A 57,671-nucleotide genomic window follows, 5' to 3' on the forward strand; every position below is an offset into this window, starting at 1 on the left:
TGAGGTCCAGTGGCACCAGTAGCGCCTGTGTTACCTTGAGCGCCTTGAGGTCCAGTAGCACCCGTGTTACCTTGAATGCCTTGAGGTCCAGTGGCACCAGTAGCGCCTGTGTTACCTTGAGCGCCTTGAGGTCCAGTGGCACCAGTAGCACCAGTAGCACCCGTGTTACCTTGAACGCCTTGAGGTCCAGTGGCACCAGTAGCGCCTGTGTTACCTTGAGCGCCTTGAGGTCCAGTAGCACCCGTGTTACCTTGAATGCCTTGAGGTCCAGTGGCACCAGTAGCGCCTGTGTTACCTTGAACACCTTGAGGTCCAGTGGCACCAGTAGCGCCTGTGTTACCTTGAACACCTTGAGGTCCGGTAGCACCCGTGTTACCTTGAGCGCCTTGAGGTCCAGTGGCACCAGTAGCGCCTGTGTTACCTTGAACACCTTGAGGACCAGTAGCACCCGTGTTACCTTGAACGCCCTGAGCTCCAGTAGCACCAGTAGCGCCCGTGTTACCTTGAATACCTTGAGGCCCAGTAGCACCTGTGTTACCTTGAATACCTTGAGGCCCAGTAGCACCTGTGTTACCTTGAACACCTTGAGGTCCGGTAGCACCCGTGTTACCTTGAGCGCCTTGAGGACCAGTAGGTCCAGGAGGCCCACCAGAAGGTCCGGTAGGTCCAGTAACTCCTATACCAGTGGCACCGGTAGCACCCGTGTTACCTTGAGGCCCAGTAGCACCCGTGTTACCTTGAATACCTTGAGGTCCAGTGGCACCAGTAGCGCCCGTGTTACCTTGAACGCCTTGAGGTCCAGTGGCACCGGTAGCGCCTGTGTTACCTCGAGGCCCAGTGGCACCCGTGGCACCCGTGTTACCTTGAGCACCTTGAGGTCCAGTGGCACCCGTGTTACCTTGAATACCTTGAGGTCCAGTGGCACCGGTAGCACCCGTGTTACCTTGAGGCCCAGTAGCACCCGTGTTACCTTGAATACCTTGAGGTCCAGTGGCACCAGTAGCACCCGTGTTACCTCGAGGCCCGGTGGCACCAGTCGCGCCCGTGTTACCTTGAGGTCCGGTAGCACCAGTAGCGCCAGTAGCACCCGTGTTACCTCGAGGTCCGGTAGCGCCAGTAGCGCCTGCTGGCCCAGTAGGCCCGGTAGGTCCTTTAATGAATGAAGCAGAATTAACTAGAGCGGTTTGTAATGCTGCTATTAATTTAAGAAGCTCTTGAAGTGTGCAAGGGTCGATTCGGAATAGTTTTGTAATGTAAAGTAAATAATTAATTAGATTTTGAAGCTCGATAAATACAGCGCTTGCTACGAAGGTTGGATTTTTTAATATAGTTATTAAGTTTTTAATAATAGCTAACCCTTGTGCTTTCAGGGAGGAAGTAGCGTCTAGTGAACAAATAAATTTACTTAGTAGGTTCAATGTATCGATTAGATCTTCAATGTTTTGAGGAGATGGATTTGCGAAAAGTTTTGGGATTATTTTTGTTAAATCAATAATGATTGCACGGAATGTTCTAAGTTGTACCTTAGTAACTGGGATTGATGGGGTATTTGGGATTCGTCCGGCGCTACTTGGAAAGCATGGTTTGGAGAATTTGTTCTGACTGTCGTTAAAATGAGACATTAAATCTCTCCTTTCTCATGAGGATATGAACGAAACTCATCATAGTAGATGCAAAAATTAGTTAAATGGTCATAGTAAAATCGTTTGTTTAAAGAAAAAATAGAAAAAACGCCTTATGATAAGGCGTTTTTTCTATTTTCTGCGTATTGATAATATCGTTTTAGTGAAACTTTTGATTTGAATCCAGCTAGTTTTATAATTTCTGACTCCGGAGTTTCTTTTTTTATTAAGTTTAAAATATAGGTGTTACGAAAGTGTTGTCCTGAGATTCCTTTGCGTAAATTAGCTCTAGATACTTCAAGGCGAATCATTTTTTGGATAGCGATTTCTGTTAATCCCTTCGGTGCATCATTTTCGTATACCCATCTGTATGTTCCACGATTAAAATCAAATGCGATAAATAATGGGTCGTGGCTATGATATTTTGGACGAACGGGTTCAGGGATGCTTTTGTAATAAGCATATAGTTGTTTTTTGTCTTCGTTAGTTAATGTAATTGTTCTTTCTACCCCTGCGGTTGCTGGGATAGATAATGTGTTAGTTTCAAAGTGGACGTGATGCAGAGTTAATGCTGTAAGTTCCTGTAAGGATAATCCATAGTCGATTAATAAGTTTAAAATAACGATATTACGATCTATCAATAAAGGGCGCACAGGACGTTGTTTTTCTGAAAGTCCTTCCAATGAAGAGACTATATGTTTTAATCTTTTTTCCTCATCAGATGAAATGAAATCTTCATCGCGAAGCCTGCGGTCTGGTTGGATAGAAATTTCCATATTCTTTAATGGATTAGGTATGTTTAGAAAGTGATGCATTCTATTTAATACAATAAATACACGGTGCATCGTTTTCTCTGAGTAATGTCGATTCTTTTTTAAGTCGAAAAAATAATCTTCATAGTCTTTTGTACAAAGTGTAGCCCATATATTACTGGAAGGGAGCTTTTGGTTTTTTTTTAACCAATGTCCGAAATCTTCAATGTCATAAACATAACGTTTAATGGTTGAAGGTTTTCGGCCTTTATTCAATAAAAAAATAGAAAAGGCTTGTATTGTATCATGGAATTCCGTTGTCTCCATAGTCCCACCACCTTCATTATTTCTTATATTATAGCAAACTTTTCTGAAAATAGTCATTTGCAAGGGAGACAGGAATAATAATATTTGGTGAGTGGATAAAGCGAAACTTTAATCAGTGGGATTTTGTTAATCCATCGCTGATCATTAGCCTGTACCAATCGGGCATTTACGGGCAATTATCTGCAGCCTAACTTCCTAATATTTGCTGAATTTTGAGGTGGGAGTCTTACTGCTCGCAAATAGCGGGATAAAATGAGGTGATTGTATGGAACAATCGATGCGAAAGAAAAATAATAATCAAATTAATATTGTGTTAAATCATCGAAAGAAAATTTCTTTACCAGCCGCAGAAAATAAAACAGTAATTTCAAATGAAACTACTACGAAACATGAGATGCTGCAAAGAATTGAAGAAGAAATGGGAAAGCTTATTGGCATGGATGATATAAAAAAGATAATAAAAGAAATATATGCTTGGATTTATGTAAATAAAAAAAGACAAGAAATAGGGTTAAAGTCTGAGAAGCAAGTACTCCATATGTTGTTTAAAGGGAATCCAGGTACAGGGAAGACAACTGTTGCTAGAATGATAGGGAAATTGTTGTTTGAGATGAATATTCTATCAAAAGGGCACTTAGTTGAAGCTGAACGTGCGGATCTTGTAGGAGAGTACATCGGTCATACAGCTCAAAAAACAAGAGATTTAATAAAAAAAGCAATGGGAGGTATTTTGTTTATTGATGAGGCGTATTCATTAGCCCGAGGGGGAGAAAAAGATTTTGGGAAAGAAGCAATTGATACACTCGTAAAGCATATGGAAGATAAACAACACGGTTTTGTATTGATATTAGCCGGATATTCAAGAGAAATGAATCACTTTCTTTCATTAAATCCAGGTCTGCAATCACGTTTTCCGTTTATAATTGAATTTGCGGATTACTCAGTAAATCAGCTGTTAGAAATAGGAAAGAGGATGTATGAAGAACGTGAATACCAGTTATCGAAAGAGGCTGAATGGAAATTTAGAGATCATTTACATGCTGTAAAGTACTCATCGCAAATTACATCGTTTAGTAATGGAAGATATGTACGGAATATTGTTGAAAAATCGATTCGTACACAGGCTATGCGGTTGTTGCAAGAGGATACGTATGATAAATATGATTTAATTGGGATATCAAGTTGTGATTTGATGCTTGAAGAGGAGACGCACAGTACGTAAACTGTGCGTCTGTTTTTTTGTATAAGTGCTTTTACTCTTTTTTTGCTTTTTCTTGATAAGATTTATGGAAGTGTTCCATTTTAGCGCTTTTTTCGTGTGCAGAATTAGGATCGTGTCCAATTTGACCTACTGAGCTTTTTTGAGCGCCTTTATTAACATGGTTTGTCATTTGTATTCACCTCGCTTTGAGGATTAGTATAAACATTATGTAAAGAAAAACTCATTAGAAAAGAAAAACCTCTTTACGATATGTAAAGAGGTTAGATTGCTATTTATGCATTGAACGTTCTTTTGTATCGATACGTCTATGCGGTAAATGCCATTTGTAATGAATAGAAACCATGCGGAAGCAAACAATTAAAATGAATAAGGTATATAGAGCCCAATCGCTAACAATAATTTGAGCGCCGATTAAGAAACCTGCTAGAATCGTCCAAAAGGCATATACTTCAGCTCGAAGGACGAGAGGTTTTCTGCGGGCTAAAAGATCGCGGATGATACCACCGCCAATACCAGTTAAAACAGCTGCTACGATTGTAGCGCTAATTGGTAAATTTAATTTTTGAGCATATAATGCTCCTTGTACGGCGAATGCTGATAAGCCGATAGCATCAGTGATATTTTCCCACTTTTTCCAATGTCTAATTAATTTATTAGGAAAAAGAAAAATAATCGTCATTGATAGTAGTGCGATTTGGAATAACATGTCTTGTTGCCAAAACGCGACAATCGGATAACCGATTAATAAATTACGAAGGGCACCTCCCCCAAATGCGGTTGCCATTCCTAAAATATACACCCCGAAAATATCATAATCCTCTTCCATTGCAACAATGGCTCCGCTTAGTGCGAAAGCGATTGTGCCTATGATGCTAAAAATCTCCCATGCCATGAATTTTCTCCCCCGCTAACTAGATGAAATGTGCTTCCTCTGCTATTATATTAGAAGGTTTAAATTTCGAAAAGGATGAGTGAACATATTTGATGGAAGAAAAAGAAAAAGTCATATTAGTAGGCTGTCAATTGCCACAAGATGATGATGAAAAGTTTATGCATTCCATGAAAGAGCTTGCATCGCTAGCGAAGACTGCACGAGCAGAATTGTTAGTGTCTACAACGCAAAAACGACCGAAGTTTCATCCGGCGACTTATATAGGTAAAGGTAAATTAGAAGAGCTTACAATGTTAACGGAAGAATTAGAACCGGATGTTATCGTATTTAATAACGAATTAACGCCGAGTCAAATTCGGAATTTATCCTCAGTATTAGATGCGAGGGTAATTGATCGAACGCAACTAATATTAGATATTTTTGCGCAACGTGCGAAGTCGAGGGAAGGTAAGCTTCAAGTAGAATTAGCTCAGTTGCAATATACAATGCCACGTCTTATGGGGCAAGGATTGTCTTTATCACGTCTTGGTGGTGGTATTGGAACGAGAGGGCCGGGTGAGACGAAACTGGAGACGGATCGTCGTCATATTCGATCACGCGTTGATGAAATAAAGAAACAACTTGCAGTTGTTGTGGAGCATCGAAAAAGATATCGTGAGAGAAGAAAAGATAATAAAGTATTTCAAGTTTCATTAATAGGGTATACGAATGCGGGAAAATCTACACTGTTTAATAGATTGACGGAAGCAGATACGTTTGAAGAAAACTTGTTGTTTGCAACGCTAGACCCGACGACAAGGAAGATGCAGTTACCTTCAGGTTATACAGTATTACTAACTGATACGGTGGGCTTTATACAAGATTTACCTACGTCATTAATTGCTGCTTTTCGTTCGACACTAGAAGAAGCTGGTGAAGCGGATGTTATTTTACATGTAGTTGATTCAGCGGATCCTAATTATGTAGGGCATGAGAAAACAGTAAAACAATTATTGTCAGAACTTGAAATTAATCATATTCCTATTATTACGTTATATAATAAAAAAGATGAATTACATCAAAACTTTATTCCGTTTCCGAAAAGTGACTTCTTAATGACTAGTGCCTTTGAACAAAGTGATTTATTGCATATAAAAGAAGCGATAGAAACGAAAATGAAGGAAGAAATGAATCGTTATCAAGTGGAAATTCCACCGAGTGAAGGTAAGTTGTTAACGCTATTAAAGACGGAGACGCTATTAACAAAGATGGAGTTTCTGGAAGATAAATTTGTATATAATTGCGTGGGGTATATTTTTGCTCATTCATCGCTTAATGTGCAATTAAAGAGATTTTTAGTGGAAGAAGGAGAAAATAAAAATGTTTGATCGTTTGAAAAATGGAGAAAAAATTGCTCCAATCGTAAAAGAAGTAGAGAGCCAGATTACAGAAGTACATAAACGCGCGGATGAAGTAATTGAAAGTAATCAGTTTCGAGTGTTAGAAAGTTTCCGTAAACATAAAATTAGTGACTCGCATTTTATTCCGACGACAGGTTACGGTTATGATGATATTGGCCGTGATACGTTAGAAAAAGTGTATGCGGATGTATTTGGAGCGGAAGCTGGTCTTGTTCGTCCGCAAATTATTTCAGGTACTCATGCTATTTCTACAGCGTTATTCGGTGTTTTACGTCCGGGAGATGAGTTATTGTACATCACTGGCAAACCGTATGATACATTAGAAGAAATCGTTGGTGTACGCGGAAAAGGTGTAGGTTCATTTAAAGAATATAATATTGGTTATAATGCAGTTCCGCTTACTGAAGAGGGGCTTGTTGATTTTGGAGCTGTTGCGACTGCAATTCATAGTAATACGAAGATGATTGGGATTCAGCGCTCAAAAGGTTATGCTACTCGTCCATCGTTTACTATTTCTCAAATTAAAGAGATGATAGCATTCGTTAAAGAAATTAAACCTGATGTTGTTGTGTTTGTAGATAACTGTTATGGTGAGTTTATTGAAGAGCAAGAGCCATGTCATGTAGGTGCAGATTTAATGGCAGGTTCGCTTATTAAAAACCCTGGTGGTGGAATTGTTAAAACTGGTGGTTACATTGTTGGTAAAGAACAGTATGTTGAAGCGTGTGCATATCGTTTAACATCTCCGGGAATCGGTGCGGAAGCAGGGGCATCTTTATACAGTCTGCAAGAAATGTATCAAGGTTTCTTCTTGGCGCCGCATGTAGCGGGACAAGCGCTAAAAGGTGCGATTTTTACAGCTGCATTTTTAGAGAAGTTAGGAATGAATACATCACCAGCATGGAATGCACCAAGAACAGATTTAATTCAGTCTGTTCAATTTGATGATAAAGATCGTATGATTGCATTCTGCCAAGCGATTCAATATGCATCTCCAATTAATTCTCACTTCACTCCATATGCCAACTATATGCCGGGTTATGAAGATGATGTAATTATGGCTGCGGGAACGTTTATTCAAGGTGCAAGTATTGAATTGTCAGCTGATGGTCCAATTCGTCCGCCTTATGTTGCTTACGTGCAAGGTGGGTTAACTTATTCACATGTGAAGATTGCAATTTGTTCTGCAATTGATGCGTTAATTGAAAAAGAATTATTAACAATTTCTTAAGGGGAAGCTGTCGATTTCGACAGCTTTTTTCGTGTGAAAGTAATGATTAATCTCATTAGAAAAAAGAATGAAAAAATTTATAAAAAAAATCATGTAAGAAAAGCTAACATCTATTGACACTAAACATAACATGGTATAAAATGAGAAACAGTTAAGGCGAAGGAGGAACTGAAACAATGAAAGAAGATAGACGTTCTGCCCCGCTGTTTCCTATTGGTATTGTTATGGATTTAACACAATTATCTGCACGTCAAATTCGCTACTATGAAGAGCATAATCTTGTTTCTCCAACCCGTACAAAGGGGAATCGTAGATTATTTTCATTTAACGATGTAGATAAGTTGTTAGAGATTAAAGATTTATTAGATCAAGGCTTGAATATGGCTGGTATTAAACAAGTGTTACTAATGAAAGTAAATCAAACAGAAACAGTGAAAGTAAAAGAAGAAACGAAAGAAATTTCAAAAACTGAGCTTCGCAAAATACTTCGAGATGAACTACAACATACAGGTAGATTTAATCGAACTTCATTGCGACAAGGTGACATTTCAAGGTTTTTTCACTAAAGATAACTGATTCTGAAGGTGTTTAGAGGGACTAAGGAGGAATTTATAATGGCTAGGTACACAAGAGAAGATATTTTCCGTTTGGCGAAAGAAGAGAATGTAAAGTATATCCGCTTACAATTTACGGACCTTTTAGGAGTAATTAAAAACGTAGAAATTCCAGTGAGCCAATTAACAAAAGCTCTTGATAACAAAATGATGTTTGATGGATCTTCTATTGAAGGTTTCGTACGTATTGAAGAATCTGATATGTACTTATATCCAGATTTAGATACTTGGGTAATTTTCCCTTGGACAGCTGAAAAAGGAAAAGTAGCTCGATTAATCTGTGATATTTACAATGCAGATGGCACTCCATTTGATGGTGATCCACGTAACAACTTAAAGCGTGTATTAAAAGAAATGGAAGCATTGGGATTCTCAGATTTCAATCTTGGACCAGAGCCAGAATTCTTCCTATTTAAAGTAGATGAAAAAGGAAATCCAACATTAGAATTAAACGATAACGGTGGATACTTCGACCTTGCGCCGATGGATCTAGGGGAAAACTGTCGTCGTGATATCGTTCTTGAACTTGAAGAAATGGGCTTTGAAATTGAAGCGTCTCACCATGAGGTTGCTCCAGGGCAACACGAAATTGACTTTAAATATGCAAATGCAATTCGCTCATGTGATGACATTCAAACATTCAAACTTGTTGTAAAAACAATTGCTCGTAAACACGGTTTACACGCAACATTTATGCCAAAACCATTATATGGTGTGAACGGTTCAGGTATGCACTGTAACTTATCACTATTCAAAAATGGTGAGAACGTATTCTTCGATCAAAACGGTGACTTACAATTAAGTGATGATGCTCGTCACTTCATCGCAGGTATTTTAAAACACGCACCAGCATTTACAGCGGTAGCAAATCCAACTGTAAACTCTTACAAGCGTTTAGTACCTGGATACGAAGCTCCTTGTTACGTAGCATGGTCTGCACAAAACCGTAGCCCATTAGTACGTATTCCTGCATCTCGTGGTATTAGTACACGCGTAGAAGTACGTAGTGTTGACCCAGCTGCAAACCCATATTTAGTAATGGCTACATTATTAGCAGCAGGTCTTGATGGAATTAAAAACAAATTAACTCCACCAGCTGCAGTAGACCGTAACATCTATGTAATGACAAAAGAAGAGCGCGAAGAAGCAGGTATCGTTGACTTACCAGCAACATTAGCGCAAGCATTAGTTACATTACAATCTAATGAAGTAGTATGCGGTGCACTAGGAGAACATTTACTTGAGCACTTCATTGAAGCAAAAGAGATTGAGTGGGATATCTTCCGCACACAAGTTCACCAATGGGAACGCGATCAATATATGTCTCTATACTAAGAGGCTCAAACCCTTGACACATAACGTGTTGAGGGTTTTTTTATTTATCGGGCATTTTTATAGGAGGAATATAAAGGAGCAAATAAATTCAAAAATGTACTTGCTAATACTTATACGAAATGAATATCATTTGAAAAAGTGAGTTATTTAATATATATGGCCTATTTAAATGGGTTAAAAAGCCTAGCTCAATTACGTTTCAATACAAAGAAAAACCCCTTGATACTGCAGTGATAGGGGATTTTCGTCATTTATCTACAGTGAATTATGAAGAATATTGTCGTAATTTTTGAGCTGGAATTAAGAAGTGATTAAACAAAAATAAATTATATTGACTCGTTCTATATAAAGAACTAAAATGACAGTAATTAGGAAGTTTTGTATATTCGAAAAATAAAAATAATAATCTTGTTTTTGTTTTTTTATGGAATGCTCAACTGAAATCTCATTGGTATTAAATGAGGGGGAGAAGTAATGAATAAGGAAATAAATTTGAAAAATCTATTCACTTTAATGCGGAAAAGGGTGTGGATACTACTATTGTTTACGACGCTCACAACGGTAGGAGGAGTCCTGTATAGTATGTATATGAAAACGCCTTTGTATGCTTCTTCGGCAAGGGTAATTGTTCAAGCTAATGCCGAAACGATGAATACATTGAAAGCAATGGTAAATGAGCCTGTAATATTAGAAAAAGTAGCTGCTGAATTGAATATAAACAGATCAGCAGGTGCATTAAGTGGACAAATAAGTACAGAAAGTGTACAAGGCTCTCAAATTATGAGGATAAATGTAGTGGATATGGATCCTGTGCTTGCACATAAAATTGCAAATACTACAGCGGCTGTTTATAAGCAAGAAGTAGCAAATATACTGAATTTTAATAATGTAAGTATATTACCAGAGGATCCAGTTCAAAAAAATTCTATGCCTATAAATATAAATCACTTTAAGACGATACTAATCGCATTCACGTTAGGTATGGTGCTCAGTATCGGTTTTATTTTTTTATTGGATTCATTGGATGAGAGAATCCAATCAGAACGACGAATTGAACAATTGTTAGATATCCCTGTTTTGGGTGGAATTTCTAAAATGAATAAGAAGAATATGAAAGATAAATTTAGTGGGAAAAATACAGTGTTATTGGGGGAGGGAACGGAGTGGCATACAAAAATAGACGGAAAACAAATAAAGTTAAAGGAGAAAGTATAGTTGCGTATACCGCCCCAAGATCGAAAATCTCGGAGCAGTATCGTTCGCTTCGAACAAACATTCAATTATCTTCGTCTATGCATAAAATCAGGACGATAGTGATTACTTCTCCGAGGTACGGTGAAGGGAAATCAACGATTACAGTAAATTTAGCAGTCTCAATAGCACAAAAAGGTGAAAAAGTATTGGTAATAGATGCGAATTTACGAACACCAACGATTCATGAAATGTTAGAAGTAGAAAATACAATTGGATTAACTGACATATTGAACGGAAAAACAAATTTGGTAGGTGCTGTAAAAAAAACAAGGATGGAGAGTCTGGATGTATTAACTAGCGGTCCAGTACCATTCAATCCGTCAGAAGTACTTAGTTCAGAGGAAATGGATATGTTGATTCAAAAGGCGATGGAACGGTATGACATCATATTATTTGACTCTTCCCCTGTATTAGAAGTAACAGATACGAGCGTATTAGCTGATAAGTGTGAAGGAGTACTTTTGGTGATCCGATATAATCGCACTGTGAACGAAGACGCACTTGAAACGAAAAGGGCACTAAGTTTTACGAAAAGTAGAATGTTGGGTGCGATTTTGAATGGGAAAGTATAAAGGCTATTTTTAAATTAAACTTTCACAAGTGGAATTGTTCGTTATAAAGAAGAAAATAAAATCGTGATGTGGTGATGTCTCCTGACCGCTATCAATGGAGGCACTCGATTATGCTGTGGGTTGTGAAAACAACCTTAGATGCCAGTCGTCAAAAGTGTAATGTGAGGGAGGGTTAGATGCCCATGTTTTATTAAAGTTTCTAACTATGTGTTTTTAATAAAGAGAATATAGTTAGAAACTTTAAGTTTGAAAGAGTTAAGTAAGGAATTGATTAAAGGAGGAAGTTATATGACGTATCGCCGGAGGATATCGTTATTGCTTTTAATGGATTCACTGATAGTATTAACTGCTATTTTTTTTAGTTATTTTTTTGTAAATGCTAGCTTCAGTGTTATCACTTTATCATCAGTTATTAGCTCTATCACTTTATTAGTTAGTCATCATTTGTTTGCTTTTATTTATAAGTTGTATAAAAAGGCATTGGAATATGCAAGTATAGGAGAATTGCTAATTATATGCAAGGTTGTTACATTTTCTATACTTACTACAGCGGTTGTACAGCAACTAGTCATGGGGAAAATGTATTTTCGATTGTTAGTTGTTACTTGGATGATTCATATTTTATTAATAGGTGGTTCTCGCTTTATTTGGAGAATGTACAGAGATATTTATTATGTAAAAAAAGGAAATAAGAAAAGAACGTTAATTGTTGGTGCGGGATCCGCTGGGACAATGGTTGCAAGACAGTTGTTGAAGAATAGTGCTACGGAATTAATGCCAGTCGCGTTTATTGATGATAATGTCAAAAAACATAATCTTGATATTTGGGGGATTCCGGTAATTGGTGGTACGAACCAAATTGATTACGTTATCAAAAAACTGAATATTGAAATGATAATTTTAGCAATTCCTTCGCTAAACAAGAAAGATAGAAATAATATTTTAAAAGATTGTTTAAAAACAAATGTAAAAACGCAAATTCTTCCAATGTTAGAAGACTTAGTAACAGGTAAAGTTTCAGTGAATGAATTCAGAGATGTTCAAGTAGAAGATTTATTAGGGCGTGATCCTGTAGAGTTAGATGTGGATATCATTTCAGATTATATAACGGATAAAGTCATTTTAGTTACTGGTGCAGGTGGATCAATAGGTTCAGAAATTTGTAGACAAGTTGCGAAATTTAAGCCGAAAAAATTGATTTTATTAGGGCACGGAGAAAACAGTATATATTCAATAGAAGTGGAATTAAATGAAAAACATAATGATAAAAAAGGCGTGTTTATTCCAGAAATCGCAGATATTCAAGATGAAAAGAAGATGCATTTAATCATGAATAAACATCTTCCTCATGTTGTATATCATGCTGCTGCACATAAACATGTACCATTGATGGAAAACAATCCTGAAGAGGCAGTTAAAAATAATTTGATTGGGACTATGAATATAGCAGAGGCGGCAAAAATACATGGAGTAGGAACGTTTGTTATGATTTCGTCGGATAAAGCAGTGAACCCAACGAGTGTTATGGGGGCGACAAAGAAATTAGCTGAGATGGTAATACAACATAAAGATAAAATAAGTCATACAAAGTTTGTTACGGTACGATTTGGAAATGTCTTAGGAAGTAGAGGGAGTGTTATCCCGTTATTTAAGAAGCAGATTCAAAAAGGGGGGCCAGTTACAGTTACTCACCCAGATATGGTTCGTTATTTTATGACTATTCCGGAGGCATCTAGACTGGTAGTACAAGCTGGTGCGTTAGCAAAAGGTGGAGAAATTTTTGTACTGGATATGGGAGAACCAGTAAAAATAGTGGATCTTGCTAAAAACCTCATTCGATTATCAGGAAACTCTGTGGATGAAATAGGAATAGAATTTACGGGTATACGCCCTGGAGAGAAATTGTTTGAAGAATTACTAAAAGAAGATGAAATGAATGAAAAGCAAGTCCACCCGAGAATTTATGTAGGGCAAGAAATGAATGTTCGTATAGATGAGATAGAAAAATTTATTTCTGAATATTCAGTGTTAAATGAATTAGAATTAAGAAAGCGATTGTTAAATTTAGTGAATCAGCGTAAAACTTTAAAGCTATTAATACCAGTATCAGGTTAAAGGCAAAAATTTATAATAAGACGGGTGCGTGGGATGGTGTCTAAAAAAGTTCTGTTTTGTGCAACTGTGGATTATCATTTTAAAGCATTTCATTTACCGTATTTGAAATGGTTTGCAGACCAAGGTTGGGAAGTACATGTTGCAGCGAATGGGAATATGCACCTTCCGTACGTAACTCAAAAATATAATATTCCTATTCAAAGATCACCTCTTAGCATACAAAACCTTCATGCATATAAAAAACTAAAATCAATTATTCACCAAAATAAATATAAAATCATTCATTGTCATACGCCTATGGGAGGTGTAATTGCTCGAATAGCTGCCCGGAAAGCACGGCGGGAAGGGACAAAGGTCATATATACGGCGCATGGATTTCACTTTTGTAAAGGATCGCCGTTTATAAATTGGCTTTTATACTATCCAATCGAAAGAAGTTTAGCTACTACTACAGATTGTCTCATAACAATTAATCAAGAAGATTACAATTTAGCGGTTAAACATCGTTTTCAAGCTAAAGATATTAAACTCGTTCATGGTGTAGGGATAGATATAGAACGATATGTTCCTGTTACTGAAAGTGAAAAGGAGAAAATAAGACATAAAAATGGTTATAAGTCTAAAGATTTTTTAATGTTTTATGCTGCTGAATTTAATAAGAATAAAAATCAAAGCTTTTTAATCCATGTATTAGCACAATTGAAAAATGAAATGCCACATGTAAAGCTTTTGCTTGCTGGAGAAGGTCCGTTAATGGAAGAGTGCAAAAAAATAGCGACGCAACTAGGTGTGAGTAGTATGGTGCACTTTCTTGGTTATAGAAATGATATAGCCCATTTGCTACTGATGTGTGATCTAGCTGTTGCATCCAGTTACAGGGAAGGTTTGCCAGTTAATATTATGGAAGCCATGGCTTGTGGACTTCCGGTTGTAGCTACAAGTAACCGAGGGCACAGGGAGTTAATTATTAATAATAAAAATGGTTGGACTATAGAACGCGATGACATACAGACGATGGCTGAAAGAATCAATACTATTTCTAAAAATACTAAATTACAAGCGCAGTTTGGACAGTATGGACGTACTATTATTGCGAATGAATATTCAGTTAATGAAGTATTGAAAGAGAAAAAGGAAATTTATACAAGTTATATGGATGAAATGGAGGATTTAAATTGGGCACTCCATTAAGAGTATTACATGTAGTCGTAAATATGAATAGAGGCGGAGCCGAAACTTTAATTATGAATTTGTATCGTAATATAGACCGCTCAAAAGTACAATTTGATTTTTTAACTTGTAAAGAGGGAGTATTTGATGAAGAGATAGTAAAGTTGGGCGGGGAAGTTCATAGAATTCCATACGTTACAGATGTTGGTCATAGAGGTTATATAAAGGCTCTCAATACCTTCTTTAACTCTCATCCACAATATAAAATCATTCATTCACATATGGATAAAATGAGCGGATTTGTCCTTCGTTCAGCAAAAAAAGCAAGGGTGCCAGTTAGGATTGCGCATAGTCATAGTACAAGCAGTGAGGGTGGGGCTATAGCAAAAATATATAAATGGTATGCAGGAGCATTTATTACGTCGTGTGCTACACATTTTTTAGCGTGTTCAGTAGCTGCAGCGCAATGGTTGTTTGCTAATAGAGAAAGTGCAACAAAAATATTAAAAAATGGAATTGAATGTGATGAATTTACATTTAATCCAGACATTAGAGCGCAGGTAAGAAAAGAACTCAACCTTCATGGGGATGTTTTTGTGATTGGACACGTGGGAAGATTTGCACATCCAAAAAATCATACTTTTTTAATTGATATTTTTGCTCAATTAATAGAATACAGGCCGAACTCTATTCTTCTATTAGTTGGAGATGGGTCGCTTCGATTAGAAATGAAGAAAAAAGTAGAGAAACTGAATCTAACAGATAAAGTTAAATTTTTAGGAATACGTAGTGATATTAATCGTTTATTACAAGCATTTGATACATTTATATTTCCATCTATTTATGAAGGTTTACCAGTTACTCTTATTGAAGCACAAGGGGCGGGTTTGCCATGTATTATATCGGACACTATTACACAAGATGTGGATTTGGGGTTGAATTTAGTTGAACAGTGTTCATTGTTAGAAATAAGAAATTGGGTAGGTCCATTACAAAATATAGCGAACAAGCAGGTATCGCGAAGTGTGGAACAAAATGTATTAGCTGAAAAAGGATATGATATAAAAAATATTACAGGGTTTATCCAAAAGTTTTATGTTGAAGTATCGAGGTGAGCATATTGAAAAAGCTAACGATTTTTACCCCTACATATAATCGAGCATATTGTCTTCACGGGTGTTATGAAAGTTTGAAGCAGCAAACGTGTAAAGATTTTATATGGTTAATTATAGATGATGGGTCTGATGATTATACAAAGGAGTTAGTGCATTCTTGGATTTCTGAAGGTTGTATAAGTATAAGATATTATTGGCAAGTAAATCAAGGGATGCATGGTGCTCATAATAAAGCTTACGAGATGATTGATACTGAACTTAATGTGTGCATTGATTCAGATGACTCAATGCCTAGTGATGCCGTAGAGAAGATCATTTCGTTTTGGGATGAAAATGGAAGTGACCAAGTAAGTGGAATCATTGCTCTTGATTTATATAAAGATGGGACAGTAATTGGTTCAAAGCTACCATTAAATCTTAACCGCTCTACACTGTTTAATCTTTACAATAAACATGGTGTAACTGGAGATAAGAAATTGGTATATCGTACAGAACTAACTAGGGAGTATCCTTATCCGATTTTTAAAAATGAAAAGTATGTAGGTTTGGCATATAAATACTATATGTTGGATCAGAAATATGAGATGTTACTCATGAACGAAGCACTTTGTTATGTTGAATATATGCCTGATGGTTCTTCGATGAACATGTTAAGTCAGTATCGTAAAAATCCAAAAGGTTTTGCTTTTTATCGTAAGGAACTGATGAAGCTACCATTTGCAAATAGGTTATTTAAATATAGACAAGCTGTACATTATGTCTCAAGTAGCTTTATAGCGAAAAATAAAAAATTTATAAAAGAGTCACCATGTAAAGTGCTTACCCTTTGCGCAGTGCCATTTGGGGTTATTCTATATAGTTACATTACATTGAAAACAAGAATAAAAGTAAATATATAGGGATTTACTTAGGATTGATAAGAGGGAAGAATAATGACTATACTTTGGATGAATTTTTTTATAGTGTTCATACTAGCGTTTTTCGCACGGTATTTTGCTATGCCAGTAACTTCAGAAATGGTGATGTTAAAACCGAATCGACTATTGATTTTAATGGCGACGACATCTCTTGTACTAGTATCTGGTTTTAGAAATAATATTGGTGATACGTATTTTTATATGCATGCTTTTACAGTTACTGATTTTAATTGGGATTATATTCAAAGTAGTAAGGATGTTGGATTTAGTATTTTGCAAATGATTTTAAAGGCATATACGAATGATCCGCAAGTTTTGATTTTGATAACAGCCCTAATAACAAATATATTAATAGTAGCAGTTCTATATAAATATTCAAGAATGATTGAATTAAGTTTATATGTGTATATCGCATCCGGCATGTATTTAGTGTCAATGAATGGAGTAAGACAGTATTTAACTGCAGCGATTATTTTTACTGCTACAAAATATATTTTAGATGGGAATTGGAAGAGATATTTTTTGATCGTACTATTTGCTTCTACTTTTCATCAAAGCGCCCTTGTATTAATTCCTATTTATTTTGTAGTCCGAAGAAAAGCATGGTCGACAATAACATTTATATTACTCTTTATTGCGGTACTTATAGTAATAGGGTTTAATCAGTTTGCAGAAATTTTCTTTGCAACGATAGGGGATACACAATATGGTCACTATAAGGATTTTCAAGAAGGAGGAGCTAATATTCTTCGGGTTGCTGTGGATGCAATACCGCTCATTCTCGCTTATGTTGGAAGACATAAATTAAGAGAGATTTTTCCGGAAAGTGATTATATCGTAAATATGGCATTGTTAGGTCTAGTATTTATGATTATTTCAACTCAAAATTGGATTTTTGCAAGATTCTCCATATATTTTGGGTTATACCATTTGATATTGATATCGTGGGTTATAAAGTTATTTATAGAAAAGGATCAAAAGTTAATTTATTATGCAGTAATATTATGTTATTTTGTTTACTTTGTATATGAACATATTATTACTTTAGGAATAGTTTATAAGAGTAGTTTTTGGGGATAAAATATATATTTGAAAATCGTTCTTAGATGGGAGTAATTTTCAATGTTTAAACAAGAACGACCAAAAAGAGTGTTACATATCGTTAGTGCGATGGACCGAGGTGGCGCTGAGGCATTATTAATGAATGTATATAGGAATATAGATAGAAAAATGGTGCAATTTGATTTTGTTTCCCATAAAAGTGAAGAAAGTGATTATGATAAGGAAATCATTGCGTTAGGTGGGAAAATACACCGAATATCAAGCTTAGGACAGCTAGGCCCTCTTTCATACATTAAAGAGCTTGTTAAGGTAATGTCTAATAATCAATATGTGGCGGCCCATGCACATACTGATTATCAGGGGGGGATTGTGGCTATTGCTGCTAGAATAGCTGGCATAAAAATAAGGATTTGTCATTCACATAGTAATAATTGGCCGATGGGATCGGGGATAAAAGGGAAAGTTTTATTGAGTTTTTTACGAACAGTTATTACTTATGCGGGAACAAATTATTGTGCGTGCAGTATAGAATCTGCACGTTTTTTATTTCAAAAAAACATTGATAATTCAAAGGTAAAGATAATGAAAAACGCAATAGATATTAATCAATTTGTTAATGCAAATATACAGGATGATAATGCAGTAAGGAATGAATTCAATATACCAGTTGAACAGAAAGTTATTGGTCATATTGGGCGTTTTTCTGAATCTAAAAATCATATATTTATATTAAAAGTTTTCAATGAAGTATTAAAATATGATCCTAATTTTATGCTTGTTTTAGTAGGGGATGGACCGTTAAAGAACTCTATTGAGCTAGAATCCAAAAGACTAGGTATCTATGAAAAAGTTAGATTTTTAGGAGTAAGAAAAGACATTCCAAGAATTATAAGGATGTTTGATGTTTTTCTTTTTCCGTCACTTTTTGAGGGATTTGGAATTGTTGCATTAGAAGCACAGTGTGCAGGTGTTCCGTGTGTAGTGGCAAATACAATAACTAAAAATGTTGATATGGGATTAGGGATAATATCATTTGTTAGCTTAGATGAAAATTTTAAAATATGGTCTGCAGAAATTCAAAAGATTTTGGAAAAAGAAAAATTAAATACAGAAATAATAGCTGATACGATCTCGAAGCGCGGTTTTGATATAAAGAGTAATATTCCAGAGTGGTTATTATTATATGGATTAGAGTATAGGGAATCATAGTTAAATGTACTTACTTTCATAAGAATAAAACTAGTAAAATAAATCGGATGAGGGAGTAAGAAATGAAAAAGAAAAAAATTCTCATTACATCATTTGATATGGCAATTGGAGGAGTAGAAAGAAGTTTAATTGGTTTATTGAATACAATCGACTATAGCAAATATGATGTAGATTTAATGTTATTTAAACATGAGGGAGAGTTTCTTTTTTTATTACCTAAACTGCCTAATTTGTTAAAGGAAGTAAAACAATATACTACTTTTAGAAAATCAATTAAACAAATATTGCAAGAAGGGCAAATTACAATTGGAATGGCAAGGACTTTAGGGAAAATTTTTGGGAATGTGCATGGGAGATATGTGAAAAGTGCAGAGGTGGGATATTTCGTTATTCAGTATGGATGGAGAATAACTTTACCATTTATACCGAAACTGGAAGAGGAGTATGATGTAGCAATTAGTTTTTTATGGCCCCATTATTTTGTTGGAGATAAAGTTCGAGCGAAACGAAAGATTGGTTGGATTCATACAGATTATTCAAATATAAATCTTAATGCAAACATGGAGTATAAAATGTGGAGCAAAATGGATAATATCGTAGCAGTTTCAGAAGGATGTCGAGATTCATTTCTTAGTATTTTACCCAATGTAAATAAGGATGTTGAAATTATAGAAAATATATTATCTCCGGAGTTCGTACGTGAGCAAGCATACAGGGAAGATGTTATGAAAGAACTACAGATGAAACCTGGAAAAATAAAGCTTGTTACTGTAGGGCGGTTATCATATGCAAAAGGAATAGACGTTGCTATGCATGCCTTAAGAAAGTTATTAGATGAGGGATATGATATGGAATGGTATGTAGTTGGGTATGGAGCACTAGAAGCTGAACTTAGAAAGTTATTAGCTGAACTTAAACTGGAAAAACATTTTTTTTTATTGGGTAAAAAGACAAATCCCTATCCATATATAAAAGCATGTGATATATATGTGCAGCCATCGAGGTATGAGGGGAAAGCTGTAACAGTTCGTGAAGCACAAATCATCGGAAAGCCAGTACTTATTACTAATTTTTCAACTGCCAAAAGTCAGGTACAGGATGGAATTGATGGATTAATAACTGAGATGGGAATAAACGGGATAGTTAATGGAATAAAGAGACTTATTGAAGATAAAGAATTAAGGGAAGCACTGGTAGACAATACTCTGAAAGGTGAATATGGAAATCGTAATGAAATCAATAAATTATATGCATTATTTTCGTAAAGGGAGAATAAGTAAATGGTTTTTAATATTTTGAGTGCAATAAAAACACTTTAGGGTAGTGATAGTTATGAAGAAAAAAATTTTATTCGTTATAGATTCGCTACAAAGTGGAGGAGCTGAAAAAAGTTTAGTTTCTTTACTTTCTTCATTTGATTATACGAAATATGAAGTTGATTTGTTAATGTTCTCTGCTAGTGGATTGTATTTACCATTACTTCCAAAACAGGTAAACGTTTTAGAAGTACCGACAATTATTAAAAGACAGGCTGAGAAATTTAATTATTTAATCAAACATAAATACTTTAAAGAGTTATTTCTTAGAGTTGGGGCTTCTATATCTCTTAGAAATCCATACATAAATAAAAAATTACATGCAGCTCAAGTAGTTTGGAGATGGGTGTCTAAAGGGATGGATAGTTTAAAGGAGACATATGATGTTGCCATAGCTTATAGTCAAGGAATGCCAACATATTTTGTGGCAAATAAGGTTTACGCGTGCAAAAAAATCGCTTGGGTGAATACGGATTATAGGTTAGCTGCATTTAATAAAGATTTTGACTTGAACTATTATGAGGAATTTAATGAAATAGTAGCTGTTTCCGATGGTTGTAAGGAAGTATTGATTCAAGAAATTCCTAAAATAGAGTCGAAAATTCAGGTTGTCTATGATATTATATCGCCGACGTTAATTAAATCGATGGCAAATGAGAGTGAAGGATTTAGTGATAAGTTTGAGGGATTACGAATATTAACGATTGGTAGATTAGTCTATGAAAAAGGATATGAATTGGCCATAGAAGCTTGTTATAAATTAAAGCAAAAAGGCTATAGATTTAAGTGGTATGTAATCGGCGAAGGAAATCTTCAAAGTGAACTCGAGGATAGGATAAGTAAATATAATTTACACGATACTTTTATATTATTAGGTACATACAAGAATCCCTATCCTTTTATAAAACACAGTGATATATATGTACAACCCTCTCGGTATGAAGGATTTGGCTTGGCGATAGCAGAAGCTAGAATATTTCAAAAACCTATAGTAGTAACCGATTTTGTTACAGTTCATAATCAAATCAAACATAGAGAGAATGGTTTAATAGTGAAGATGGATTCGGAAGCAATATATGAAGGAGTGAAAGAAATTATAGAAAACGATTTGCTAAAAAAACGGTTATTTGAAAATTTAAGGAAAGAAAAGGTTGGAACGGAAGAGGAAATTGAGAAGATATATGCTTCTTTCAATTAAAGGATTTTATAAATAGAAAGAATGGGGGAACTATGAAAAAGAGAATGCTTTTTATGATTATAAATATGAATATAGGTGGTACGGAGAAGGCCTTATTAAATATGGTAGCAGAAATCCCAAAAGAAAAATATGAAGTGACAATTTTAATGTTAGAGAAAAAAGGAGATTTTTTAAATTTTATTCCAAAGGGGGTTCGTATTGAGTATGTAAAGGGTTACGAGGAAATGCAATATATATTAAATAAACCAACACGAGTAGTTATAGCGGATTTTATAAAACAAAGAAAAATTGTAAAAGCGCTGCAACTGGCAGTGTTGTACGTAATCTCTAAGATTATGAAAGAACGGAGTGTTATTTTTAAATATTGTTTACAGAATTATGAAGATGCTTATAGAAATTATGATATTGCTATCGCTTATGCTGGGCCAATGGATTTTATTAGTTATTTTGTGGCAAATAAAGTAGAGGCTAGACGAAAGATTCAATGGATCCATTTCGATATTGAAAAGATATTTTTTAATAAGCATTTTGTTAACAAAGTATATAAAAAATTTCAACATGTTTTTGTAGTTTCAGATGTAGGAAAGATGAAACTTACTCAAACTGTTCCAGAATTGATAAATAAGGCAGAAACTTTTTTAAATATTATTTCACCTGAAATGATATGTAAGATGGCAAATGAAGGAATTGGGTTTGCGGATGATTTTGAGGGCGTAAGAATCCTTACTGTTGGTAGATTGAGTATAGAAAAGGGGCAGGATTTAACAATATCTGTGTTAGCTAGACTTAAAGAAGCTGGCTTCAATGTTAGATGGTATTGTATAGGGGATGGAAAGGAAAGAGGAATGTATGAAAAGCTTGTGAAGAATTACGATGTCCAGGGTGATTATATATTTTTAGGAGCAGTTTCGAATCCCTATCCATTTATGAAACAATGTGATTTATATGTACAACCGTCTCGATATGAGGGATACTGCATAACACTTGCAGAAGCTAGATGTTTTAATAACCCAATTATTAGTACAGATTTTACAGGAGCAAGTGAACAGATAATCCATAACCACAATGGATTAATCGTTCAATTTGACGAGCAGCAAATGTATGATTCTATTGTACAAATATTAAGTGATACATTGCTGGATGGACGGTTGAGAGAAAATATAGAAAAAGAAGTGGTAGATACGAGAGAAGAGTTAAAAAAGTTATATAGAATAGCCAATTCTAATATGTAACTTGTTTTAGAAGGTATTGTTATCGTATTACAGAAATATGGGCGGTTCGCTATTATAAATTATGTTTTTTGTGAAAACATCTTCGAGGGTGTTTTTTATTTTGATATAAAACTTTTAGGTGGTAGAAGGAGATAATTATGAAAAGAGTGCTATTTATGGTAAGTAGTATGAATATAGGTGGTGTAGAAAAATCACTTCTTTCTTTATTATCTGTAATACCAAAAGAAAAGTATGATGTCACAGTATTGATGCTGGAGAAGCGAGGGGGATTTTTAAAACAATTACCAAGTTGGGTAAAGATAGAAGAAGTTACTTGGTTTGAAAATATAAAGCCTAAAATTATGCAACCACCAAAGAAAACGATTAAAGAGTACTTTGAAAATGCAAAGTATATTAAGGGTTTAAATTTTTTATTCACTTATGTGGTATCAAAAAATTTAAAGGATAGATATGTTTTCTATAAAGAGATTTTTAAAGATATTCCACATAATAAGAATGATTATGATATAGCAATAGCATATCAAGGTCCTACTGACATAATTGATTATTATATAGTTAATAGAGTAACTTCAGAAAAGAAAATTTCTTGGATCCATTTTGATGTTTTTCAACATCAAGTTAATACAAAATTATATGAGAAATTATATAATCAGCTGGATAATATATATGTAGTTTCTAAAGAAGCACAAAAACATTTAATAGAGAAGTTTCCTAAAGTAAAAAGTAAGACAAGTGTCTTTTTAAATATTGTACTTCCAGATTTAATAAATGAAATGGCGAAAGAAAAAGTAGAATTTGATAATGAATATAAAGGTATGAAGATAGTAACAGTAGGTAGACTTTCGGAGGAAAAAGGTCAAGACATTGCAATTAAAGTTTTGTCAATGTTACGTAAGGAAGGGTATGAAGTACGGTGGTACTGTATTGGAGAAGGGGAAAATAGAACGTATTATGAGACGCTAATATGTAAATATAATTTAAAAAAGGACTTTGTATTAATGGGATCAACACAGAATCCTTATCCTTATATACATCGATCAGATATATATGTTCAAACATCTCGGCATGAAGGGTATTGTCTTACATTAGCTGAGGCAAAATGCTTAAAAAAGCCTATTGTAACGACTAATTTTACAGGCGCAAATGAGCAAATAATAGATGGATATAATGGTTTTGTTGCTGAATGTAATGAGGAAAGCCTATATTACAAGATTAAATATCTTTTGGATCAACAAAGAGTGCGTGAAGAGATAACGACTAATTTGTTAGAAGAGGAATTTAACAACTTAGAAAAGGTAAATCGTTTTTTAAGTTAATTGTAAATGAAAGGGTGCAATTATGAATCCTAAAATTAGTATTATTGTTCCCATTTATAAAGTTGAGCAATATATTCATAAATGTATTGATTCTATATTAAAGCAAACGTTCAAAGAGTTTGAGTTGATACTTGTTGATGATGGATCTCCTGATAGTTGTGGTGAGATTTGTGAAGGGTATGCGACTCAAGATAGTCGAATTAAAGTAATCCATAAGGAAAATGGTGGATTATCTTCAGCAAGAAATGCAGGATTAGAAGTAGCACAGGGAGATTATATAGGATTTGTTGATAGTGATGATTGGATAGAAGTGGATATGTATGAATTGTTATATGGTATGTGCCTAGAACAGGATTGTGATATAGCTATTTGTAGTAGTGAAATTCATTACAATGATAAAACGGTAATTTCAAGCAATCATCCGTTTGTTATTCATGATAGATATAGCGCGATGAAAGCGATGCTAGAAGGGAATTTGTATGATGAAGTTGTTTGGACTAAACTTTTCAAAAGACAGTTATTAGAGGGTATTAAATTTCCAGTAGGTATGTCATATGAAGATACAGCATTTACGTATAAAGCTATTCATAAGTGTAACAAAGTATGTTTTATAGGAGAACCTAAATATCATTATATAAAGCGTGATAATAGTATGATGGATCAGGCTGTAAAAGAGATTAAAATTGACTCAGTCTTAATTTATGATGAAATGTGTAAATTTATGGAGCGATATTATAAGGAGTTATATAACTTAGTTATATTAAAACTAGGAAATTGTTCGATGGTAGTATTAAATTTAATATCATTGAGTGGAAGACTTAATGAGCATAAGGGTAAATATTATAAGGTTATTAGTATATTGAATCGTTATTTTTATAAAACAATACGTTTAAAAGAGTATGGAAAAAGTGTAAAGTTTTTATTATTGGCAACCAAGTTACATCCATTATTGTATAAATTTTTAATTAATAATTTTGCAAAAAGGGGATAGATATGAAGAAGTGGCAGCTACAACTGGGATTTTAAAAAATAGGAGTGAGTATTATCCAAAATAATACAATTTTAATATTCACCTATCGATAGTTTAGTTTAACTTATGAAGGGGATTAATCATGCGAACGATGCATTCAATCAAGAATATATCAATAAGTATATTTTCTCAAATGGTTATTGTTATTCTAGGGTTTATATCTAGGAAAGTTTTTTTAGATAGTTTAGGAATAGAGTATTTAGGGATAGATGGCTTGTTAATTAATGTTTTATCCATGTTGGTGTTAATTGAAGCTGGTATAGGGGCAAGTATAGTATACAATTTGTATAAACCATTGGCAGAAAATAATCAGTATAAAATTATAGCTCTAGTTCAATTATATAAAAAAATTTATCAGATTTTAGCAATCATTATTCTAGTAATAAGTGCTATGATATATCCCTTTTTAAGTTATTTAATGAAAGATGGGGCGTCTATATCGAATGTTGCGATAATCTATTCGATATTCGTGGTAAAAAATGTAGTTACCTATTTAAATGCTCATAAGAGGTCTTTAATACAAGCAGATCAAAGAGGATACATATTGGCTAGGATGGATCTCTTATTTCAAGTGGTAACTACAATATTCAAAATATTTATACTGATGTACACGAAAGATTATATATTGTATTTAATTATAGAGTTGAGTATATATGTAATTCAAAATGTGGTAAACGGTAGGATTGTGAATAAGAACTATCCTTATATAAAGACAAAAAAGAAATATTCTATAGATAATGATACGAAAGAAAAATTAATTATAAATGTAAAGGCGATGTTTTTGCATAATATTGGAGGATATATTGTATTTGGAACTGATAATATACTGATTTCATCTTTTGTAGGTCTTGCTATGGTAGGGATATATTCGAACTATACAATGATAATAAATCAATTAGCAGCTGTAGTAAATCCTATATTAAATGGAATTGAAGCAAGTGTAGGAAATCTAATTGCAACTGAGAATAATGACAAAAATTATGTAATATTTAAAGTGGCTTATTTAGTGAATTTTTGGATCTTTTCTTTTTGTACCATATTTTTATTTAATCTGTTAGAGCCATTTATAGGGTGGTGGCTTGATAAGAAGTATTTATTAAATAACATAGTTTTTGTAGTGATACTCATTAACTTTTATTTAACAGGGATGCGAACCGCGATAGCTATTTTTAAAAATAAAGCGGGATTATTTGTACAAGATAAGTATATTCCATTAGTTGAAGCGATAATCAATTTAAGTTTATCTATTCTATTAGCTAACATATTTGGGTTGGTAGGTATATTCATAGGAACGGCGATTAGTACAATTGCTACTGTACTTTGGATTCAGCCTTATATTGTATATAAAAATCTTTTTAAGAAATCAGTTTGGAGTTATTTTACAACATACGTATTTTATATATTTTTAACTGTCGTAACAGGTTTCATTACTACAAGTATATGTAATTATTTCATAGAAGGTAGTACTTTTATTTCGTTAGTCGGAAAAGGTGTGATTTGCTTATTAGTACCAAATGTAATATACGTATTAACTTTTTATAAAAGCACAGAATTTCAATATATAAGGAATATCTTTAGTATGATGTTTTTACAAATTAAAAAGAAACGAAACGTTATTTAGGTATAAAAATTATGTACATTATATTGGTTTGAATTATTAAGGAAGTATATTGTTGTTGAAGCCTGTTAGTATGAAATGAAACTTGATTTTAATTAGAAAACGTGAATCATTAGCCCTAACATAGTATTTATATAATGCATAGTATTCTATTAAAGGGATACGTATGTAAGCATAATATAAAATATTTGTCCCCATGCACCGATAGAAGTTTGAATTTTCTGTCAAAATTTAACTTCTATCTTAGTTGGAGGTTATATATAAATCATGGCAAAATTTCAAGTGACATGTGTTTTGAAAGGGAATCTGCCTGTGTTAAGCGAGGGAGAATTTTGTTTTTGTATAGATACTTGTGAGTTATTTATTGGGACGAAAAAAGGGAATGTAAAAGTATCAACGGAGAATACATTTGAGAGGTTAGTAAGTAAACTTAAAAGCAATACATTTGGAAGTTCTAAGTCTAGAAAATCACTGATTGGAGAAACAGAATCTGCTAATGTGGTTTCGGGCACGTATTTTCTTGAGTTAGAGAGATGGAATGTTAAAAATGATGGAACGGACGCGGAGAATACTTCTAAAGGGATTAATAATGCATTATCATGGGCATCTCAACAAGGATTTATAGAAGTTGTTTTACCCATGGGGACATATTTAATTGATGAAAATACACCAGTTGAGCCACAAAGCTTTATGACTTTAAATTTAGGTGGATCGACTTTGAAAATAAGAAGTAATGGATTAGTAAAATATGCAATCGTACGATATCAAAGAAATCAAAAATTTTCTCGAGTTACGAATGGAAGGATTCAAGGGGATAAAGATACACATGATTATACAACGATTCCTCATACTCATGAATGGGGATATGGGATTGAAGTAGGAAATACGACTCCTGTTGAGGGGAGTAATATGAATTACATTTCAATAGATAATATGGAAATCTTAAATTGTACTGGCGATGGGATAGCGATGGAAAGTACATGGGGACAAATTGGAGAATATGATTTTGCTGGTACATTTGAAATAGGGGGGATTAGTGATGTCAATGGTTCCCTAATAGTAGATGATAATAAAATTAGATCGAATTTAAAAATAGATTTACATCATAGTAGCATTATAAAATGGGGATATTTCGGTTTGTATGGAGATGGCTATGGTGGAACTGGTTCAGAAATATATACAGAATTATATGATGTGTTATTTTATAAGACTGATAATACTTTTGTAACGGCTGCGAAGAGAGTAAAGTTTTTTGAAGAAGTGAGTGTTCCAAAAGAAGCAGATTATGCGAAAATAGTACTTCACCAAGGTACAATACCTGCAGAAAACGGTTGTAAAATAACTGTTAGAATTCCGGAATTTTCCCGAAATGTATTTATTGAGAAATGTAAAATACATGATTGTAGAAGGCTTGGGATAAGCGTATCTGGCGCGAAACAAATTTATATTAGAGATTGTGAAATTTACAAAATGAAAGGTACAGCGCCTCAGGGAGCAATAGATATTGAAGATGGATATCGATTAAATCAATATATAAACATTGAGCGTAATAACATATATGATAATCAGGGATATAACGTTGTTGTAGTCGGTGGTAGATATATTAATATCATTCAAAATAAATTAGTTAATAATTCATTAGTAGTAGGCGAAAATGTAGAGAAAGTGATTGTAAGCAATAATCACTTAAGGGAAGTAAGTTGTGTTTTAAGCGGAGAAGTAACTTTTACGAATAATCAAATGTATGCTACTCGAGTCACGATAGATCAAGGGGATAAAGAAGCACTTATTGGTAACTGTATTTTCCATAATAGCGCATTGTTAATGGGAAGAGATAAAGCATATTGTATTCAAGTGAACCAATGTGAATTTTTTAGTGATCGAGATTTATTTCATTCTTTTTCACAGTTAGGTTCAATAATTGGTTTTTCAGCAGAACCGCAAACTATATCAGATTGTGTTATTAAAGGAGGGGCTGTAGAGGGTACAAGTTTGACAGGCGTATCACCTGGTATGAAAAATGGATGGAGATTAAATAATATTTCTTTTATAGATACGAAACACCCGCAAGGAATCATTACGAATTTACCGCCAGGAGTATATACGGGATGTAAATTTGAGAACAGCGGTACAATATCATTTGTTACAAAAACTCCTCAAGCAGAATATGAATTTAATGGATGTTCATTTAGTTGGGATGCTTATAATCTTTTTACTGTTGAGTCTTCTCAAAGGATAGCAATGCTAAAAGTGAAAAATAGTAATTTTAGAGGAGGAAGATGGGGCTCAGCATTTTTTTTATGGGACATTGGTGGGAGAATAGAATTTAATAATAATGCATTTGAATACCTTAATTCGGAATCGACAGACAGTATAATTAATTTTTGGAATGAAACATTTACGAGTGAGTTTATGTTAATAGAAAATAATATATTTAGGTCAAATAAAAGTATGATAGGCGTGAATGCAAATCAGATTTCATCCTCAATCACTTTAATTTTTAAAGATAATATTGTTGACACAGTAATTATCAAATTAAGGGATGAACATATAAAAAAGGATAATTATATTAATGGCGTCTTTGATCCGTACATGTAAAGTTATAGAAACTAATGGAGTAACAGGTCCTTTGTAAATAAGCAGTGCTAGCCTATGGGAATATTCACATAGGCTAGCTATGTTTAAACTATTTGATGAGATAGAATTAATGAAAGATGACGTAATTAAACAAAACAAGGGGCAACTAACTGTAGTTGTCTTTTGTTTTGTTTAATTGCATATAAAGTTTTAAATGGTTCTTCGTGTTAGGGGTATTAAACGTAAATAAGTAAGGAGGATAGTACATGAAAAGAATTTTTGATGTATGTATTTCTTTATTGTTATTATTTGTATGTTTGCTTCCTATTCTTGTTGTAGCGATTTTAGTTAGGCTTAAATTAGGATCTCCTGTGCTATTTAAACAACAGCGTCCAGGACTGCATGGAAAACCGTTTAATGTTTATAAGTTTCGAACTATGCTAGATAAGAAAGGGAGTGATGGGGAATTACTTCCAGATCAAAATAGATTGACTACTTTTGGGGCAATTCTTAGAAAATATAGTTTAGATGAGTTACCCCAACTGATGAATGTTGTATGTGGTGATTTAAGTTTAGTAGGTCCAAGGCCATTATTGATGGAATACTTACCCCTATATTCTAGTAAACAGGCTAAAAGGCATAATGTAAAACCAGGAATTACGGGATGGGCACAAATAAATGGTAGGAATTTGATTACCTGGGAAGAAAAATTTGAATTGGATGTATGGTATGTGGAGAATCACTCTTTTTTACTAGACTTGAAAATAATTGTACTTACAATATTAAAAGTATTTAAAACAGAGGGAATAAATCATGTAGGGCATGTGACAATGGAGAGATTTACTGGAGGGAAAATAGAAATAAAGGGGGAGGGAAAATGAAAATTTTAATAATAGGATGTGGTGGGCATAGCAAGGTTGTGAGGGATATAATCTTATCAAATGAAGGATATGAAATAGTCGGTTATTTAGATGATTTGTACACAGATATAAATATTGTAGACAATCTTTATTTTGGAGCAATTGCAGATGCAAGGGAAATTATCAATAATTTTAATAATGTAAAGCTCGTGATTGCTATAGGAAATAATAAAATAAGAAGAGAAATTTCAGAAATATTAAATCAACCAAGTAGCATATATGCTACTTTAATTCATAAAACAGCCATTATAAGTTCAAATGCTTATATAGGAAACGGAACGGTAATTATGCCAAATGTGGTTGTTAATGCGGATACTTTCATCGGTAACCATACTATAATAAATACAGGCTCAATAATAGAACATGATAATATAATTGATGATTTTGTGCATATTTCACCACATGCTACACTTACAGGTTCTGTCACTATAGCAGAGGGGGCACATATAGGAGCATCAGCTACTATAATTCCAGGTGTTCAAATTGGTAAGTGGTCGATTGTTGGAGCTGGTTCTGTAGTTATAAACGATTTTCCATCTAATTGTACTGCTGCTGGTATTCCAGCCAAAGTTATTAATGTAGTAAATTGAGAGGAGATGAAGAATGATGATAAAAAATAAGGAGAAAATCTATCTTTCCTCTCCACACATGAGTGGAAATGAACAGAAATATATAAAAGATGCTTTTGATTCAAATTGGATTGCGCCTCTTGGTCCAAATGTAGATGAATTTGAAAGAGAGCTTGCTTCTTTTGTAGGAGTTAAAGGTGGGGCTGCGGTTAGTTCAGGGACTGCTGCCATTCATCTAGCTTTACGATTATTAAACGTTCAAAAGGGAGATACAGTATTTTGTTCAAGTTTCACTTTTGTAGCAAGTGCGAATCCGATTGTTTATTTAGGAGCTGAACCGGTATTTATTGACTCAGAACCGGAAACATGGAATATGTCACCACAAGCTCTAGCACTTGCGTTACATGATGCTGATAAAGCTGGGAAATTACCTAAGGCTGTCATTCTTGTTCATTTATATGGTCAGAGTGCGAAATTAGAAGAAATTCTTTCTCTTTGTAATCATTATGATGTTCCTATAATTGAGGATGCAGCAGAATCTCTTGGATCTACATATAAAGGAAAAGCAAGCGGTACATTCGGGAAGTTTGGTGTTTATTCATTTAATGGAAATAAAATTATTACAACTTCAGGTGGTGGAATGCTAGTTTCTAATGATGTAGAAGCATTGGAAAGAGCGAGATTTTTAGCGACACAAGCAAAGGATCCAGCTCCACATTATGAGCATAGTGAAGTAGGGTATAATTATCGAATGAGTAATATATTAGCTGGTATTGGAAGAGGACAATTAGAAGTGTTAGAAGACAGGGTGAAAGCTAGAAGATCTATATATAAACGGTATTACGAAGCACTATCTTTCATACCAGGCTTTTATTTTATGCCTGAATTAGAAAATACTTGTTCAAATCGTTGGCTCACTACATTGACAATTGATGAAAAGGAATCCGGGATTTCTATTGGAAAAGTGTTGAGCACTTTAGCAGAAGAGAATATTGAGGCGCGTCCTATGTGGAAGCCACTTCATATACAGTCGCTCTTTAAAAGGAAGAAGTATTATTCTCATAGTAAAAATGAAGATGTGTCGCAGCATCTATTTCAAAGTGGGATTTGTTTGCCTTCAGGATCTAATATGTTAGTTGAAGATCAACAAAGGGTCATTCAAGGCGTTTTAAAAGCTCTAAAATGAAAGAAATAAAGAGTAACTAAAAGTGGAATTAGATTTGTATACGTACGACTAACAGTTCTTTATAATGAATTTTTTGTGAAAAATATTTGAGGATATTCAGTTTAAATTGACATAAAAAGGATATAATGCTAGGTTTTAAATATCTAATCCTTAATCTACAAGCGAATTAAAGTAAATAATTGGGAAGGTAATAAAATAAGTGATTTTGTTCGTTAAAAAGAATGATAAAGAGGTATGTTTAACGAATTTAATATATAAATAGTATTTGTATTAACTTTTCATGTATTAGGAGGGAAAAATGAGCGCTATAACTGGCATTATTCACTTTAATAATGAACCTGTATCAATTGAACATGGCACGCGATTAATGAGTGACTTACAAAAGTACCCTGCTGATGATATTCAAATATGGCATAAGGAAAACGTTTTCTTGGGATGTCACGCACAATGGATTACACCAGAGTCAGTTGGTGAACAATTACCCTTCTATAATTATGAAAAACAACTGGCAATTACAGCAGATGCTATTATTGATAATCGTTATGAGTTGTTTGAAAAATTACAAATAGATTATGCGGATAGAAAAAACATGACAGATAGTGAGTTGATTTTACTCTCTTATCAGAAGTGGGGAGAAGCAGCACCGAAATATTTGGTGGGTGATTTTTCTTTTATGATTTGGGATGAGAAAAAACAAATACTGTTTGGAGCTAGAGATTTTTCTGGGAGCCGAACACTTTATTTTTATCGTAGTGAGAACAAATTTTCTTTTTGTACTAGTATAAAGCCGTTATTTACTCTACCATATGTTGAGAAAAAATTGAATGAGCAGTGGCTTGCTGAATTTTTAACTATACCTGTGAATTTTGAATCAGTAGACCCTTCTTCAACAGTATATAAAACTGTTGAGCAAATTCCACCTTCCCATTCTGTTACTGTGAAAAATGGAAAGGTGAAATTATCGAGATACAATACACTAATCGCCGGAGAAAGGCTTCAACTCAAATCAAACGAAGAGTATGAAGAAGCGTTTTTGGAAGTGTATCAAAATGCGATAAGATCACGTTTACGTACCCATCATCAAGTAGGGGCTCATTTGAGTGGAGGACTTGATTCGGGTTCTGTAGCCAGCTTTGCTGCACGAGATTTAAGTGCAGCAAATAAACGTCTACATACATATAGTTATGTCCCCGTAAAGGGTTTTGTAGATTGGACGCATAGAAGTAGAATAGCTGATGAACGACCTTTTATTCAATCAACTGTACAGCATGTAGGAAATATTAAGGAGCATTATTTGGATTTTGAAGGAAGAAGTCCTCTATCAGAAATAGATGATTGGCTTGAAATTCTAGAGATGCCATATAAATTCTTCGAGAATACTTTTTGGCTTAGGGGAATTTATGAGGAGGCCCGGTTACAGGGGATTGGAGTACTCTTAAACGGACAGAGAGGAAATTGGACGGTGTCATGGGGTCCAGCTGTGGACTATCAAGCTATGCTGTTGAAAAAGATGAATGTGCGTCGCTTTTTGCAAGAGCTATATTCGTATAGTAGAAATATTGGTGTAAAGAAATCGCGAGTATTTTCAGTAGTGAGAAAAAAGGCATTTCCGTTTTTAAATCGAATATCTTCATCAAAAAATCAAATTGTTTTCCCTAGATTTATTAATCCAGAATTTGCAAATAGGATGAATGTGTTCGATAAGCTCCTAGAGCATAATGTTGATATAACAGGCGCCTCAATAACAGATGCATATGAAGTAAAGAAGAGGCAATTTGAACAGTTATTCTATTGGAACATAACTGGTACATATGGATCTAAATTATCTTTGCGCTATTCCTTATGGGATCGCGATCCAACGAATGATTTACGGGTTGTTCAATTTTGTTTAGCGGTTCCAGAAGAACAATACGTTCAAAATGGTTTAGATCGAGCACTAATTCGAAGAGCAACAAAAAAATTCTTACCTGATAAAGTAAGGTTGAACCAGCTCACTAGAGGTGTTCAAGGTTCTGATGGTGTTTACCGTATGGCACATCAATGGAGTGAATTTATTGAAGAGCTTGAGCAGCTTAGTAAGGATCCTGTAATTTCAGAATTTTTGGATATAGAGGTTATTAGAACTGCGATTTCTAAGATTAAAGAAGAACCTCATCCAGAATATGCATTTGATTTAGATTTTCGAATTTTAATGCGTAGTTTAATAGTGTATCGATTTATGAAAAAAATTATTTGAAGGGAGGTGACATAATGAAAAAAGATTGGACAATTCCTACATTGGAAGTACTTGATATCAATATGACAATGGCTGGACCGGGTATTAAAATACCTGATGGTGTTCAACCGGATGAGGACGAAATGGTTCACCATAGCTAATTTATCAATTAGGATGCACATTGTTATCCCCTTATACAGTAAAAGTATAAGGGGTTTTTATAAAAATTTTGAAAGCAATTTGGAGTGAGAGAGTTGATGGAAAATACAAATAAAAATGTATATAAAGTTTTTGGGTTAAGAGTGTTGAGTGAAATGAAATTGCCGGAATTACCTCAAATCAATGAACAAGAAGAGAATGTAGAAATTGTAATTCGATTAACTAATTTATCTCAGAAGTGGAGTGAACTTGCTAGCGCAAAACAAAACTTTGTAGTTGATAAAAACGTAGTTATGATTTGTATACCTGATACTGCTATATTTTCTATACAAGGAGGAAAGCAAATATTTGTTTCACCAATGAAGGACGCTTGTGAAGATAAGATTCGTCTTTATATACTTGGAACTTGTATGGGTGCCTTACTAATCCAAAGGGGAATATTACCATTACATGGTAGTGCAATAAATATTGATGGGAAAGTTTATGCCTTTGTAGGTGATTCAGGAGCAGGTAAATCAACTCTTGCAGCGGCTTTTTTAAGTAAAGGATACAAAATTTTGAGTGATGATGTAATTGCTGTGACAGTTTCGTCAGATAAGACTCCAATTGTGATTCCATCTTATCCGCAACAAAAATTATGGGCGGAGAGTTTGAATGCTTTTGGAATGGGAACGGCAAGTTATAATCCATTGTTTGAGCGAGAAACAAAGTATGCTGTGCCTGTACAATCTCATTTTTTCTCTGAACCATTACCTCTTGCTGGTGTTATTGAGTTAACGAAAACAGAGGATGAGAGTGTTGAGTTGATTCGAATTGAAGGACTTGAACGATTGCGTACATTGTTCTTTCACACATTTCGTAAGTTGTTAATTACGCAATTAAAATTGACAGAGTGGCATTTCACTACTTCTACAAATGTGATAAACAAGGTAGATATGTTTCATTTGAAACGTCCAAATAATAGGTTTACAGCGCATGAACTTGTATCAATTATATTAAAAACTATACACGGAGGAGGAGTAATAGATGATGTATACAGAGAGAATTTCTCTAGAGTGTCAGATTGTGCAAAGTGAAGAGAATATTGTGAGTGATATGGATGGGGAAAAAGTAATGCTAAATGTTCAAAAAGGGAAATATTATAATTTGGGAGAAACAGGGGGAGAAGTTTGGGAACTAATAAAAACTCCAATTATGGTTACTGAACTCGTCAGTACATTGTTGTCAAAGTACAACATTGAACGGGGCGATTGTGAAGAGCAAGTTCTTTCCTTTTTAGAGTGTTTGTTTCAAGAAGATTTAATTCAAATAAAAGATCAATCTAATAGATAAATTCGTAATTTCAAGAGAACTGTTAGGAAGGGATTAATGAATATTGTGAAAAGGTTAAGGGTATTTTTATCGCTGAGCATGGAAACAAAGCTTTTATTTTTAGAGGCTTTTATTTTTTTAGGGTGGGCGCGTGTACTAAAAAGTATTACCTTTTCCAAAGTTGCACCTTCTTTAGGGGATTACATGAACGAAACATCAGTTGCCCAAATTCAGCCACATGGGGATACACTAAAGAAGGTGTCTGAAGCTATTTCTATTATGAGTCGTTATACTTTTTGGGAAAGTCAGTGTCTTGTTAAAGCTATAGCTGGGATGAAAATGCTCGAAAAACGTCACATTGAGAGTACTCTTTATTTAGGAACTGCTAAGGATAGTCATGGGGATTTAATTGCGCATGCATGGTTACGGAGCGGTTCTTTTTATGTTACTGGATCAGAAGGAATGAAGAAATTTACTGTCGTTGGATCATTTGCAAAGAGGCTAAGTGAGGACATTATTAAAGGAGAATAAAATGGAGAAAGATTTTGGTCTTAATGTAGAGTTCATGTCTAAGGAATTGAAACTTCTTTTTGCAATTTTGAAGTTACAAGATGACGAAACAGTGCAAACTTACAGTAATGAATGGTTTTCCGATATTGATTGGGAGGTATTTCTTGAGCAAGCTGTGCATCATCGCGTTTATCCGGTGATATATCAAAAACTTAAACAGGTGGATGAGGAACTAATTCCTTCACATATTGTACAAACCTTGAATAGAAAATATAAAAAAAATACATTTCAAATGCTTTATTTAAGTGCTGAAATGGAACGAATAAATAAACTATGTAATGAAAATGAGATTCGTATGATTTTTCTAAAAGGACCTGTACTATCTCAGGACTTATATGGGGATATTTCTTTACGAACATCCTGTGATTTGGACGTTCTAATTCCGATGCAAAATTTAGAAAAAGTAGAAATGCTACTTTTAGAGCAGGGGTATGTAAAAGACGACTATATTCAAACGATATTAAATGATTGGAAATGGAGGCATCATCATATAACATTTTTTCATCCAATAAAGCGGATCAAAGTTGAAATTCATTGGAGGTTAAACCCCGGACCGGGTAAGGAACCTGGGTTTGAAGAGCTTTGGGGGAGAAAGAGAAAAAGTACCCTTACGAGTAATTCTGTATATATGTTAGGAAAGGAAGATTTATTTTTATTTTTGGTATCTCATGGTGCTAGACATGGTTGGTCCAGATTACGCTGGTTAGTAGATATAAAAAAAATTGTCGATCAAGAACTTAATTGGAGTGAGATCCATAAGTTAATGAGAAAATATCAAATGCTTCATTTAGGAGGACAAGCATTAATTTTAGCAGCTCAATTGCTAGGTGTACGACTAGATGAAAGGATGATGGAATTAGTAGCGAAAAAACATTCAAAGCAGTTAGCTCAAGAGGCGCTGTTTTATTTCAAGCAAATGATAAACTTGCATACCGATCCTGTCCCTGAAGAAGTATTTATCTATCATAGTCGATATTTATTTTCACTAATGTCTAATCAGCAAAAAATTTTATATATTATGAGCCAACTATATCCTTATCCAATTGATGCAAAAACATTACCGTTACCTAAATTTCTTCATTTTTTATATTTTCCTCTACGTCCGTTTTTATGTCTTTGGAGGAAAACAAAGAAGCTGGCTTTGTTATAGGGGGAACATCGATGAATCATATTATATATTTTATGAAGAAACTATACTCTTCGGCGGGAAACATACTGTATGTGAATTTATTTGGTATGGTTTTAATAAGTTTACTTGAAGGGATAGGTATTATTTTATTAATTCCTATGATAAGTATGACTGGAATAATTAATATAGGCGAGGAGACTACTTTTATTGCACCTGTCTCTAGGTTTTTGCAGGATTTTCCTAAAACAGCAAGTCTAGTTTCTATTTTAGGTATATATATACTAATAGTGTTAGGTCAAAATTTACTACAAAGAAATATAACGCTAAGGGATGCGAGAACGCAACAAGCTTTTATAAGAGAATTAAGACTAGAAACATATAGTATGATTTTAAAAGCAAAGTGGAGTTTTTTTTTAGAGAAAAGGAAAACAAATCTAATAAATATATTAACTACAGAATTAGCTCGTGTAAGTTATGGGGTTAATTTAATTTTACAATTGTTAGCTGCTATTCTGTTTACATTTATACAGGTGGGGATTGCGTTTTTATTATCTCCTCAAATAACTATATTTGTTTTGGTCTTTGGTTTATTATTCTTGGTAGCTTCTCGTGTTTTTATAAAAAAAGCACGAATACTAGGCGGTAAGACCTCAGAATTGGCAAAAGACTATCTTTCTGGTATAACAGATCATTTTAATGGAATTAAAGATATAAAGAGTAATACTTTGGAAGCATCACGTTTAGATTGGTTACAATCTATAACAAAAAAGATGAGTAATGAGCAAATGGAGTATATGAGAATAAGATCGAACTCTCAATTGTTTTATAAAGTTTCAATGGCTATATTAATTGCATTTTTTTTATTATTATCAGTAAGTATGTTTCAAGCGCAACCCACCCAATTACTATTAATCATCCTCATTTTCTCCAGACTATGGCCAAGATTCATGACGATTCAATCAAATTTAGAACAACTGGCTGCAAGTATTCCTGCTTTTAAGTCATTATGGGAGTTGCAAGAGGAATGTAAGGAAGCGATTGAAATGCAGGATATACATCAACAAAAACATATAGAGCCGATTCGTATAAAACAAGGTATGGAGTGTAAGGATGTTTACTTTCGTTATAATAAGCAAGAATCTTTATACGCACTTCAAAATATTAATGTGCAAATTCCAATAAACAGTATGACGGCCATTGTGGGGCATTCTGGTGCAGGCAAAAGTACATTAATTGATGTATTAATGGGATTAATCCAGCCAGAAAAAGGTCAAGTGTTAATAGATGGTACGCCCCTTACAACTGATAATTTATTGTCATTAAGGCGGGCTATTAGTTATGTACCACAAGATCCTTTCTTATTTAATGCAAGCATAAGAGAAAATTTATTGATGATTGAGCCAAATGCAAGTGAAGAACAAATTTGGTCTGCATTAAATTTTGCGGCCGCCGCTGAATTTGTACAAACGCTTCCTAAAGGGCTTGATACACTGATTGGGGATCGAGGAGTAAGGCTTTCAGGTGGTGAACGTCAACGACTTGTACTAGCGCGGGCTATTTTAAGAAAACCGTCGATTTTAGTATTAGATGAGGCTACGAGTGCATTAGATACTGAAAATGAAGTGAAAATCCAATCAGCAATAGAAAGGTTGAAAGGAACAATGACAATTATTGTGATTGCGCATCGTTTATCTACTATACGCAATGCAGATCAAGTTATTGTCTTAGGAAAAGGTGAAATTGTCCAAAAAGGTGAATTTAATCAATTGGCTAAAGAGAGAAAAGGTGTATTTCGAAGTTTGTTAGGGTCACAAATGGAAGTTGGTTCTTAGAGAGGAAAGAGTGAATGAATTTTTGTATTCATACAGTTCGAATCGAATAAAAGCCTGAGTGATGGCCAGTTATAACAGGGCATTATTCAGGCTTTTATTTGTACGTTTTCTAAATTTAGGGAGTAAATATAAATGAGTACCTTGCAATGAATAATACTAAGTGGTATATTATGGATATAATGGGTACCGTGTATTGAATAGTACTGAAATGAGAAAGGGGGATTGACCTTGAACGTTCAGTTTAAAAAAGGCGTGTTAGAACTGTGTGTTTTAGCACTTGTGAAACGTAAAGATTGTTACGGCTATGAACTTGTTCAGCAAATCTCAAATAAATTTTTAATATCGGAAGGGTCAGTGTATCCTTTATTACGTCGTTTAACGAAAGAAGGATATTTTCAAACGTATTTAAAAGAATCTACAGAGGGACCGCCTCGTAAATATTATCAACTAACTGAGCAAGGGGAAACGCAACTGAATTTGTTAGTAACGGAGTGGCGTGATTTTGCAAAAGGCGTACAAGAAATTATTGAAGGAGTGGAATGGGATGAGTAAAGAACAGTTTCTTAAAGAATTATCAAGTCATCTTAGAAAGTTACCGGAAGAAGAGAGGAAAGATATTTTATTTGATTATGAAGAGCATTTTCAGTTTGGAATAGAAGAAGGAAAAACTGAATCGGAAATAATAAAGGGCCTTGGCTCTCCGAAAGTAATTGCAAAAGACTTACTTGCTTTGTATCGCTTTGACGAAATGAAAAAGGACCCATCAACTACCAATATAACAAGGGCTGTTATGGCAGCGATTGGACTTAGTTTGTTTAATTTTATTATTGTGTTAGGCCCGTTAGTTGCAATTATTGCTTTTATATTTTCCTTCTGGCTCGGTGGAATTGCTAGTGTAGTGACACCATTTTTCGTTATTGGAAAAGTATTTATGGGTACTTTTATATGGTTGGATTTATTCGTTAGTATAACGTTTGTTGGGGTAGGTTTGTTGTTATGTATTATCGCTTATTATAGTACGAATTGGTTTAAAAAGTTATGCGTACGTTATGTACTATGGAACTTCAAAATGATAAAAGGGGAGTAGATGATGAAGAAAATATTGTTAGTAGCTATCGCTTGTATCATTATTGGAGTAATAGGGATTTCACAAACATATGAAAAAGCCGTGCAAACTGCAGAAGAAGGAAATAAAGAAGACGTAATTAAAAACGAAACACTAAAAAATATAGAAGTTAAGTTAGATGCTGGGGATATTGTTGTCCAAAAATCTCCCGACTCTTCTTTTTATGTAAAGCAATCAGGAGATGTACGTAAACACGAGGTTCGTATTGCTGAAGATGGTGACACATTAAAAATTATTGGGGAAAGAGAAAAAGGTGCTTCATTTGATTTTTCTTTTTACGATTTTAGATTTCAAACGTCTACAATAACTCTCCTTGTGCCTGAACGTTCATACCAAGAGATAAAAATAAATTCATCAGCTGGACAAATAGAAATAAGTGATGTGAAAAGTGACTGTGTAAGTGTTGGGACACTCGCTGGAGAAGTAGATTTGAAAAATGTCACAGCAAAAAGTGTGGAAGGATCTTCAAAAGCTGGTGAGGTGAGCTTTAAGAAGGTAATAGGAAAAGTAACTGTGAAGTCGGCTAGCGGGGAAGTGCATATTATGGATCATGATCCTAAATATGATGTAGAGGCAAGTTCAACCGCTGGGGATGTAGATATTACTTTATTAGAAAAACCACAAGATGCAGTTATAACGGGGCAAAGTGCTGCTGGCGAAGTAATGATTTTTAATGAAGAAAATAAAAATATAACAATTGGCAATGGTAGTAAAAAGATTAGTGGTAAAACAGCTGCTGGCGATGTGACGATTGAAACTCGTTCATAAGAAATAAAATGTATGGAAATCTATCAAAATACAAAAAAAGAAGATAATTACCGTATATAAATAAGGTAATTATCTTCTTTTATTATTCTTAATGTAAATCACGATATACGCCAATTACTTTTCCGATAACTGACACTTGTTTTAAAATGATAGGTTCTAATGAAGAGTTTTCCGGTTGTAGACGGAAATGGTCTTTTTCTTTATAGAAACGTTTAACAGTTGCTTCGTTATCTTCTGTTAAAGCGACTACAATTTCACCGTTGTATGCAGACTGTTGTTGGCGAACAACAACTAAATCCCCATCGAAAATACCAGCTTCAATCATACTATCTCCGGAAATACGTAACATAAATACTTGGTCTGCTCCAGCGACAATGCTAGCTGGAAGTGGGAAATGATCTTCTACACTTTCAACTGCTGTAATAGGTAATCCAGCAGTAACTTTTCCGATAATTGGAACTTGAATAACAGATTGTGTCTCTGTATCCATTCGGTTGTCACCTAAAATTTCAATTGCTCGTGGTTTTGTTGGATCGCGTCGAATATATCCTTTTTCTTCTAGTCGTGATAAATGTCCGTGCACTGTAGAACTAGAAGCGAGGCCGACTGCTTGACCGATTTCACGTACGGAAGGTGGATATCCTTTTTCTTGTACTTTTAGCTTAATAAAGTCGAGAATGTCTTGCTGGCGTTTCGTTAACTTTTCCATGTTTTCTAACACCTCGTTTTCTTTCATTTTTCTTATTAATAAGTATAACATGCGAAAAAACATTCTACAAACATAAGTTCGAACGAAAGACGAATTTATGATACACTATAAGGAAAATATAGTGAGAAAGAAGGGTTCAAAATGAATGCAATTATTTATGCACGTGTGAGCACAACAAAAGAAGAACAGGAAACATCATTATTGCGTCAAAAAGATGAATTATTGCATTTAGCTGAGCGCTATCAAATGAATGTTGTAAAGGTGATTGAGGAGCAGGCTAGTGGTTATACAATTGAACGTGATGGCATATTAGAAGTGCTAGATACAATTCGCGATGAACAAGTTGATGTACTTCTCATACAAGATGAAACGCGGCTTGGTAGAGGGAATGCAAAGATTGCATTAATGCACTGTTTACATAAAGAGGGAATAAAAGTATATACGCATACGCATAATGGAGAATTAGAACTCTCTGACTCTGATTCGATGGTACTAGATATAATTGGGATTGTTGAAGAGTATCAAAGAAAGATTCATAATTTGAAAATTAAACGTGGTATGCAACGTGCAGTAGAAAAAGGTTATCGTCCAGAAAATAATTTGAAGAATCGTCATTTAAGCGTAGGACGAGAGAAGAAAGAAGTGCCGATTGAGGAAATTGTACGTTTGCGCAAGAGTGAACTTACTTTCGAAGAAATTGCGGCAACGCTTCGCGGCTTTGGTCATAATGTTTCAAAAGCGACTGTACATCGTAGATATGTAGAATATACAAAGCAATTGCTTGATAAAGAGGACTAACTATTGTATGATAATAATCAGTTTTGAGTAAAAGGGGGATTCGAGATGCAAAGTCACGAACTCATTGAACGCATTAACTTCTTAGCGAAAAAAGCAAAAGCTGAAGGCTTAACTGAAGAAGAACAACGTGAGCGCCAATCGCTACGTGAACAATATTTAAAAGGATTTCGTCAAAATATGTTAAACGAACTTAAAGGAATTAAAGTTGTTAACGAAGAAGGTACTGATGTTACACCGGCGAAATTAAAGGCTTTAAAAAAGCAAGATAATGCAAAATTAAACTAAAAGATGGGCGAAGCCCATCTTTTTTATTTATTATATCGGTTATTTAATAACTTTCCAGTTATTGTTGACTGATGCCTCTATCTTTTTGTGCTTCAATATATAGTTAGCGATAAGTTCAGACATATCTGTTGGTATGTCTTTTATTACGGGCTTATTTTGAAACATAAAGAAGTTTCCTCCGCCGCTTGCGCGATAATTATTCATAACGACGTCATATTCTTCATTCATATGAAGAGGAGCGCCTTTATACTGTAAAGATTCTACTCTCTCGCCAATAGGTTTGGAAATGTTTAATACGTACGAAATCCCTTCCCACATATCGTAATTATAGTGTTGTGGCTTCGGTTCTATGAAGGTAGGGTTTACAATGATAGTTCCATCTGCATGTAATGTGAAATAAGAAGCAGAAAGTTCAAGGGCGTTTTTTATATCTGCTCCAGTTATTCTAATTACTTTTAATGTATTTGGATAAATATAATTAGAAACGATGTCACGCATTGTTACATGACCAGGGAAACCTGGAGATGTATTATGGAATAAGCTTGTACAAGAAATAGAAACATTAGCTATATCCATCTGTATCTTATTTATGAATTCAATAAAAGGATGGTCTTGCAAACGAGTTTGCATAGCGTCTGAAATTTGCATATCCCCATAGATTAGTCCAATAGGTTGATCGAGCCAATTTTGTGTTTTCTCTTCATAATCGGTAACCAAGGAAAGCATATGTTGGTCCGCCACAATTCCTCGCACGGGCAATAATTGTGAATAACTCTCTTTTTTTACCCATTTTTGTTCTGTTTTCTCGAATGTTACTGTTATTTTTCCGACGGAGTGTCCATTGCATCCAGTCTGTAAAACTGTTACACCATTTATTACGGTGTGAGCGATTTCCCGGTGTTGATGGCCTGTTAGTAAAATATCTATGCCTTCAATTTCATAGCACATTGCATAACCTTGGTTTTCACCTGTTAAAACTTCAGTCGGTACCCCGGTTTGTAAATCGCGTTCAAATCCTCCATGATACGCTACGACTAGTAAATCTGGTTGTTCTTGTTCGCGAATGTAAGAAACCCATTTTTTTGTTGTTTCTAATGCATCTTCAAATTGTAGATCTTGAATGTGATGAGGTTGTTCCCAATTAGGAATGTAATGCGTTGTTATCCCTAAAATAGCAATTTTTATATTTGATTCAATATGTTTTATTATATATGGTTTCCCGAAATAAGGTTCTTTTCTGTCGGTATCTAAAATATTTGCTGATAGATACGGGAAGTTCGCAGTAGAAATAGCATGATTTAATACGTCCATTCCATAATTAAATTCATGATTCCCGATAACTGCAGCATCATAACGTAAATAGTTCGCTAATAAGGACATTGGATTTTGCTTATCTTTTGCATATGTAGCGTAATGATAAGTAAAGGGTGTTCCCTGTATGAAGTCACCGTTATCAATTAAAAGAACGTTTCTGTTTTGGGAACGTTCTTTTTTTATAAGAGTAGAAATTTTAGCTAAACCAATTTCAGCTTTGGAGTTATCTTGGTAGTGAATTGGATAAACAGTACCGTGTATATCACTTGTTAATAAGATGTTTAAAGTTACAATTTGTTTTTGATTCAATATCATTCACCTTTTCTATTGTTATCTACTAGTTAAGCATATCAAATATATGAAGAGAATTTTAATGAGAATGTATAGAATGTGTAAAGATTCTGTAAATAAGCAATTATTAATAAAAATGTGTGATATATTTCTTCATGTTTACGGAAGGTAATTTATAACAATAAAAATGGAGGCTTTAATATGTTGAAAAAAGTTTTTGCAATGAGCACGACAGTTGTACTGGCGGCGGGATTATTAAGTGGCTGTGGAACAAAGGAATCTAGTGCAAGTAAAACTGAAGATACGAAAAAAGGTTATGTACCGAAGACGTTAAATGTACAATTTGTTCCTTCTCAAAATGCAGATACGTTAGAGGCGAAGGCGAAACCATTGGAAAAGCTATTAAGTGATAAATTAAATATCCCGGTAAAAGTTAGTATTTCAACGAATTACAATACAATTGTAGAAGCGATGGCATCTAAGCAAGTAGATGTAGGCTTTTTACCTCCAACAGCATATGTGCTAGCACATGAGAAAAAGGCTGCAAACGTAATTTTACAAGCACAACGTTTTGGGGTAGATGATGAAACCGGAGCTCCTACAAAGGATTTAGTAGATTTTTATAAATCTGAGTTTGTAGTGAAGAAAGATTCAAATATTAATAGTATAAAAGATTTAAAAGGTAAAAAAATTGGTTATCAAGATGTAACGTCATCAGCGGGATACGTATGGCCTGCAGCTGTATTGTTAAAAGAGGGGGTTGATCCGTTAAAGGATGTGAAACCTGTTACATTAAAAGGTCACGATCAGTCGCTTATTGCTCTTTTAAATGGTGATGTAGATGCAGCTGTTGTATTCCAAGATGCTCGTAATATTGTGAAAAAAGATTATCCGAATATATTCGATCAAACAAAAATAGTGAAATTTACGGAAAAAATTCCAAACGATACGATTTCGGTACGCTCTGATTTAGATGAAGAGTGGAGCAAGAAATTACAGGATGCTTTCATTGAAATAGGAAAGAATGAGGAAGGTCACAAAATCATTAAAGAAGTATATTCACATGAAGGATATGTTAAATCTGATGATAGTAAATTTGATATCGTTCGTGAATATGGAAAGAAAGTAAAAACGCAATAATACATATGGAAATGGCAGCTAACTGGAAGAAGGGTTATTTTCAGTTAGTTTGCCGTTTTGAATACATAGAAGGTAGGTAAGATGTGTGATAGAGTTTCGAAATGTCTCCAAAGTGTATCCGAATGGTACAAAAGGATTAAATAATATAAACTTGAACATTCAAAAAGGTGAGTTTGTTGTAATGGTAGGGCTGTCTGGGGCTGGAAAGTCTACACTTCTAAGATCGGTAAACCGTCTTCATGAGATTACAGAAGGCGAAATCATGATTGAAGGTGAATCTATAACTGCTGCAAAAGGAAAAGGCTTACGACGCATGCGCCGAGATATTGGTATGATTTTTCAAAGTTTTAACCTTGTAAAGCGATCAACGGTATTGAAAAATGTATTAGCTGGCCGTGTAGGGTATCATTCGACACTGCGTACAACGTTAGGTTTATTTCCAAAAGAAGATTTGGAGCTTGCTTTTCAATCGTTAAAAAGGGTGAATATTTTAGAAAAAGCATATGCGCGAGCTGATGAATTATCAGGAGGACAACAGCAACGTGTATCGATTGCTAGAGCGTTGGCGCAAGAAGCGAAAATCATATTGGCAGATGAACCTGTTGCGTCGTTAGATCCGCTAACAACGAAGCAAGTATTAGATGATTTGAAAAAAATTAATGAAGATTTTGGAATTACAACAATTGTAAACTTACATTCTATTGATTTAGCTAGGCAATATGCGACACGCATTATTGGATTACATGCAGGTGAAATTGTTTTTGATGGCTCAGTAGAAGAGGCAACGGATGAAAAATTTGCTGAAATTTATGGAGACGTAGCGCAGCAAAGTGAATTGTTAGAGGTGGCAGTTAAATGAATGACGTGACGATATATTCGAAATCGATACCGAAGCCGCCGAGTAAGTTAAAACATATGTTAACGGCTATTCTAGTCATTTTACTGTTGTGGGGAAGTAGTGTACAGGTCGACGCATCATTTTCAAAACTAGTAGTTGGTTTTCCTAATATGATTGATTTGTTAAAAGAGATGGTGCCGCCTGATTGGAGTTATTTTCAAGTTATTACAACAGCGATGTTAGATACAATACGTATGGCGATTATTGGGACGACTTTAGGAGCGATTTTAGCTATTCCACTGGCACTATTTGCGGCAAGTAATGTGTTTACTAGTACATTTTTGTACGGTTCAGCTCGATCGGTTTTAAATTTTATCCGAACGATACCAGATTTATTATTAGCGGCAATTTTCGTAGCTATTTTCGGAATAGGACCACTTCCAGGTATTTTAGCTCTTACTTTTTTCTCAATTGGGCTCGTGGCGAAATTGTTGTATGAGTCAATGGAATCGATTGATCCAGGTCCATTAGAGGCGATGACAGCAGTAGGAGCAAATAAAGTGCAATGGATTGTGTATGGGGTAATTCCGCAAGTGAAAGCACATTTTGTCTCCTATGTTCTTTATACATTTGAGGTGAACGTACGTGCAGCAGCTGTTTTAGGTTTAGTAGGAGCGGGTGGTATTGGGTTGTATTATGACCGTACACTTGGATTTTTACAATATCAACAAACTGCATCTATTATTATTTATACTCTTGTTGTTGTATTGTTAATTGATTATGTAAGTACATTGTTGCGGGAGAAATTATAATGAGTAAAACGACGATGATTGTACCAAAACCGAAGAAACCGAGTGTGTATCGCTGGTTTATTTTTATAGCAATTGCATTTGTTTATGTATGGGCTTTTTCAGGAGTCCCGCTAGAGGGTAACTAACTGTTACGATTTATTTAACCAATTATAACGAAAGTTAATTAAATATATCAGTAAGCCCTGCTAGTCAAGTGATTGGCTAGTAGTGAGGGTTAACTGCGGGCAATCCCTAAAGCTGATTGAACTACAACGTGGCTAGAAATGGTGAGCGTGAATGTCGCGAAAGCAGAAAAAATCAATCAGATGGTGCAAGGTTAAATCCTAAACACTAGAACAATGGGTCTTCCGCCTCGAATCATCTAAGTCAAAATGGATAAGATGAACGTTCAACGACTATCTCGTATAACTGACGAGAGTACATCACAAGCCTATGGTGATGGAAAAATCCTCTATCTTTAAGTAGATAAACATATAGTCTGCGCTCATGTGAAAACATGAGAAGTTCATAAGAGAACTGGCTAAGGAATTGCGCCCTTAGTTGAACAAGATAAATTTTATTGAATCTATCAAACTTCATTGAAAATGCCGAACGTACGTGCTATGTTAGGTTCAATGAGGTGAGAATAATAATGAAATTTTCACGAGTTAGTCAAGTATCAGAATTAACAGGTTTGCATCCGATTAGTCTAAGGAGAATGCTGGTGGAACACGCTACTATTCAGAAGAACAAATCTTTCATTCAATGTTTATCATACAAGTGCGAGAAGTATGGCATTGCGTATGTAAACGCTGATAAATGGTTCGCCTCAAGCAAGATTTGCTCATGTTGCGGAGTAAAATACGACCATTCAGTTCAACCAGAAGGACAGTGGAGTTTAAAAATACGTGAGTGACGTTGTGTCGAATGCAATAGCCATCACGATAGGGATGTAAATGCTGCGATAAATTTATCAAGATGGGTAAAATAAATGCTTGATAATAGGAGGTAACGATACTGCCTCGTGTGGAGTGTTATACCCCTCGTCCCTTTGGGGCTGCGAGAACACTTTGAAGCACTAACTTGTGTAAATTTGATTGAATTGTATAGATTTAGTTAAGTTTATCGTATCGGAATAAAGGATACGGCAGGAGAAATTACAAAAGCAATTATGACAGGTGTATTGAATCCAGATTGGTCGTATGTATCTTTGCCAGATGGTGAAGATTTATTACATGGCTTAATTGATACGTTGGCAATTGCGATATTAGGTACATTTATTTCTGCCTTTTTATCTGTTCCATTCGCTTTTTTGGCGGCAACGAATATGAGCAGTGGAAAATTAACTTCAGGAACTGGGAAGTTTGTACTTAGTTTTGTTCGTACATTTCCGGAATTAGTTATGGCACTTTTATTTATAAAAGCCGTTGGGCCAGGCTCGTTTGCTGGAGTTCTAGCTCTAGGATTACACTCTATTGGCATGTTAGGGAAATTATATTCAGAAGGAATTGAAAATATAGATAAGGGACCGACGGAGGCGTTAATAGCAACAGGCGCAAATCGCTTTCAAATACTTTGGTATGCAGTAATGCCACAAGTATTACCGGATTTTCTATCGTATACGTTATACAGGTTCGAAATTAATGTACGATCCGCTGCCATTTTAGGTGTTATTGGAGCAGGTGGGATTGGGACACCGTTAATTTTTGCACTGAGTTCACGCAATTGGTCTCGTGTGGGAATTATTTTATTAGGCATCATTTTAATGGTCATTATCATTGACTTTATTTCAAGTTCGATACGGAAGAAAATTGTATAATTTATTTTAAGCACCTATAAAAGGTGCTTTTTTATATAATAAGAATAATAAATGTGAGCAATAGGGGGGATAATTTGGCTTTACAGCACGAGTTTGTATTTGTTTCGAATGAAAAAAAGGGGTTGGATTTTATAGGTATAGATTGGATTGAACTTTGTTTTCTATATAAAGAAGAGGCAACGATAGATGAGTGTGTTGTATTAAGTGATGAGCTCATCGTATATCTATTAGATTTTACCCATTGGATTCCGACCTATTATCCAGCGAAAAGAGCAGAAGGATTTGGAATTCACTATTATGGTATTACGAAAATAGAACAGCAAGGGGCAGTGATAGCAGAACAGTTATTTTGTTCGCTAGTTAACATGTTTTCTCTAGCGCCAGAAACAATCGAACTGACAGGGCAGTTTCAATGGGAAAATGATAATAATACTGATGGAGAATATGAAAGATACGTATTTGATCGAGATAAATTATGCCAAGATTTAAATTCTTTTATTCGTTTGCTTTGCAGAGTAAAAAATGGGGAAGGATATATTTTGCATTATGGAATTTGAAAATGATGAATAAATATACAGATAATTCTCTTTCTTTTTAAAATAAAAACAATGAAAAAGTATGTCATATTGAATACCCATACATTACCGAAATCATTGATTTTTTTATGAAAAACCAAAAAAATATCAACATATTTGTCGATACATGTTGTATAATCTTGCGTGGGAAGCTATCATATAAATGTATAAAACGTTTACTAATATAAGCGAAGGGAAGAATAGCATGTCACATTCAATCGAACAACTTTCTATCAACACGATTCGCACATTATCCATCGATGCGATTGAAAAAGCAAACTCTGGTCACCCAGGAATGCCAATGGGTGCAGCACCAATGGCTTATACATTATGGACTCAATTTATGAAACACAATCCAAATAACCCAACGTGGTTTAACCGTGATCGTTTCGTATTATCTGCAGGTCATGGTTCAATGTTACTATACAGCCTACTTCACCTATCTGGTTATGATGTAACAATGGATGACTTAAAGAACTTCCGCCAATGGGGAAGCAAAACTCCAGGACATCCTGAGTACGGTCATACAGCAGGTGTAGACGCAACTACTGGTCCACTTGGACAAGGTATTGCAACTGCTGTAGGTATGGCAATGGCTGAAAGACATTTAGCAGCTAAATATAACCGTGATGCGTATAATGTAGTAGATCATCATACATACGCTATTTGTGGTGATGGAGATTTAATGGAAGGCGTTTCTGCTGAAGCATCTTCATTAGCTGCTCATTTACAATTAGGTCGTCTTGTTGTGCTTTACGATTCAAATGATATTTCATTAGATGGCGATTTAAATCGTTCATTCTCTGAAAGTGTAGAAGATCGTTACAAAGCATACGGATGGCAAGTAATCCGTGTTGAGGATGGAAACGATATTGAAGCTATCGCGAAGGCAATTGAAGAAGCGAAAGCTGACGAAAAACGCCCAACGCTAATTGAAGTAAGAACGACAATTGGTTTCGGTTCTCCAAACAAATCAGGAAAATCAGCTTCACATGGTTCTCCACTTGGTGTAGACGAAACAAAATTAACGAAAGAAGCATATGCTTGGACTGCTGAGCAAGACTTCCATGTAGCAGAAGAAGTATATGACAACTTCCGTAAAACTGTACAAGATGTTGGTGAAACTGCGCAAGCAGCGTGGAACACTATGCTAGGTGAATATGCACAAGCATACCCAGAATTAGCAAACGAATTACAAGCGGCAATGAATGGTCTTCTTCCAGAAGGTTGGGAGCAAAACTTACCAACTTATGAATTAGGATCAAAAGCAGCAACTCGTAATTCTTCAGGTGCTGTAATTAATGCAATTGCAGAGTCTGTACCATCATTCTTTGGTGGATCTGCTGACCTTGCTGGTTCTAACAAAACATACATGAATAACGAAAAAGACTTTACAAGAGATGATTACAGCGGAAAAAACATTTGGTACGGTGTACGTGAGTTCGCAATGGGTGCAGCAATGAACGGTATTGCACTACATGGCGGTTTAAAAACTTACGGTGGTACGTTCTTCGTATTCTCTGACTACTTACGTCCAGCAATTCGTCTTGCAGCATTAATGCAATTGCCAGTAACGTATGTATTCACACACGACAGTATCGCTGTTGGTGAAGATGGTCCAACACATGAACCAATCGAGCAATTAGCAGCGCTACGTGCTATGCCAAATGTATCTGTTATTCGTCCAGCTGATGGTAACGAATCTGTTGCAGCTTGGAGACTAGCTCTAGAATCTACAAACAAACCAACTGCTTTAGTATTAACTCGTCAAGACCTTCCAACATTAGAAGGTGCAAAAGACGATACGTATGAAAAAGTAGCAAAAGGTGCATATGTAGTTTCTGCAAGCAAGAAAGAAACAGCTGATGTAATCTTACTTGCATCTGGATCTGAAGTAAGTCTAGCTGTTGAAGCGCAAAAAGCGTTAGCAGTAGACGGCGTTGACGCAGCTGTTGTCAGCATGCCATCTATGGATCGCTTTGAAGCTCAAACAGCTGAGTACAAAGAATCTGTATTACCAAAAGCAGTAACAAAACGTTTCGCAATCGAAATGGGTGCTACATTCGGATGGCACCGTTACGTAGGTCTTGACGGAGATGTGTTAGGTATCGATACATTCGGTGCTTCTGCTCCTGGCGAGAAGATTATGGAAGAATATGGATTTACTGTAGAGAACGTTGTTCGTAAAGTAAAAGAAATGCTTTAATGATTTTAGAAAAATCTCTCCGGCATGGAGAGATTTTTCTATGTAAATGAGTTTTTTCGACAGAAAAAGTTTTTTATCTCTCCGCAGTCAGACAATCATTGCAAAATTTCTTCTATATAATGAAGGGAAAAGGTTGTCCAGATTGGGAGGCGAAAGATGAAAACGTATGAATTGTATTTAATTCAAGAGGATATTGCGAAAGCTTACTTTGGTCGTGAATATTTGTTTTTTGATTTATTTGCTAGATTTTCAGAATCTGGGTCCCTTTCGGAGAAAAAAGTGTTATATAAACAAATGATGTATATAACGATGCCATTACAAGTAATGAAAATTCACCATAAATTAGAACAAGCTTTGCGCGTTCTTGGTAAATATGATCGAACACATCATACACATACACTTTATACAGGAGCGGAATACGGCGAAATAATGGTGAAACCGCACTATATTCGCATGAATACCTCTGGAAACGTTTCTATGGAAACGACTTTCTTTGAGGTGTTAAGAAAGTGTGAATTAACATTTTTAGCTATGGATTATGAAAATACAAAGTACGGATGGCTGAATCCTCTAAAACAAGTACGAACATATGTGTAAAAAATGTCGAATTGTATCTTGTCTTATTGAAAAGGTTTTAGTACACTGTAAGGTAGACAACATGAAGGAGGAAAATATATGCCAATTTGGTTAGGTATTCTAGTGGGCGTAGTAGCACTAGTAGCAGGCGTGGCGTTAGGATTTTTCATTGCCCGCAAATACATGATGAACTACTTAGAAAAAAATCCACCAATTAATGAACAAATGTTAAAAATGATGATGATGCAAATGGGACAAAAACCTTCCCAAAAGAAAATCAATCAAATGATGAGCGCGATGAATAAGCAACAAACGAAATAAGCGCTAAAAGACACTCGTTAAGAGTGTCTTTTCTTTTTGTTAGTTATGTAGTTTAAAACTTTTAAAAATTCAGTATTTTTGGTAAACTGAAAACATCGCTCATTTTAAGGGAGGAGGATAAAAATGAAGGTATTTATTAATTTAGCGTGGTTTTTTAAACAAGAAAAACGAGCGTACATAATCGGAATTATTATGTTATTTGGTGTCGCGCTTCTTGAACTTGTAGCTCCGAAAGTACTAGGTATTGTAGTAGATGAAATTAATAATGGAACATTAACAGCTGAAAAATTGTTGAAGTGGGTTATTCTGTTAGTAGTTGTAGGGATTACTATGTACATATTACGTTATTTATGGCGTATTATGATTTTTGGATCTTCGTTAAAACTAGCCCGTCAATTACGAAAGAATTTATATGAACATTTTACAAGGATGAGCCCATCTTTCTATCAATCACGTCGTACGGGTGATTTGATGGCGCATGCGACTAATGATATTCAGGCGATTCAACAAACTGCTGGATCGGGCGTTTTAACACTTGTTGATTCATTAGCGGTTGGGGGATGTGTACTCGTAGCGATGGGTTTTACAATTAGTTGGAAGTTAACATTGTTAAGCTTAATTCCAATGCCGATTGTAGCGATTTCGACAAATTATTATGGAACGTTATTACATAAAAGGTTTCATAAAGCGCAGCAATCGTTTTCAGAAATCAATGATAAAGTGCAAGAGAGTATGAGTGGGATGAAGGTAATTCGATCACTTGGACAAGAGAAAGAAGATTTACAAGCATTTCGAAAAAAATCAGAAGATGTTGTACATAAAAATATGTTAGTCGCACGTATTGATTCGTTGTTTGATCCAACAATCTCTCTTATCGTTGGATTTTCTTTTTTAATTGCAGTGTGTTACGGGTCAGTATTAGTTGTGAGGGGTGAATTAACTGTAGGTGATCTCGTTACATTTACAACGTATTTAGGTACCCTCGTTTGGCCAATGTTAGCCTTTGGATGGTTGTTTAATATTATGGAGCGTGGGCGTGCTTCGTATGACCGGGTAGAAAAAATTCTCTCGCAAAAATCAGATGTAGTAAATAGAGAAGATGCTGTAAATAAAGTAGCAAGCGGTGATGTTACATTTGCGGTCGATTCATTTTCATATAAGAAAAATGAACTGTTACAGCTAATAGATGTTCACTTTGATTTGAAGAAGGGTGAGACACTAGGCGTTGTCGGACGTACAGGAGCAGGGAAAACGACTTTATTAAAATGTTTAATCCGTGAGTATGATCATTTTAGTGGTGAATTAAAAGTTGGGGAGCGGGATATTCGCGATGTAACACTTTACGGTGTCCGTTCTGCCATTTCATACGTGCCGCAAGATCATTTTTTATTTTCAGCGAGTATTGGGGAGAATATTGCCTTCGGAAAGGCGGATGCTACATATAATGAAATAACCCGCGCTGCAGAGATTGCTTGTATTCATAATGACATCCTCCAATTTTCAGAAGGATATGAAACGGTAGTAGGAGAAAGAGGCGTTTCGTTATCTGGAGGTCAAAAACAGAGAATCTCTATTGCACGTGCTTTATTAACGAATGCGGAAATTTTAATTTTAGATGATTGTTTATCAGCGGTAGATGCAAAAACAGAAGAAACGATTTTAAATGCATTAAAGAGGGAAAGAGCAGGAAAAACAACGATTATTACTGCTCATCGTTTAAGTGCAATTCAACATGCCAATCTTATACTTGTTGTGGATGAAGGCAGAATTGTGCAACGAGGTACACATGAACAATTAATGAAAGAAAACGGTTGGTATAAAGAAATGTACGAGAGCCAGCAGTTAGAAGCATTAGTCGAGAAAGGAGGCGTATGATGACCGGGAAGAAGCGGAGTGATTTAAGTAGATTACTTTCTTATATGAAGCCATATAAAAGGTTACTATCTTTAGCATTTATCTTTTTAGTTGGTGCAACTGTAACTGAAATGATGGGTCCTTTTTTAATTAAACAATTTCTTGATGAACATTTAGTACCACGTAACTTTGATCAATCAGCACTTGTTACTCTATTTGTAGTGTATCTTATTGCTCACTTATTAAAAGTATTATTTACTTATTTAGACTTATTGTATTTTCAAAATATCGCTTTTAAAATTGTTCAAGATATGCGTGTTGAAGTATATAATCATGTTCAAAAGTTGTCATTAAGTTTCTTTGATCGTACGCCGATTGGTACGCTTGTATCGCGCATAACAAATGATACGGAAGCAATTAAAGATTTTTATGTCAGTGTATTATCCACATTTGTCAAAAATGTAGTCTTTTTAATAGGTATTTTAGTAGCAATGTTTTTATTAAATGTAAAACTAGCTCTATTTTCTCTCGTATTAATTCCGATAATGTTTGCAATTATGGTGCTATATCGCCGGAAGAGTGCAGCCTTTTATTTAGAAGTACGTAATCAATTAAGCGTGTTAAATGCAAAGTTGAATGAGTCCATTCAAGGAATGAATATTGTTCAAGTGTTCAGGCAAGAAAAGCGTATGAGAAAAGAGTTTGAAGAAGTGAATAATAAACATTATAGTGCAGGGCGACGGACGTTAAAGTTAGACGCGTTACTTTTACGTCCAGCAACTGATTTAGTTCATATTGTGGCTATTGCGTTAGTACTTGGTTTATTTGGAATTGATGCTTTGAAGAGTCCTGTTGAAGTAGGTGTCTTATATGCGTTTGTTAACTATATACATCGTTTCTTCCAGCCTGTAAATGAGATGATGATGAAATTATCATTTTTCCAACAGGCACTTGTTTCATCATCACGTGTATTTCATTTAATGGATGAGAAAGATTTAGCTCCAGTTCAAAAAGGGGATGGAAATCCTCAAGTTGTTAATGGAGAAATTGGATTTAAAAATGTTACTTTTTCGTATGATGGAAAACGTGATGTTTTAAAAAATGTATCTTTCCACGTGAAACAAGGGCAAACAGTTGCTTTCGTTGGGCACACTGGTAGCGGAAAAAGTACTATTATGAATTTGTTAATGCGATTTTATAATATTAAGTCCGGAAATATTGTAATAGATGGTGTAGATTTAGAGAAATTTGAAGAAAGAGAAATTAGAAAGAAAATAGGACTCGTATTGCAAGATGCATTTTTATTTGCGGGAAATGTAAAACAAAATATTCGTATGTACAATGAAGAAATTACGGATGAAGAAGTAAAAGAAGCGGCACAATTTGTGCAAGCGAATACGTTTATTGAAAAATTACCAGAGCAGTATGAAACGGAAGTAGTAGAAAGAGGAGCTGCATTTTCTAGTGGTCAACGACAATTAATTGCTTTTGCTAGAACGATAGCAACGAATCCGAAAGTATTAGTATTAGATGAAGCAACAGCTAATATTGATACAGAAACAGAAGATGCGATCCAAACAGCATTACAGCAAATGCGAAAAGGGAGAACGACTATAGCAATTGCACACAGATTATCTACAATTCAAGATGCAGATCAAATCTTTGTTATGCATGATGGAGAAATAGTAGAAAGAGGAACACATCAAGAATTACTGAGTGAGCAAGGGTTGTATTATAATATGTATTTACTACAAAATAAAGGAAGTTTACAAAAGGCCTTGTAATTATAAGGCCTTTTTACTTTGCTTATAAAATATGTTTGCTCTCAATATCTATAGTATAAACGTCGTGACCTTTTATTAAAGTTGTACATATTGTATGTATACGAAATGAAAAAAATTGATAGGAGCTTTTATATGCAAGGTAGATCTAGTTCAAATATTACGTTTATCGATGTGTCTCATTGGGAAGGAAACATTGATTGGAATGCAGTGAAGGGATCGGGTATTTCAGCGGCGTATGCAAAAGCGACAGAAGGTGTAAACTACATTGATCCTACTTTTACTAAGAATGTACAAGCAGCACGAAATGCGAATGTATTAATTGGTGCATACCATTTTGCACGCCCAGAACAAAATGATGCAATTTCAGAGGCGAAATATTTTGTGAGTATATTACAAAATAACCAGACAGACTTAATGCCAGTTCTGGATTTAGAATCACCAACAGATCCGAGCAACAGTAATTTAACTGGTAACGCTATATCGAATTGGGCAAGAAGCTTCATAAATTATGTGAAACAGGCTACTGGAAAAGATGTAATGTTATATACAGGAGTTTGGTATATTAATGAGTTCGGAATTAGCGGATTAAGTGATATACCGCTTTGGATTGCTAAATACTCGAGTACACCGCCTGCTGATGCTGGTGGATGGACAGCGTGGACAGCGTGGCAGTACACAGATTCTGGACAAATTTCAGGCGTAGGAAATTGTGATGTATCAGCTGCAGTTTCATTAGAAGCTTTAAAAGGGAATGGAGCAAGTGGTGGAGGTAATGTTTCCCCGCCTAATAATGCAACTCCAGTGTATGGGGTTGCTATAATTAATGGAGATAATGTGAATTTGAGAAGTGGACCATCTTTGCAGTCTAGTGTAATTCGCCAATTGAATCGTGGCGAAACATATGAAGTTTGGGGAGAACAAGATGGATGGCTTTGTTTAGGGACAAATCAGTGGGTATATAATGATCCGAGTTATATTCAGTATAAACATTATGTGGCGACTATTACTGGTGATAATGTAAATTTGCGTGATGCTCCATCATTAAATGGAAATGTTATAAGACAGTTACATCATGGTGAATCGTATCGAGTATGGAGTAAGCAAGATGGATGGCTTTGCTTAGGGACAAATCAATGGATATACTACGATCCAAGTTATATTCAGTATGGTGTACAATAGAGTGAAAATAAAAGGTGCCCCGTCAGAGGTGCCTTTTATTAAAAATATACAACTTTTGCAAAGTCTATATCGAAACCATAGTATACTATAGTAGATATATTTATAAAAAATAATCGAAAATGAAATAAAGGGGTAAAAATATGAATTATGTGCTAATAGGTGCGGTTTTAATATTATTAGCTGTAGTATTTGTGCTGTTTTATAAAAATAAACAGTTAGAATCAGAGAGTCAGCAAGTAGAATTTGAAAAGAAACAAGCGATTGAAACGTATAAAAATGAAATTGCAGCTACGGTGATAGAGCATAAAGA

The 57,671-nt window shown here is 34.7% G+C and carries 54 protein-coding genes and 1 pseudogene (1 of these 55 running past the window's edge); 49 read left to right on the top strand and 6 right to left on the bottom strand.

Features of this window, described 5'->3' with window-relative positions; genetic code table 11:
- Together ABH961_RS14015 and ABH961_RS14020 are read right to left on the bottom strand one after the other, a co-directional pair.
- On the bottom strand, positions 1-1,622 hold a 1,622-nt coding region (locus ABH961_RS14015), incomplete at its 3' end, for a collagen-like repeat preface domain-containing protein (RefSeq protein WP_404519536.1).
- Positions 1,623-1,735: 113 nt separating this feature from the next.
- Positions 1,736-2,701, bottom strand: coding sequence for a tyrosine-type recombinase/integrase (locus tag ABH961_RS14020; RefSeq protein WP_098848106.1), 966 nt, complete (start codon positions 2,699-2,701; stop codon positions 1,736-1,738).
- 265 nt (positions 2,702-2,966) lie between these two features.
- On the opposite strand from ABH961_RS14020, the gene spoVK reads away from it, so the two are divergent.
- Positions 2,967-3,923 carry a stage V sporulation protein K gene (spoVK, locus tag ABH961_RS14025; protein ID WP_087982006.1) on the top strand — a complete coding sequence of 319 codons (957 nt, stop codon included), beginning with the start codon at positions 2,967-2,969 and terminating at the stop codon, positions 3,921-3,923.
- 31 nt (positions 3,924-3,954) lie between these two features.
- On the opposite strand, the gene ABH961_RS14030 is transcribed toward spoVK, so the two are convergent.
- Together ABH961_RS14030 and ABH961_RS14035 are read right to left on the bottom strand one after the other, a co-directional pair.
- Positions 3,955-4,092: a hypothetical protein gene (locus ABH961_RS14030; RefSeq protein ID WP_165775587.1), complete on the bottom strand. Its 138-nt coding sequence runs from the start codon at positions 4,090-4,092 to the stop codon at positions 3,955-3,957.
- Between the two features lie 99 nt (positions 4,093-4,191).
- On the bottom strand, positions 4,192-4,815 hold the full coding sequence (locus tag ABH961_RS14035; protein WP_000312270.1) for a trimeric intracellular cation channel family protein: 624 nt from the start codon (positions 4,813-4,815) through the stop codon (positions 4,192-4,194).
- Between the two features lie 92 nt (positions 4,816-4,907).
- On the opposite strand from ABH961_RS14035, the gene hflX reads away from it, so the two are divergent.
- The 32 genes from hflX (at position 4,908) to ABH961_RS14195 (ending at position 40,881) form a co-directional block, all read left to right on the top strand.
- Positions 4,908-6,182, top strand: a complete 1,275-nt coding sequence (gene hflX / locus ABH961_RS14040) for a GTPase HflX (RefSeq protein ID WP_116443126.1) — start codon at positions 4,908-4,910, stop codon at positions 6,180-6,182.
- Positions 6,175-7,446 (top strand): methionine gamma-lyase family protein, encoded by a 1,272-nt coding sequence (locus ABH961_RS14045; protein ID WP_000460307.1) that lies wholly within the window; start codon positions 6,175-6,177, stop codon positions 7,444-7,446. Before hflX ends, ABH961_RS14045 begins: the two co-directional genes overlap by 8 nt.
- 176 nt (positions 7,447-7,622) lie before the next feature.
- On the top strand, positions 7,623-8,012 hold the full coding sequence (gene glnR, locus ABH961_RS14050) for a transcriptional repressor GlnR (RefSeq protein WP_000656785.1): 390 nt from the start codon (positions 7,623-7,625) through the stop codon (positions 8,010-8,012).
- A 48-nt stretch (positions 8,013-8,060) separates the two neighbouring features.
- Positions 8,061-9,395, top strand: coding sequence for a type I glutamate--ammonia ligase (gene glnA, locus ABH961_RS14055; RefSeq protein ID WP_000135338.1), 1,335 nt, complete (start codon positions 8,061-8,063; stop codon positions 9,393-9,395).
- A 474-nt stretch (positions 9,396-9,869) separates the two neighbouring features.
- A complete protein-coding gene (locus tag ABH961_RS14060) occupies positions 9,870-10,610 on the top strand; it encodes a YveK family protein (RefSeq protein WP_046957676.1) in 741 nt (246 codons plus the stop codon).
- Positions 10,559-11,221 carry a CpsD/CapB family tyrosine-protein kinase gene (locus ABH961_RS14065; protein WP_000323607.1) on the top strand — a complete coding sequence of 221 codons (663 nt, stop codon included), beginning with the start codon at positions 10,559-10,561 and terminating at the stop codon, positions 11,219-11,221. Before ABH961_RS14060 ends, ABH961_RS14065 begins: the two co-directional genes overlap by 52 nt.
- Positions 11,222-11,509: 288 nt before the next feature.
- Positions 11,510-13,336 (top strand): polysaccharide biosynthesis protein, encoded by a 1,827-nt coding sequence (locus ABH961_RS14070; protein ID WP_098080384.1) that lies wholly within the window; start codon positions 11,510-11,512, stop codon positions 13,334-13,336.
- 33 nt (positions 13,337-13,369) lie between these two features.
- Entirely contained in the window at positions 13,370-14,527 is a 1,158-nt protein-coding gene (locus tag ABH961_RS14075; protein ID WP_098080382.1) for a glycosyltransferase family 4 protein, read from the top strand.
- Entirely contained in the window at positions 14,512-15,621 is a 1,110-nt protein-coding gene (locus ABH961_RS14080; RefSeq protein WP_098080380.1) for a glycosyltransferase family 1 protein, read from the top strand. The genes ABH961_RS14075 and ABH961_RS14080 overlap by 16 nt, the downstream gene beginning before the upstream one ends.
- Positions 15,622-15,626: 5 nt before the next feature.
- Positions 15,627-16,520, top strand: a complete 894-nt coding sequence (locus ABH961_RS14085) for a glycosyltransferase family 2 protein (RefSeq protein ID WP_098080378.1) — start codon at positions 15,627-15,629, stop codon at positions 16,518-16,520.
- A gap of 33 nt (positions 16,521-16,553) precedes the next feature.
- On the top strand, positions 16,554-17,618 hold the full coding sequence (locus ABH961_RS14090) for an EpsG family protein (RefSeq protein WP_061677953.1): 1,065 nt from the start codon (positions 16,554-16,556) through the stop codon (positions 17,616-17,618).
- A 42-nt stretch (positions 17,619-17,660) separates the two neighbouring features.
- Positions 17,661-18,809 (top strand): glycosyltransferase family 1 protein, encoded by a 1,149-nt coding sequence (locus ABH961_RS14095; protein ID WP_048544221.1) that lies wholly within the window; start codon positions 17,661-17,663, stop codon positions 18,807-18,809.
- A 62-nt stretch (positions 18,810-18,871) separates the two neighbouring features.
- Positions 18,872-20,074, top strand: coding sequence for a glycosyltransferase (locus ABH961_RS14100; protein ID WP_048544219.1), 1,203 nt, complete (start codon positions 18,872-18,874; stop codon positions 20,072-20,074).
- A 67-nt stretch (positions 20,075-20,141) separates the two neighbouring features.
- Positions 20,142-21,323, top strand: a complete 1,182-nt coding sequence (locus ABH961_RS14105) for a glycosyltransferase (protein WP_098080372.1) — start codon at positions 20,142-20,144, stop codon at positions 21,321-21,323.
- Between the two features lie 32 nt (positions 21,324-21,355).
- The gene (locus ABH961_RS14110) at positions 21,356-22,555 is read left to right on the top strand and encodes a glycosyltransferase (protein ID WP_404519540.1); all 1,200 of its coding nucleotides are present in this window, start codon (positions 21,356-21,358) and stop codon (positions 22,553-22,555) included.
- Positions 22,556-22,692: 137 nt separating this feature from the next.
- Positions 22,693-23,871 (top strand): glycosyltransferase, encoded by a 1,179-nt coding sequence (locus ABH961_RS14115; RefSeq protein ID WP_404519542.1) that lies wholly within the window; start codon positions 22,693-22,695, stop codon positions 23,869-23,871.
- 22 nt (positions 23,872-23,893) lie between these two features.
- Positions 23,894-24,862 (top strand): glycosyltransferase family 2 protein, encoded by a 969-nt coding sequence (locus ABH961_RS14120; protein ID WP_048544214.1) that lies wholly within the window; start codon positions 23,894-23,896, stop codon positions 24,860-24,862.
- A gap of 121 nt (positions 24,863-24,983) precedes the next feature.
- Positions 24,984-26,522: a lipopolysaccharide biosynthesis protein gene (locus ABH961_RS14125; protein ID WP_048544212.1), complete on the top strand. Its 1,539-nt coding sequence runs from the start codon at positions 24,984-24,986 to the stop codon at positions 26,520-26,522.
- 264 nt (positions 26,523-26,786) lie between these two features.
- A complete protein-coding gene (locus tag ABH961_RS14130; protein ID WP_404519544.1) occupies positions 26,787-29,117 on the top strand; it encodes a right-handed parallel beta-helix repeat-containing protein in 2,331 nt (776 codons plus the stop codon).
- Between the two features lie 245 nt (positions 29,118-29,362).
- Positions 29,363-29,977, top strand: coding sequence for a sugar transferase (locus ABH961_RS14135; protein ID WP_098080368.1), 615 nt, complete (start codon positions 29,363-29,365; stop codon positions 29,975-29,977).
- Positions 29,974-30,606 carry an acetyltransferase gene (locus ABH961_RS14140; protein WP_048544208.1) on the top strand — a complete coding sequence of 211 codons (633 nt, stop codon included), beginning with the start codon at positions 29,974-29,976 and terminating at the stop codon, positions 30,604-30,606. The genes ABH961_RS14135 and ABH961_RS14140 overlap by 4 nt, the downstream gene beginning before the upstream one ends.
- Positions 30,607-30,622: 16 nt before the next feature.
- Positions 30,623-31,771: an aminotransferase class I/II-fold pyridoxal phosphate-dependent enzyme gene (locus ABH961_RS14145; protein WP_048544270.1), complete on the top strand. Its 1,149-nt coding sequence runs from the start codon at positions 30,623-30,625 to the stop codon at positions 31,769-31,771.
- A gap of 298 nt (positions 31,772-32,069) precedes the next feature.
- Positions 32,070-34,007 carry a lasso peptide isopeptide bond-forming cyclase gene (locus ABH961_RS14150; protein ID WP_404519545.1) on the top strand — a complete coding sequence of 646 codons (1,938 nt, stop codon included), beginning with the start codon at positions 32,070-32,072 and terminating at the stop codon, positions 34,005-34,007.
- Positions 34,008-34,021: 14 nt separating this feature from the next.
- Positions 34,022-34,147, top strand: a complete 126-nt coding sequence (locus ABH961_RS14155) for a paeninodin family lasso peptide (protein WP_002199627.1) — start codon at positions 34,022-34,024, stop codon at positions 34,145-34,147.
- 96 nt (positions 34,148-34,243) lie between these two features.
- A complete protein-coding gene (locus ABH961_RS14160) occupies positions 34,244-35,221 on the top strand; it encodes an aldolase (protein ID WP_048544203.1) in 978 nt (325 codons plus the stop codon).
- Positions 35,172-35,477, top strand: a complete 306-nt coding sequence (locus tag ABH961_RS14165; RefSeq protein WP_048544201.1) for a lasso peptide biosynthesis PqqD family chaperone — start codon at positions 35,172-35,174, stop codon at positions 35,475-35,477. Before ABH961_RS14160 ends, ABH961_RS14165 begins: the two co-directional genes overlap by 50 nt.
- Positions 35,478-35,513: 36 nt before the next feature.
- Positions 35,514-35,987, top strand: coding sequence for a lasso peptide biosynthesis B2 protein (locus ABH961_RS14170; protein ID WP_098080364.1), 474 nt, complete (start codon positions 35,514-35,516; stop codon positions 35,985-35,987).
- Between the two features lies 1 nt (position 35,988).
- Complete coding sequence (locus ABH961_RS14175) at positions 35,989-37,176, top strand: nucleotidyltransferase domain-containing protein (protein WP_048544197.1); 1,188 nt, start codon at positions 35,989-35,991, stop codon at positions 37,174-37,176.
- Positions 37,177-37,187: 11 nt separating this feature from the next.
- Positions 37,188-38,987, top strand: coding sequence for an ABC transporter ATP-binding protein (locus tag ABH961_RS14180; protein ID WP_048544195.1), 1,800 nt, complete (start codon positions 37,188-37,190; stop codon positions 38,985-38,987).
- A gap of 228 nt (positions 38,988-39,215) precedes the next feature.
- A complete protein-coding gene (locus tag ABH961_RS14185; protein WP_001102620.1) occupies positions 39,216-39,539 on the top strand; it encodes a PadR family transcriptional regulator in 324 nt (107 codons plus the stop codon).
- Positions 39,532-40,074, top strand: coding sequence for a DUF1700 domain-containing protein (locus ABH961_RS14190; protein ID WP_048544191.1), 543 nt, complete (start codon positions 39,532-39,534; stop codon positions 40,072-40,074). Before ABH961_RS14185 ends, ABH961_RS14190 begins: the two co-directional genes overlap by 8 nt.
- Positions 40,075-40,881 carry a DUF4097 family beta strand repeat-containing protein gene (locus ABH961_RS14195; RefSeq protein ID WP_048544189.1) on the top strand — a complete coding sequence of 269 codons (807 nt, stop codon included), beginning with the start codon at positions 40,075-40,077 and terminating at the stop codon, positions 40,879-40,881. It begins immediately after the preceding gene.
- A gap of 88 nt (positions 40,882-40,969) precedes the next feature.
- Here the strand turns inward: ABH961_RS14195 and lexA are convergent, their stop codons facing one another.
- Complete coding sequence (lexA, locus tag ABH961_RS14200; protein WP_048544187.1) at positions 40,970-41,590, bottom strand: transcriptional repressor LexA; 621 nt, start codon at positions 41,588-41,590, stop codon at positions 40,970-40,972.
- Positions 41,591-41,731: 141 nt separating this feature from the next.
- Here lexA and ABH961_RS14205 point away from each other — a divergent pair, with 141 nt between their 5' ends.
- Both ABH961_RS14205 and ABH961_RS14210 read left to right on the top strand, forming a co-directional pair.
- Positions 41,732-42,388, top strand: coding sequence for a YneB family resolvase-like protein (locus tag ABH961_RS14205; RefSeq protein WP_048544185.1), 657 nt, complete (start codon positions 41,732-41,734; stop codon positions 42,386-42,388).
- Between the two features lie 45 nt (positions 42,389-42,433).
- Complete coding sequence (locus ABH961_RS14210) at positions 42,434-42,673, top strand: DUF896 domain-containing protein (protein ID WP_001190582.1); 240 nt, start codon at positions 42,434-42,436, stop codon at positions 42,671-42,673.
- 39 nt (positions 42,674-42,712) lie between these two features.
- Here ABH961_RS14210 and ABH961_RS14215 read toward each other — a convergent pair whose 3' ends face one another.
- Positions 42,713-44,296: a bifunctional metallophosphatase/5'-nucleotidase gene (locus ABH961_RS14215; protein ID WP_098080362.1), complete on the bottom strand. Its 1,584-nt coding sequence runs from the start codon at positions 44,294-44,296 to the stop codon at positions 42,713-42,715.
- A 183-nt stretch (positions 44,297-44,479) separates the two neighbouring features.
- On the opposite strand from ABH961_RS14215, the gene ABH961_RS14220 reads away from it, so the two are divergent.
- The 14 genes and pseudogenes from ABH961_RS14220 to ABH961_RS14285 all read left to right on the top strand — a co-directional run.
- Positions 44,480-45,418 carry a phosphate/phosphite/phosphonate ABC transporter substrate-binding protein gene (locus tag ABH961_RS14220; protein WP_098681965.1) on the top strand — a complete coding sequence of 313 codons (939 nt, stop codon included), beginning with the start codon at positions 44,480-44,482 and terminating at the stop codon, positions 45,416-45,418.
- Between the two features lie 85 nt (positions 45,419-45,503).
- On the top strand, positions 45,504-46,277 hold the full coding sequence (gene phnC / locus ABH961_RS14225) for a phosphonate ABC transporter ATP-binding protein (RefSeq protein ID WP_048544181.1): 774 nt from the start codon (positions 45,504-45,506) through the stop codon (positions 46,275-46,277).
- Complete coding sequence (gene phnE / locus ABH961_RS14230) at positions 46,274-47,068, top strand: phosphonate ABC transporter, permease protein PhnE (protein WP_098080356.1); 795 nt, start codon at positions 46,274-46,276, stop codon at positions 47,066-47,068. The genes phnC and phnE (ABH961_RS14230) overlap by 4 nt, the downstream gene beginning before the upstream one ends.
- Complete coding sequence (locus ABH961_RS14235) at positions 47,068-47,193, top strand: hypothetical protein (protein WP_391503263.1); 126 nt, start codon at positions 47,068-47,070, stop codon at positions 47,191-47,193. Before phnE (ABH961_RS14230) ends, ABH961_RS14235 begins: the two co-directional genes overlap by 1 nt.
- A 506-nt stretch (positions 47,194-47,699) precedes the next feature.
- Positions 47,700-47,963, top strand: a complete 264-nt coding sequence (locus ABH961_RS14240) for a zinc ribbon domain-containing protein (protein WP_098681358.1) — start codon at positions 47,700-47,702, stop codon at positions 47,961-47,963.
- 216 nt (positions 47,964-48,179) lie between these two features.
- Positions 48,180-48,866 (top strand): annotated as a pseudogene (gene phnE / locus ABH961_RS14245) (phosphonate ABC transporter, permease protein PhnE); the annotation flags it as partial.
- Between the two features lie 74 nt (positions 48,867-48,940).
- A complete protein-coding gene (locus ABH961_RS14250) occupies positions 48,941-49,423 on the top strand; it encodes a coproporphyrinogen III oxidase (RefSeq protein WP_087982027.1) in 483 nt (160 codons plus the stop codon).
- 223 nt (positions 49,424-49,646) lie between these two features.
- A complete protein-coding gene (tkt, locus tag ABH961_RS14255) occupies positions 49,647-51,647 on the top strand; it encodes a transketolase (protein WP_048544176.1) in 2,001 nt (666 codons plus the stop codon).
- Positions 51,648-51,803: 156 nt separating this feature from the next.
- Entirely contained in the window at positions 51,804-52,244 is a 441-nt protein-coding gene (gene sirA, locus ABH961_RS14260; protein ID WP_000860645.1) for a sporulation inhibitor of replication protein SirA, read from the top strand.
- Positions 52,245-52,322: 78 nt separating this feature from the next.
- Positions 52,323-52,544, top strand: coding sequence for a YneF family protein (locus ABH961_RS14265; RefSeq protein WP_001123315.1), 222 nt, complete (start codon positions 52,323-52,325; stop codon positions 52,542-52,544).
- A gap of 123 nt (positions 52,545-52,667) precedes the next feature.
- The gene (locus tag ABH961_RS14270; protein WP_098079690.1) at positions 52,668-54,419 is read left to right on the top strand and encodes an ABC transporter ATP-binding protein; all 1,752 of its coding nucleotides are present in this window, start codon (positions 52,668-52,670) and stop codon (positions 54,417-54,419) included.
- Complete coding sequence (locus tag ABH961_RS14275) at positions 54,419-56,182, top strand: ABC transporter ATP-binding protein (protein ID WP_098079688.1); 1,764 nt, start codon at positions 54,419-54,421, stop codon at positions 56,180-56,182. The genes ABH961_RS14270 and ABH961_RS14275 overlap by 1 nt, the downstream gene beginning before the upstream one ends.
- Positions 56,183-56,314: 132 nt before the next feature.
- Complete coding sequence (locus ABH961_RS14280) at positions 56,315-57,361, top strand: GH25 family lysozyme (RefSeq protein ID WP_098079686.1); 1,047 nt, start codon at positions 56,315-56,317, stop codon at positions 57,359-57,361.
- A 140-nt stretch (positions 57,362-57,501) separates the two neighbouring features.
- Positions 57,502-57,671: the beginning of an NERD domain-containing protein gene (locus tag ABH961_RS14285; RefSeq protein WP_141519870.1), read on the top strand. 850 nt of this gene lie beyond the right edge of the window; 170 of the gene's 1,020 nt are visible here — the first part of the coding sequence; its start codon is at positions 57,502-57,504; its stop codon lies off the right edge, out of view.

It is taken from the genome of Bacillus sp. RC251 (assembly GCF_044908765.1).
Classification (GTDB): Bacteria; Bacillota; Bacilli; order Bacillales; family Bacillaceae_G; genus Bacillus_A; species Bacillus_A wiedmannii.

Bases quoted from the DNA above. Each gene is read 5' to 3' on its own strand.
- ABH961_RS14140 (WP_048544208.1), top strand. From the start codon at position 29,974: ATGAAAATTTTAATAATAGGATGTGGTGGGCATAGCAAGGTTGTGAGG.
- ABH961_RS14165 (WP_048544201.1), top strand. From the start codon at position 35,172: ATGATGTATACAGAGAGAATTTCTCTAGAGTGTCAGATTGTGCAAAGT.
- sirA (WP_000860645.1), top strand. From the start codon at position 51,804: ATGAAAACGTATGAATTGTATTTAATTCAAGAGGATATTGCGAAAGCT.
- ABH961_RS14110 (WP_404519540.1), top strand. From the start codon at position 21,356: ATGAAAAAGAGAATGCTTTTTATGATTATAAATATGAATATAGGTGGT.
- ABH961_RS14090 (WP_061677953.1), top strand. From the start codon at position 16,554: ATGACTATACTTTGGATGAATTTTTTTATAGTGTTCATACTAGCGTTT.
- ABH961_RS14170 (WP_098080364.1), top strand. From the start codon at position 35,514: ATGAATATTGTGAAAAGGTTAAGGGTATTTTTATCGCTGAGCATGGAA.
- ABH961_RS14125 (WP_048544212.1), top strand. From the start codon at position 24,984: ATGCGAACGATGCATTCAATCAAGAATATATCAATAAGTATATTTTCT.
- ABH961_RS14115 (WP_404519542.1), top strand. From the start codon at position 22,693: ATGAAAAGAGTGCTATTTATGGTAAGTAGTATGAATATAGGTGGTGTA.
- phnE (WP_098080356.1), top strand. From the start codon at position 46,274: ATGAATGACGTGACGATATATTCGAAATCGATACCGAAGCCGCCGAGT.
- ABH961_RS14155 (WP_002199627.1), top strand. From the start codon at position 34,022: ATGAAAAAAGATTGGACAATTCCTACATTGGAAGTACTTGATATCAAT.
- ABH961_RS14190 (WP_048544191.1), top strand. From the start codon at position 39,532: ATGAGTAAAGAACAGTTTCTTAAAGAATTATCAAGTCATCTTAGAAAG.
- ABH961_RS14100 (WP_048544219.1), top strand. From the start codon at position 18,872: ATGAAAAAGAAAAAAATTCTCATTACATCATTTGATATGGCAATTGGA.
- ABH961_RS14150 (WP_404519545.1), top strand. From the start codon at position 32,070: ATGAGCGCTATAACTGGCATTATTCACTTTAATAATGAACCTGTATCA.
- ABH961_RS14195 (WP_048544189.1), top strand. From the start codon at position 40,075: ATGATGAAGAAAATATTGTTAGTAGCTATCGCTTGTATCATTATTGGA.
- ABH961_RS14075 (WP_098080382.1), top strand. From the start codon at position 13,370: ATGGTGTCTAAAAAAGTTCTGTTTTGTGCAACTGTGGATTATCATTTT.
- ABH961_RS14130 (WP_404519544.1), top strand. From the start codon at position 26,787: ATGGCAAAATTTCAAGTGACATGTGTTTTGAAAGGGAATCTGCCTGTG.
- ABH961_RS14105 (WP_098080372.1), top strand. From the start codon at position 20,142: ATGAAGAAAAAAATTTTATTCGTTATAGATTCGCTACAAAGTGGAGGA.
- ABH961_RS14030 (WP_165775587.1), bottom strand. From the start codon at position 4,092: ATGACAAACCATGTTAATAAAGGCGCTCAAAAAAGCTCAGTAGGTCAA.
- ABH961_RS14235 (WP_391503263.1), top strand. From the start codon at position 47,068: ATGAGTAAAACGACGATGATTGTACCAAAACCGAAGAAACCGAGTGTG.
- glnA (WP_000135338.1), top strand. From the start codon at position 8,061: ATGGCTAGGTACACAAGAGAAGATATTTTCCGTTTGGCGAAAGAAGAG.
- ABH961_RS14280 (WP_098079686.1), top strand. From the start codon at position 56,315: ATGCAAGGTAGATCTAGTTCAAATATTACGTTTATCGATGTGTCTCAT.
- ABH961_RS14180 (WP_048544195.1), top strand. From the start codon at position 37,188: ATGAATCATATTATATATTTTATGAAGAAACTATACTCTTCGGCGGGA.
- ABH961_RS14160 (WP_048544203.1), top strand. From the start codon at position 34,244: ATGGAAAATACAAATAAAAATGTATATAAAGTTTTTGGGTTAAGAGTG.
- ABH961_RS14240 (WP_098681358.1), top strand. From the start codon at position 47,700: ATGAAATTTTCACGAGTTAGTCAAGTATCAGAATTAACAGGTTTGCAT.
- ABH961_RS14220 (WP_098681965.1), top strand. From the start codon at position 44,480: ATGTTGAAAAAAGTTTTTGCAATGAGCACGACAGTTGTACTGGCGGCG.
- ABH961_RS14265 (WP_001123315.1), top strand. From the start codon at position 52,323: ATGCCAATTTGGTTAGGTATTCTAGTGGGCGTAGTAGCACTAGTAGCA.
- ABH961_RS14135 (WP_098080368.1), top strand. From the start codon at position 29,363: ATGAAAAGAATTTTTGATGTATGTATTTCTTTATTGTTATTATTTGTA.
- ABH961_RS14070 (WP_098080384.1), top strand. From the start codon at position 11,510: ATGACGTATCGCCGGAGGATATCGTTATTGCTTTTAATGGATTCACTG.
- tkt (WP_048544176.1), top strand. From the start codon at position 49,647: ATGTCACATTCAATCGAACAACTTTCTATCAACACGATTCGCACATTA.
- ABH961_RS14205 (WP_048544185.1), top strand. From the start codon at position 41,732: ATGAATGCAATTATTTATGCACGTGTGAGCACAACAAAAGAAGAACAG.
- ABH961_RS14210 (WP_001190582.1), top strand. From the start codon at position 42,434: ATGCAAAGTCACGAACTCATTGAACGCATTAACTTCTTAGCGAAAAAA.
- ABH961_RS14175 (WP_048544197.1), top strand. From the start codon at position 35,989: ATGGAGAAAGATTTTGGTCTTAATGTAGAGTTCATGTCTAAGGAATTG.
- lexA (WP_048544187.1), bottom strand. From the start codon at position 41,590: ATGGAAAAGTTAACGAAACGCCAGCAAGACATTCTCGACTTTATTAAG.
- hflX (WP_116443126.1), top strand. From the start codon at position 4,908: ATGGAAGAAAAAGAAAAAGTCATATTAGTAGGCTGTCAATTGCCACAA.
- ABH961_RS14275 (WP_098079688.1), top strand. From the start codon at position 54,419: ATGACCGGGAAGAAGCGGAGTGATTTAAGTAGATTACTTTCTTATATG.
- ABH961_RS14020 (WP_098848106.1), bottom strand. From the start codon at position 2,701: ATGGAGACAACGGAATTCCATGATACAATACAAGCCTTTTCTATTTTT.
- spoVK (WP_087982006.1), top strand. From the start codon at position 2,967: ATGGAACAATCGATGCGAAAGAAAAATAATAATCAAATTAATATTGTG.
- ABH961_RS14120 (WP_048544214.1), top strand. From the start codon at position 23,894: ATGAATCCTAAAATTAGTATTATTGTTCCCATTTATAAAGTTGAGCAA.
- ABH961_RS14060 (WP_046957676.1), top strand. From the start codon at position 9,870: ATGAATAAGGAAATAAATTTGAAAAATCTATTCACTTTAATGCGGAAA.
- glnR (WP_000656785.1), top strand. From the start codon at position 7,623: ATGAAAGAAGATAGACGTTCTGCCCCGCTGTTTCCTATTGGTATTGTT.
- ABH961_RS14145 (WP_048544270.1), top strand. From the start codon at position 30,623: ATGATAAAAAATAAGGAGAAAATCTATCTTTCCTCTCCACACATGAGT.
- ABH961_RS14035 (WP_000312270.1), bottom strand. From the start codon at position 4,815: ATGGCATGGGAGATTTTTAGCATCATAGGCACAATCGCTTTCGCACTA.
- ABH961_RS14270 (WP_098079690.1), top strand. From the start codon at position 52,668: ATGAAGGTATTTATTAATTTAGCGTGGTTTTTTAAACAAGAAAAACGA.
- ABH961_RS14095 (WP_048544221.1), top strand. From the start codon at position 17,661: ATGTTTAAACAAGAACGACCAAAAAGAGTGTTACATATCGTTAGTGCG.
- ABH961_RS14045 (WP_000460307.1), top strand. From the start codon at position 6,175: ATGTTTGATCGTTTGAAAAATGGAGAAAAAATTGCTCCAATCGTAAAA.